A 57,671-nucleotide genomic window follows, 5' to 3' on the forward strand; every position below is an offset into this window, starting at 1 on the left:
TGCATCCACGAATTGGCGACCATGATCCAGAACGCGGACAGGCTCGATCCCAGCGCGACCATGCAGGTCGCGAACAGATGCACGCGGCGCGACACGCGCCCCCAACCAAGCATCATCACGCCGACGAACCCTGCTTCGAGCATGAACGCCATCGCGCCTTCGAAGCCGAGAATATTGCCGATGAACTGACCGGTGTATTTCGAAAACCCCGCCCAGTTGGTGCCGAACTGAAACTCCATCGGAATCCCGCTGACCACGCCGACCGCGAAATTCAGCACCAGCAGCTTGCTCCAGAATCGCGCGTGCCGGTAATACAGAACATCGCCAGTCTTCAGCCAGAGCACTTCGACCAGCACCAGAAACGCCGACAGACTGATCGTCAGGATCGGCCACAGAATATGGAAAATCGCGGTCATCGCGAACTGCGCGCGCGACAGGTCGAGAACGTCATTGATGTGCACGATGCATCTCCTGAGCAGGCATCACGACCGCGCGCGTGGCGGAATCCGGACCGTTCGCGGCGGCCGTCACCACCTTGACGGGCACCGACTTATACGACGGCGTGCGGCTTTTCTGGTCGTACGCATAGAGCGGCACGAGCGGGTTCGCTTCCGGGTAATACGCGCCGCAGCAGCCGTCCGGCAGCGAATATTCGATCACCTTGAAACTGCGGATCACGCGGTCGATTCCGTCCGTCGACAGCGACACGATATCGACGCGTTCGCCCGGATGCAGATCGCGCTTTTTCAGTTCGCGCGCGTTCATGAACACCACATCGCGTTGACCGAACACGCCGCGATACCGGTCCGAATGCGAATAGAGCGTCGTGTTGTACTGGTCGTGGCTGCGCATCGTGGTGAGCCACAACGCGTCGGGATCGTGTTGATGCGGATCTTCGTCGAGGCCTTTGAACACGAGAAAATTGGCGCGGCCCGTGGACGTCGCCCAGATCCGGTCGCGCGCTGTCGATGCAAGATGAAAGCCGCCCGGCACGCGAATCCGCGCGTTATAGGCCTGAAACGCGGGAAACACGATTTCGATCGCGTCGCGAATCCGGTCGTAATCCGCGATCATTTCCTCCCACCGCACATGCGATTGCGGACCCATCGTCGCGCGCGCGAAGCCGGCGACGATCGCCGGTTCGCTCAGCAAATGCGGCGACGCGGGCTCGTTGCGACCCGCCGACGCATGCACCATCGACATCGAATCCTCGACGGTGATCGATTGCGGGCCGTCCGCCTGAATATCGATTTCAGTGCGGCCGAGGCAGGGCAGAATCAACGCGTCGCGACCGTGCACCAGATGACTGCGATTGAGTTTGGTCGCGATATGCACGGTCAGGTTCAGCTTGCGTATCGCCGCCTGCACGCGAACCCAGTCAGGCACGGCCGCCGCGAAATTGCCGCCCAGGCCGATAAACACTTTCGAGTCGCCGCGCATCATCGCTTCGATAGTCGCGACCACATCGCGGCCGTGCGCGGCGGGCGGCCGAAAGCCGAATGCGCGCTCGATGCCGTCGAGCAGCTGTGTCGAGGGTTTTTCCGTGATGCCGACCGTGCGGTTGCCCTGCACGTTCGAATGCCCGCGCACCGGACACACGCCCGCGCCGGGTCGTCCGATATTGCCGCGCAGCAGCGCGAGATTCGCGATCTGCTGGACGTTTTCGGTGCCGCGATGGTGCTGCGTGAGTCCCATCCCGTAGACGAGAATCGCGTTTTTCGCGTTCATGTAGAGGGTCGCGGCATTCGTGATGTCGGCGCGCGACAAGCCGGACTGACGCTCGATCGCGTCCCATCCGGTGGTGCGCAGATCCGCCAGCAGCGCGTCGATGCCATGCGTATGGCCTTCGATGAATTCGATGTCGAGGATGCGCGGTTGATCGGCGGCAAGCGCGGCGTCGTCGGCATCGACGATCGCTTTCATCATGCCTTTGAGCACCGCGACATCGCCGCCGACGCGCACCTGATAGAGAAACGTGCTGATCTGCGTAAAGCCGAGCGTCGCCATTTCCACCGGATTTTGCGGCGACGCGAAGCGTTCCAGCGCGCGTTCGCGAAACGGATTGAACGAGACGATCTTGCCGCCGCGTCGCGACGCCGCGTGCAGATCGCTCATCATCCGCGGACTGTTCGTGCCGGGATTCTGGCCGAAGATGAAAATCGCGTCCGCCTGTTCGAAATCCTCGAGCAACACCGTGCCTTTGCCGACGCCGATCGATTCCGGCAAGCCGACGCTGGTGGCTTCGTGGCACATGTTCGAGCAATCGGGAAAGTTATTGGTGCCGAACTCGCGGATAAACAGTTGATAGAGAAACGCGGCTTCGTTCGACGCACGGCCCGAGGTGTAGAAATCGGCCTGATCGGGGTGATCGAGCGCGTTCAGATGCGCGCCGATCAACGCGAACGCATCGGCCCATTCGATCGGCATGTAGCGATCCGACGCGGCGTCATAACGCATCGGATGCGTCAGACGTCCGGCCATTTCGAGGTCGTAGTCGTCCCACGCGGTCAGTTCGGACACGCTGTGCGCTGCGAAAAAATCCGGCGTGCACCGCATCGCCGTCGCTTCCCACGCCACGGCTTTCGCGCCGTTCTCGCAGAATTCGAACGACGACGTGTGCTTCGGATCGGGCCACGCGCAGCCGGGGCAATCGAAGCCTTGCGGCTGATTCATATGCAGCAGCGTTTTCGCGCCCGAAACCGCGATGCCTTGCACCGCGAGCGCTTCGCCGGTCGCCTTCAGCGCGCCCCAGCCGCCGGCCGGTTCGCTGTAGATCCGAATGTCCTTTCTGGTGGCCATGTCCGCGTCCTTGTCCCGTACCTTGCCGGTCCGGGTTGGACCGTTGGAACGATGATCGGCGCGATCGGCGGTGCGGGCTTACACAAATGCCCGATGGTTGTCGAATCGCACGACGCGTCGTACCAACGGACGACGTGTCAGGTCCAGTGCTTCATATCCGTGATCGCGCTTCGATCGACCGGGTTCGCGCGCAGTCGATGCGCATGCACGCGTGGGTCGCGCGGGTGCAGGCGCGTGGTGTCGAAGCCTTGCGGGTCCGGTTGCGATGCGGTGGCCGATGGCCCGCACGTATTGCAACCCGTGACGGCGACGTGAGTGGCGATGCCGGCGGAATCACCGGATGAGTGATCGGTCGCGAAGCGTTCGAGCGGCAATTGCATATCGCCGCCGACGCGCGACACAGTGTCCGCGATACCCGGCGCGTTGACGATGCCGATTGCGAAACCCAAGGCGATGGACGCGGCACCGATGGCCGACGCGCGGACCGGCCGCGTGATGCGGAGTGCTTTCATTGCAGGAATCTCCCGAAACAGGTTCCCGACTGACCGGCTGACAGAACGGCAGACGCAAGTGGAAACGGTCGGGGATGACGCAGTATCGGCGGCGGTGCGGTTCGGGCTTTTCAGCGACGCACGGTCTGTTTCGAATTTGCCGGGACTTCTTCGGGTGGGGAGGTTTTTTATAGTGCCGGGCGCTCGCGTGCGACACGGTGTCAGCGCCATGACGTCATCGCACGCGAATCGCGTTCGGCTTATTTCGGACCGAACGTATAACCGATCGATGTCATAAACACCGTATCGACTTTCTTCACGCCGTTGAGCGGATGATTCTGATAGCTGTTCGACAAGGTCATCTTCAACTGGAAGTGATCGTTGATCGCGGTCGTCAGGCCGAGATCCACTTGCGTGCGCAGGTCGCCGAGATAACCGAGGTTCGGATACACCGACACGCGTTCGTTGAACGCAGACTTGCTGCCGATCTTCTGCACCAGGTTTTCGCCGAGCAGCAACTCCGGATAGTTGCGCGAGCCTTCCTTGTACTGCTCGTAGTTGTACGACAGACCCGTGTAAACATCGAACAGGGTGGGCGCAGTCTTGACCACGTGATAGCCGAAGCCGCCGCCCGCCGACGCCTGAAAGTTCAGGTCCTGCAGTTCATTGCGCTTCGCGTTGAACAGCCCGAGCGCATAGACGCGATCGGACAGATCGTGGTCGTACTCGGTGTTTAACGTGACGAGATTATTCGACACCGACTTCGTGCCGTCCGACGTGCTGGTGCCGTAAAGGCCGGTCAAAGCAGACGTGAACTTGTCGGTTGGGCTGGCCCAATCCAGCGTGGCGCTGAGGTTGACGCTTACCGAACTCGTATCGCCGGACGCGGCGCTGACGCCGCCGTTGATCGAGCCGCGCCAGGCGTTATCGGTTTTGACGACCGTGTCGGTGGGAACCGCGACGGTTTCGGCCCATGCGGGTTCGCAAACGAGAGCGAGGGACGCGAGAGGGAAGAGAAGAGGTAGAGCGCGCGTGTTTTTCAAACTCATGATCCAGAGTGAAGGGATGATGGGAGGACATCCGGTATGCAGAGAAGACAGAACCGGATGGCGAAGACGCCGGGGCGCACTACAACGTCGCGAACCTGGACCATCACACGTGGCGTGACCACGAAGCCCGGGTTGCGCGAGTCAGCCCGTTGGATAGCGATCGGCGGTCTATGTTCCTTACCCATTCTTTCCGGTGCGCGTCGACGCATGCATTGGGTGGCCCCGATGCGCGCTTCTTCGCGCGTGGGCGGGGCCTCCACACAATCTCCTCAATTTCCTCATCGTTGCTGCGTCTTTCTTTCTTACTATTCGCCATCGTCGAAGCATCGGTCATCACGATGCTTTGAATCATGGTCTGGTGGGAAGCGCGCGAAGCAGGCAGGTAAAAGTGTCCGCGTCGTCGCAACGAAACCGGATCTCCAGGTAAAGAGTGGAGCCCGATTTATGACTGTCCGTCTACTTGTCGTCGAGCCGGATCAAGAGATTCGCGATCAGCTGCGTGCGCATTTTCAGCAGAACCAGATCGAGATGTCGGTGCTGTATGGCGTGACGCAACTCGTGAGTCGCGTCGAACTCGAATGTCCGTCGGCGATTCTGTTGCGCGCCGAAGCACCGATGCTCGACGAACGCAGCGCGATCCGGCGCTTGCGTTTTGCGGGCTACGATATGCCGATCATCGTGCGCAGCACGTCGAACGACGTGGTCGACAAGATCGTCGCGTTCGAACTCGGCGTGGATGACTACATCGTCGATCCGGTCGATCTTCGTGAACTGACCGCACGCATCCGGCGCACGGTGCAGCGCTGCAGTCATGCACTTCTCGATGCGCCGGAGATTCGCCGCAGCGTCACGTTCGGTGAGTTTCAGGTCGATTTCGCCGCGCGTCGGCTGGTGAAAAATGGCCGCGATATCGCGCTGCGTTCCAGCGAATTCGCGTTGCTGAAAATCTTTACCAGCAATCCGATGCGGGTCTTGACGCGTTCGATGGTCAACAGTCAGCTCGGCAAGAGCGCGACGCAACATGGCAGCCTGGACGTCGCGGTGTGCCGTTTGCGCTCGGTGATCGAAGACGATCCGTCCGCGCCGCGTTTGATCCAGACCTTGCGCGGACGCGGCTATATGTTCGTGCCATCGAGCGACAGACCCGACGCGACGACATCCGATCACGATGGCGCCGACGTATCGCGGCTTCACGCGTCGCCGATGAATCCGGCGCAGTTGAGTCCGGCGATGGGACGCGTGGATCACGAACGGGTGTGAACCCAGGCCGGTGCGCTACCGGCCTCGCGGATAAAAAAAGCCGCGCAACCTCCGGTTGCGCGGCTTTTTTAACGCGTCGACGAAAGTGCGAGGCGCGTGATTGGCAAGGTCATCGCCGCGTCGGCCATATCGATGTAGTCGGGATAGAGATCGGTGGCGGCGGCCAGCAATCCGCCGAAGCCGTAATGAAAATCCGCCGACACGACCGGCCGCATGCCCGACGCATAGTGAACGCACGGCATGCAGCGCTTCAGGTCTTCGCCGGTATAGCCCGTATTGCCGGTCCGATGGAGCGTGTCGTCGTCGAAAGGGTTATCGGGCTGAGGGCCAGAGCCGCATCGAACCGAAGGATAACAAAACAATATGCACGCCAGACCAAGGATAAGAAAACGCATGATGAAAGTGATGGAGCGCTGGAAGTGGACTGGATCGCGAACCGTTGCCGATTCATCTGTTTTTTGACGGGTGTTTCCGATTATTTCAGCGTGTAGCCGCGTCAAACGGTCTCCGGTCAATCCACACCATGCTACGCAGACAGCGAGCAGACTCCGCGAAGAAAGAATGGAGAAGATGTGGAGATGGTTACGCGGTGATTCACGTGTATCAATCAACTAGAATTCGCCCATGCATAGTTCGACCCCTCATACCCGACGGACCACCGCGCCGTGGCCCTCCCTTTGCGCGTGCGCACGCGCGGTATGAGGGCGCGCGCCGGTTTTCACATCGCGCTTCGATTCGGTATCACCTGGAAGATGTTCCTGGCGGTACTGATCGCATGCCTGACTATTTCACTGACGATGGGTTATGCGGTACGCGTCAGTTTCGAGAACGGCTTTCTGCATTACGTGCGCGAGCGCGACGCGGGTCGCATTCGCGCGGTTCAGGCCAAAGTCACCAGCGAATATGCGGCGCACGGCAGCTGGGATTTTCTGCGTGAACATCCGGACGCATGGCCGGTCTTGCTGAATGCGGCGACGCGTGAAGCCTTGCGTCAGGAACTCGCCGCCGCACAGGTCGGCAAGCCGGGTAGCTGGAATTCGTTTCCCGGCAGCACCAGCGTCCAGCAACTGCTTGGGCCGTTGTCCGGCCGGTCCGAAGGGCCGCACTGGGGCATGCGCCTGCCGACGTTGCCGCCGTCCGTGCCGGTGACGTCGTCGGGTCCGGTGATGGTGCCGGGGCATGAGCGGCCTTCGTCGTCGGTGAGTGGCGACGCGGACGACCGTCCGCCGTTTCCGCTGCCGCCGCCGCACGATGACTTCTATCCCGGCGAGCCGCCCGGTCATCCGCCCGTCACGCTGTTCGACGTGAATCATCATCTGATCGCCACCACCGCGCGCGAAAGCGAGCCGCGTCCGGACGGACAGATGCGTCCGGTGCTCTATAGCGGCCGCATTGTCGGCTGGTTGTCCACCAACGGACCGGACATGCTGTCCGATGCCGCCGACATCGCGTTTCAGGCGCAGCAGATGCGCGCAACGTGGCAGATCGCCGGATTCGCGGTCGTGCTCGCGGCGCTGGTCGCGCTGGTGCTTGCGCGGATCGTGCTCGCGCCGGTCAAGCGGCTGATGAACGCGACCCACCGTCTCGCGGGCGGCGACTACACGACGCGGGTGCCGGCAGGCCGTCGCGACGAACTCGGCCGTCTCGCGCGCGACTTCAACGTGCTGGCCGATTCGCTGCATCGCGCGGAACGCACCCGGCGCGATTTCATCGCGGATATCTCGCATGAATTGCGCACGCCGCTCGCGGTGTTGCGCGGCGAACTGGAAGCGATCGAAGACGGCGTGCATGCGTTCGATCGCGATTCGCTCGGGTCGCTGCAAACCGAAGTGAACATGCTGAACAAGCTGATCGAAGACCTGTACGAACTGTCGCTCAGCGATGTCGGTGCACTCAGTTATCGCAAGACGCCGACCCAGGTGGGACAACTCGCGCGCGCGTCGATCGATTCGATGCGCGAGTCGTTCAAGACGAAGCGCCTCTCACTCGATTTCGACTGCGCACAGAGCGTCGAGCAGGCGACCTTCGCGGTCGATCCGGCGCGCTTCGTCCAGTTGCTGAAGAACCTGCTGCAAAATTCGCTGCGCTACACCGATCCCAACGGACAGGTGCGCGTGTCGTTGCAGCATGGCGACGACGGTTGGCATCTCGACGTGCAGGATTCGTGGCCGAGCGTGCCCGAGACCGCGTTCGGCCATCTGTTCGAGCGGTTCTATCGCGTCGACGAATCGCGCAGCCGTCAAAGCGGCGGCGCGGGTCTCGGGCTGTCGCTGTGCCGCGCGATCGTCACCGCGCACGGTGGACGGATCGATGCCCGGCCGTCGCCGTTGGGCGGCGTCTGGATCACCGCGCATTTCCCGTCCGAAGGAGTCTGATGTGACGACCGACGCTCACACGCCGCATATTCTGATCGTCGAGGACGAACCCAAGCTGGCCGCCGTGCTGGAGGGCTATCTGCATCTCGACGGTTTCACCACCACGGTGATCGCCGACGGCCGCGCGGTGATGCCGTTTATTCGCGCGACGCCGCCGTCGCTGATGTTGCTCGACCTGATGTTGCCCGGCCGTAACGGCATGGATATCTGCCGCGAATTGCGCCAGTTTTCAGCGTTGCCGATGATCATTCTCACCGCACGTATCGACGAGATCGACCGCTTGCTCGGTCTCGAAGTCGGCGCGGACGATTACGTCTGCAAGCCCTTCAGTCCGCGCGAAGTGGTGGCGCGGGTCAAGACGATCCTGCGACGCGCATCGCCGGTATCGAACCTGGCGGCCGATGCGGGCGCGGCCGTCGCATCGGGCAGCGCGCTGAAAACATCGAACGGGCTGGAAGTGGACGAGCAGTTCCATCTTGCGCTGCTCGACGGCAAGGAACTCAAGCTGACGCCGCTCGAATTACGTCTGCTTGCATTGCTGATGAAGACGCCGGGCCGGATTTTTCCGCGCAACTATCTGCTCAGTCATCTCTACGAAGATCACCGCATCGTCACCGACCGCACCGTCGATAGCCATATCAAGAATCTGCGCAAGAAGCTGCAGCAGGTGCGTCCCGACAGCGAACCGATCGTGTCGGTTTACGGCGTCGGCTACCGGCTCGAACTCTAAGCCGCGATTGCAGTAGTTGTGCGCGCAAACGCCCGTGTTCCGGGTCGGTTGTAATGTTTGAAAGTAAGAAATTGCAGGAATTCAACACGAGAATAATTCTCATTTGATGTGTAGCATCCCGTCTGCGCTGCCGGGACGCCCAGCAGCACGAGACCGCCACCGTCTCGTCGTAGACCCGCTGTGGCTGCTATCAACCTGCTTTTCTTTCGTCACCTATGAACCGTTCCCGTCGTTCGCGGCTGCCTGTGCAGCGCGTATCCCTGCTCGCGGCTGCCGCGCGTCACGTCCTTTCCCTTACTGCCGTTTCGCTTGCGGGCGTGGCGATCAACGCACGCGCCGACGACTCCGCCGCCGCGGCATCGGCCAGCGCGGCAAGCAGCGCATCGACGGCCAGCGCCGCCGCCCAGAACGCCGCGTCGAACGACGGCACGGTGTTGCCCACGGTCAATGTGGAAGCAGCGCGTCAGGCGCTGCCCGGCGATCTTTCGCCGGCATACGCGGGCGGCCAGGTCGCGACGGGCGCGCAGGTCGGCATTCTCGGTCAGCAGAAAGTGATCGATCTGCCGTTCTCGGTGACGAGCTATACGTCGAAACTGATCGAAGACCAGCAGGCGCACACGCTCGCGGATGTCGTCGCGAACGATCCGGCGGTGCGCAGCGCGTACGGTTATGGCAACTTCTCCGAGAACTACATCATTCGCGGCTTCGAGGTTTATAGCGACGACGTTGCGTTGAACGGCCTTTACGGCATTACGCCGCGTCAGCTGGTCGCGACCGAGGCGCTGGAGCGCGTTGACATCTTCAAGGGTGCGAATGCGTTCGTGAACGGCGTGGCGCCGGGCGGCTCGGGCGTCGGCGGCAATATCAACCTCGAAACCAAGTACGCGGCCGACAAGCCGTTGACGCGCGTGACGCTGGAAGGCAGCGCATCGGGCGAACTCGGCACGCACGTCGATGTGGGCCGTCGTTTCGGCGATAACGACCAGTTCGGGATTCGCGTCAACCAGACGGTCGAAGGCGGCGAAACCAGCATCGACGGCGAAAAGCGCCACACGCAGCAGACCGCGATCGCGCTCGACTATCGCGGCAACAAGTTCCGTGTGTTCGGCGATTTCATCTATCAGAAGCAGCACGTATCGGGCGGCCGTCCGGTCGTCTACGTGACCGGCGACAGCATTCCGACCGCACCGTCGGCCACCTCGAACTACGGCCAGTCGTGGTCGTATACGTCGCTGGAAGACACGGTCGGGATGATTCGCGCCGAATACGATCTGTCGCCGACCTGGACCGCGTATGTGTCGGGCGGCGTGCGTCACTCGGACGAACACGGCGATTACGCGTCGCCCAGCTACGGCACCGACGGCGCGACCACCGCGTACCGGATGGGCACGGCGTACAAGCAGGACGCGCAATCGGGCGAAGTCGGCTTGCGCGGCAAGTTCGATACCGGTCCGGTCAGCCATGCAGTCAATATCGCGGCGCTGGTCAACCGCGTCGAATCGAAGAGCGCGTACGACTTCGGCGCGACCTATTCGACCAGCCTGTACAACACGCAGGCGGCGGCGCGTCCGGCCGGCTACTACAGCGCCGGCGATTTCGACAACCCGGGCGTGGTGTCGGAATCGTTGATGCGCAGCGTCGCGCTGTCGGACACGATGGGCTTCTTCGGCAACCGCTTCCTGTTCACGGCCGGCGTGCGTCACCAGAACATCCTTGAGAACGGCTACGCTTACGGCACCGGCGTGCAGAGCACCGCGTACAACGAATCGGCGACCACGCCGATCTTCGGCGCGGTCTACAAGATCCTGCCGAACCTGTCCGTGTATGCGAACCGTAGCGAAAGCCTGACCGAAGGCGGCACTGCGCCGAGCACGGCGGCCAACGCGAACGCGATTCTCGCGCCGTACCGCGCGAAGCAGCTCGAAGCCGGTATCAAGTACGACGCGAACAACTACGGCGCGGCGCTGGCGGTCTATCAGATCAAGCAGCAGGTCGCCTACACCGACGCGACCACGATGATCTACGGCGCCGACGGTATCCAGCGTCATCGCGGCGTCGAACTGTCCGCGTACGGCGAGCCGATGAAGGGCTTGCGTCTGATCGGCGGCGTGTCGTTTATCGATGCGCGTCTGGAAGACACCAACAGCGGCACCGAAGACGGCAATCATCCGATCGGCGTGCCGGCATGGACGGCCAACGCGAACGTCGAATACGACCTGCCGCAACTGCAAGGCGTGACGCTGATGGCGCGTGCGATCTACACCAGCAAGCAGTATCTGGACGAAGCGAACACGATGCCGGTCGCTGCATGGACGCGTTTCGACGTGGGTGCGCGCTACAAGACGCAGATCGCGAAACACGACACCGTGTTCCGTCTGATGGTGACGAACGTCGCAAACCGGTCGTACTGGTCGTCGGCGCTGGGCGGCTATCTGACGGAAGCGGCGCCGCGTACCGCATGGCTGTCGCTGACGACGGATTTCTGAGCGTCATTCGACAATGAAAAAAGCCCGCCATCCGGCGGGCTTTTTTTGTTTGCGCGATCCATTCACTCAGCGCTGGTTCGATCCCGACACCACGTCGATCCACACGGCGAGCACGAGGATGCCGCCCTTGACGATCATCTGCCAGTACGAATCGACGTCGAGCATCGACATGCCGTTGTCGAGGCTGGCCATCACGAGCGCGCCGATCAACGCGCCGTAGACCGTGCCCGATCCGCCGCGCATCGACGTGCCGCCGATAAAGCATGCCGCGATCGCGTCGAGTTCGCCCATCGATCCCGCCGACGGCGAACCCGCCGCGAGCCGCGCCGTGTTGATCAGGCCGCCGAACGCGCACATCAAGCCCATCAACGCGAAGATCGCCAGCTTGACGCGATTGGTGTTCACGCCGGACAGCCGCGTCGCTTCGAGATTCGAGCCGACTGCATAGATGCGTCGTCCGAATACGGTTTGGGTCGCGATGTAGGTGAACACGCCGAGCAACGCGAGCAGCAGCAACACCGGCACCGGAATGCCGCCGTAACGGTTGAGCGTTGCAACGAACGCGAGCAGGATCGCGCCCGCCGCCGCGATTTTCACGCCGTCCTGCCACACCGGCACGACCGGCAGGCTGTAACGCTGACGGTTCTTGCGCTGGCGCACCGTCAACAATGCCAGCAGCGCGAACAGCACGACGGCGAGCGCATCGCCCGCGACGCGCGGCAAATAGCCTTGCCCGATAAACACGAGATTGTCGGAGACCGGCGCGATCGTCGAACCGCCCGTGACGCCCAGCAGCACGCCGCGATACGCCAGCATCCCGCCCAGCCCGACGATAAACGACGGCACCCGCAGGTAAGTCGAGATCCAGCCGTTGAACAGGCCGACCCCGACGCCGAGCATCAGCACGACCGCCAGCGTCGCGCCGAGCGGCCAGTGATACGTGACGTCGAGAATCGCCGCGACGCCGCCGAGCAGACCGAGCAGCGAGCCGACCGACAGATCGATTTCTCCGGCAATGATCACGAACACCATGCCGCACGCGAGCATCCCGGTGATCGACATTTGCCGAAGCAGGTTCGACAGGTTGCGCGGCGTGACGAAAGCGCCTTCTGTCAGGAACGAAAAGAAAATCCAGATGACCGCGACAGCCAGCAACAGCGCCAGCAGTTTGTAACGGCCGAACAGTTGCTTGAAGCGCTGTCCGGACGAATGGCGCGCGCCGCCGTTGGCGGGCTTTTGGGAAGAGGTGAGATCAGGCGTCATGCTGCACTCGCTGAGGTTGATCGGGTGACGTCGGCGCCGAGGGCGGCCGTCAGAATATGTTCCTGCGTCAGGCCGTCGTTGGCGAAGTCGCCGCGTAGTTGGCCTTCGCCGATCACCAGCACGCGGTCGCTGACGCCCAGCACTTCCGTCAGTTCGGACGACACGACGATGATCGACACGCCGCGCGCGGCCAGCGCGAACATCAGCTTGTAGATTTCGAATTTCGCGCCGACATCGACGCCGCGCGTCGGCTCGTCGAGAATCAGCACAGCGGGGTCGGTCAGCAACATGCGCGTCAACACGGCCTTTTGCTGATTGCCGCCCGACAGGCTCGCAATCGACAGCATCGGATGGGCGGCGCGCACCGACAGCCGTTTCATCTCCGCGTGGATCGTGTCGAGTTCGGCGGCGGTGTCGATCCGGCCGCCTTTGGCGAAACGCGCCAGCACCGCGAGCGTGATGTTCTGCCCGACGCCGAGTTGCGGCACGATGCCGTGACGTTTGCGATCTTCCGGCACCATGCCGATGCCCGCCGCAATCGCGTCGGCGGGCGTGCCGATTTTCACGCGCGCGCCGTTCATCCACACTTCGGCTTCGCTGATGCCCGGATACGCGCCGAAGATCGCCTGCATCAACTCCGTGCGTCCCGCGCCGACCAGTCCGGCCACGCCGAGAATCTCGCCTTTGTGCAGCTTGAACGACACGTTATCGACGCGCTTGCGACTGGCGTTGGTCACGTCGAAACACGTGACGTTGCGCGCTTCGAAAATCACGTCGCCGATCGTGTGCGGCTCACGCGGAAACAGGTTGGTGATCTCGCGTCCGACCATCATCGCGATGATGCGGTCGGTGCTGGTGCCTTGCATCGGCTGCGTGGCGACGTGTTTGCCGTCGCGGATCACCGTCACCGTATCGCAGACCGCTTCGACCTCGTCGAGCTTGTGCGAGATGTACACGCACGCGACTCCACGCCGTTTCAGATCGCGGACGATGTCGAGCAGAATCCTGATTTCGGCCGCCGTCAGCGACGACGACGGTTCGTCGAGAATCAGTAAACGTGCGCGCTTGTTCAGCGCCTTCGCGATTTCGATCAGCTGCTGATGACCGCCGCCGTAGTTCATCACCGGCTGGGCGACGTTGATGCCGTCGATGTTCAGTTCGCGCAGCAATCCGGCGGCGCGCTGATACATCGCCGCGTAATTCATGCGTCCGCCGGGCAACGTGATTTCGTTGCCGAGAAAGATGTTTTCCGCCACCGACAACTGCGGCACCAGCATCAGTTCCTGGTGAATGATGACGATGCCGGCGCGCTCTGTGTCGCGAATCGTCGCGGCGCGCAACGGCTGACCGTCCCACAGGATTTCGCCGTCCCACGTGCCGTGCGGATACACGCCCGACAGTACTTTCATCAGCGTGGATTTACCCGCGCCGTTTTCGCCGCAAAGTCCCACGCATTCGCCCGGTGCGACCGCCAGGTCGATGCCGTCGAGCGCCTTCACGCCGGCAAACGACTTGACGATGCCGCGCATCTCCAGAAGCGCTTGTGCCATGCTTGAATGTCCCGGCCAGGAGGAGAGAAACGCGGACGCCGTTGCACGGCGTCCGCCACGGGTGCGTGCTTTCTCTAGTTTCCGGCCAGTTGCGCCTGCGTATAGAACCCGTCCTTGATCACGACATCGACATTGCTCCTGGTGAGCAAGGTGGGTTGCAGCAGCACGGTATCGACCTGTTTCTTGCCGTTGTCGTACTTCGCGTTGAACTTCGGTTGCGTGCCTTTCGCGAGATCGACGGCGAGTTGCGCCGCTTCGCCTGCGATCAGTTTCAGCGGCTTGTAGACGGTCATGGTCTGCGTGCCGGCAACGAGCCGTTTGACCGCGGCGAGGTCCGCGTCCTGACCGGAAACCGGCACCTTGCCGGCCATTTTCTGCGCGGCGAGTGCCTGAATGGCGCCGCCTGCCGTCCCGTCGTTCGACGCGACGATCGCGTCGATCTTGTTGTTGTTCGCGGTCAGTGCGTCTTCGGTGATGCGCAGCGCCGTCGCCGCGCTCCACTCGGGCACCCACTGCTGACCGACCACCTTGACGTCGCCGCGATCGATCGCGGGCTTCAGGATTTTCATCTGGCCTTCGCGCAGCATCTTCGCGTTGTTGTCGGTGGGCGCGCCGCCGAGCAGGAAGTAGTTGCCCTTCGGCTGTGCGTTGAACACGCCTTGCGCCTGCAGTTCGCCGACCTTTTCGTTATCGAACGAGATGTACGCATCGACGTCGGCGTCGAGAATCAGGCGGTCGTACGACACGACCTTGATGCCGGCCTTGTGCGCTTCGGCGACGACGTTGCCGAGCGTCTTCGAATTGAACGGCACGATCACGATCACATCGACCCCGCGCGAGATCAGATTTTCGATCTGCGAAATCTGACGTGCTTCGCTGGCGTCGGCGGATTGCACCGACACTTTAGCGCCGAGCTTCGTCGCCGCAGCAACGAAATAGTCGCGATCGCGCGACCAGCGTTCGACGCGCAAGTCGTCGATGCAGAAGCCAATTTCGGGTTTGTCCTTGCTGGCATGAGCAAGCGTCGAGACCATCGACAGACTTGCGAACATCGCTCCACAGACGAGCGAACTCAACACCGTACGGCGCATTAACGATTTCATGTCTCACTCCTTGTATGGTTGGCGGCCGTGACATCCCGAATACGCGAGAGAAGTGGGACGCCGGCCGAACCTGCTTGTGGCCTGCTTATGTAGATGCTTAAGCCTGCTTGCCTGCCGCGGATCGGTGTCCGCAGTCGTCGTTATCGAAACCTGGATGCCCGGTTTGCAGCAGAAGCGTGGGCCGCGACCGGGCGCGCCGCAATTGCGAAATTCAACGTCCGACCTAACGTTTTTTGCCGGGCCGGCAGCCGCACTTCGCGACGCGCGCGGCATGCCGGATACGCCCGCGTTTACCCATAGATCGCGCGGCTGACGATGTTCTCCAGACGCTCCTGCTGACCGCTGACATGCTGCGGCGCGATCTCGCGCGCCACGGCGTCGCTCGCGAGTGCGTCGAGCGAATAGCCGCCCGTCAGCACCTTGCGCCCGAACTCGCTGTCCCAGCCCGCGTAACGCTGCGTCTTGAGGCTGGCAAGCTGGTCGTTTTCGATCATCGATGCCGCGCGTTCCAGCGCCACCGCGATCACGTCGATGGCGCCGATGTGGCCGTGCAGCAAATCTTCCGCGTCGATGCTCTGCCGACGCACCTTCGCATCGAAGTTCATCCCGCCGGTCGTGAAGCCGCCGCCGCGCAGAATCTCGTAGAACGCCAGCGTCAGTTCCTCGACACTGTTCGGGAACTGGTCGGTGTCCCAGCCGTTTTGCGGATCGCCGCGATTCGCGTCGATGCTGCCGAACACGCCGAGCGCGATCGCCGTGGCGATTTCATGGTGAAACGAATGACCCGCAAGGGTCGCGTGATTCGCTTCGATGTTCACGCGGATTTCGTTCTGCAAGCCGAACTGCGTGAGGAAGCCGTGAACCGTCGCGACGTCGTAATCGTATTGATGCTTGGTCGGTTCCTGCGGTTTCGGTTCGATCAGCAGCGCGCCCTTGAAACCGATCTTGTGCTTGTGCTCGACCACCATCGACAGAAACCGCGCGAGCTGCTCGCGTTCGCGTTTGAGGTCGGTATTGAGCAGGGTCTCGTAGCCTTCGCGGCCGCCCCACAGCACGTAGTTTTCGCCGCCCAGCCGCTGGGTAGCCTGAAGCGCTTCGCGTACCTGCGTCGCGGCGAATGCGAACACGTCGGGGTTCGGGTTGGTCGCCGCGCCCGCCGCATAACGCGGATTCGAAAACAGGTTCGCGGTGCCCCATAACAGGCGCACGCCGCTGTCGTCCTGTTTGCGCGCGAGATAGTTGGTCATCTTCGCGAAGTTGTTCACATAGTGGCGAATGCCGTCGCCTTCGGGCGCGACGTCGGTATCGTGGAACGTGTAGAACGGCGTGCCGAGCTTCGTGAACAGGTCGAACGCGGCATCGGCCTTCATGTGCGCGAGTTCGAGCGCGTCGCCGTTCTGCTGCCACGCACGCTTGAACGTGCCGGCGCCGAACATGTCCGCGCCGGGCCACACGAACGTGTGCCAGTAACAGACCGCCAGCCGCAGATGATCCTCCATGCGTTTGCCGAGCACGAGCTTGTTGCGGTCGTAGTGACGATACGCGAACGGATTCGACGTCTCGCGGCCTTCGAAGCGGACAGCGGGCAGATGTTCGAGATGGGACATGCGCGTCTCCTTGTTATCGAATGTGAGCCGCGCGATGTTGCGGTGCGTCGCAACGCAAACAGCATAGCGGCCATGAAGTGACGCCATGCTGCCAGCTTGCCCCGCGTCGCGGCAATTGCGAAATCCGCCACCGCCGATGGTGATTCTTGTTGTCGGAGATAATGCGCTGGCAGGGCGCGCATCACGCGTCCTAGAATAAGCAAAACGCTTAAAACAGCGAACAGGTGTCGATTGCGTGCCGGCTGAATCCGGCAAGCGCCCGATGCCGCATAACGGAGACAGCGGGGCATTGCGCTTCGCTTAAAAAGGTCGATGACACGACACCCAACCGCTCAACGAACGCACCGCATCGCGCTGCTTTTCAACGCGAACAAGGTGTACGACCGCGAGATCATCACCGGCATCGGCAACTATCTGCTGTCGACCCGCGTCGCATGGGATCTCTTTCTCGAAGAAGACTTTCGCGCGCGACTGAACGGCATCGAGCGCTTCGAAGGCGATGGAATCATCGCGGATTTCGACGACCCGGCCGTCAGCGAAGCATTGAGCGACTGTCCGTTGCCGGTCGTCGCGGTCGGCTCGTCGTATGAGGACGTATCGCGCTATCCGGCGAGCTTGCCGTATATCGCCACGGATAACGCGAAGCTGGTATCGCTCGCTTACACGCATCTGATCGGCGCGGGCTTGCAGCGTTTTGCGTTGTACAGCTTGCCGGAATCGCCGGAAAACCGGTGGGCGCAAGAGCGCGAAAATGCGTTCCGGCATCTGCTTGCCGCCGACGGGCTCGACGCCGATATTCATCGCGGTCTATCGACCAGCGCGCCGGTCTGGAATCAGGCCAGCGCGCAACTGACCAGCTGGTTGCAGAGCTTGCCGAAGCCGGTCGGCGTGATTGCCGTCACCGATGCCCGCGCGCGGCATCTGCTGCAGGCGTGCCTGATTTCAGGCATCGCGGTGCCGGAAGAAGTGGCGATCATCGGCATCGACAACGATCCGTTGACGCGTTCGCTGACGCGCATTCCGCTGTCGTCGGTGATTCAGGGCACGGAAGAAATGGGCCGCACGGCCGCGCATCTGCTGCATCAGATGCTGGGCGGCGCGCGCTTCGCCGGACGCCGCATTCTCGTGCCGCCGGTCGGCATCAACGTGCTCGAGTCGACGCGGCATCAGCCGGTGTCGAGCCCGTACGTGATGCGGGCGCGGCACTTCATCCGTCAATACGGATGCCAGGGTATCAAGACCGAACAGGTCGCGGATTATGTCGGCGTGTCGCGTTCGTCGCTGGAAGATCATTTCCGCCGCGAACTCGGCTACACCGTGCATCAGGAAATCCTCAATCACAAACTCGATATCGCGAGGCAACTGCTTGCGCGACACGATCTGTCGAGCGCGGAGGTGGCGATCCGGTGCGGCTTCACGTCGTTGCAATACATGTACGCGGTGTTTCGTCGGGAACTCGACTGCACGCCGCGCGAGTTTCAGGAGCGTCTGCGAGACAAAGAGACGCCGCAACCCGGATGACGCGACGCTGTACGCGTCGATGTCGTGCCGCACGCTTTCCGAGCCATCCCAGCCTTTCGAGTCCGTCCAATGAACCTCGCCGCCACCGATACCGATAGCCATCGCCACGCCGCCGACGACGCGGCCGCTCACGCTTCGAATCCGCGTATTGCCGTCGAAAGCTGGGGCAGCTTGCCCGGCGGCGACGCGGTGCGTCTGTTCACGCTGCGCAACGCGCATGGGATGCGCGTCGCGATCAGCGATCTCGGCGCGACGCTGGTGTCGTGGCATGCGCCGGATCGCGCGGGACGGATCGCCGATGTGCTGCTCGGTCAAACCACGCCCGCCGACTATCTCGCGTCGCGCGCCTACATGGGCGGCACGATCGGGCGCTGGGCGAACCGGATCGCGAACGCGCGCTTCACGCTCGACGGGCTCAGCTACTCGCTCGACCGCAACGAAGGCGCGAATCATCTTCATGGCGGCGCGACGGGTTTTCATCGTGCGCTGTGGCATGCGCGCGAAGCGGACGGCGGATTGCTGATGACGCACGAATCGCCGGAAGGCGATGCGGGTTTTCCCGGCGCGCTGAGTGTCGCCGTGCGTTTTTCGCTCGACGACGACGGCATGCTGACGCTCGATTACGAAGCGCAATCGGATGCGCCGACGCCGGTGAATCTGACCAATCACGCGTACTTCAACCTGTCCGGCGATACAGCCGCTGAGCCGCCCGACATCCGCGGCCACGTGATCGCGATCGACGCCGACGCGTTTTTCGAAGTCGACGACGCGCTGATTCCCGTCGCGCGCGCGGACGTCGCGGGCAACGCGTTCGACTTTCGCGCCGGCGCACCGATCGGCGCGCGGCTCGACTGGCCGGACGTGCAACTCGCGCGGGCGGGCGGCTTCGATCACTGTTTCGTGTTGCGCGGCGATGCAGACGGCGCGGTGCGCCGGGCAGCGGTCCTCTACGATCCGGCCAGCGGCCGCGAGCTGACCGTCGCCACCGACGCGCCCGGCATGCAGTTCTATACCGGCAATCAACTCGACGGCGTCGGCGGACGCAACGGGCGCACGTATCGCAAACACGCCGCGCTGTGCGTCGAGACCGGCGCCTTCCCCGATCAGATCAACATGGCCGACGCCGAAAGCGTGGTGCTTCGACCCGGCGGCGTGTACCGGCAACGCACGCGCTACCGTCTGGGCGTGCGCTGACGGGCGGAGCGGTGTGACGCGAAACCGCGCTTTACACCGCCTTATTGATCTCATAAAGTAGAGGTAATTCTACTTTTAGTGGATTCAATAAGGGATCGATGTCATGGCTGAAACGCTTGAAATGTCCAAGAAAGATCTGATCGCGCTCGCCGAGCGACGGCTCGACGCCGACGTGCGCGAGGGCGACTGGAGCATGTCCGACAAACTGGCGTTGACATGCCGGATCCTGTTCGACGGCGGTCACGATTCCGGCCTGGCAGGGCAGATCACCGCGCGCGCCGAAAGCGGCACGTTCTACACGCAGCGCCTTGGACTGGGTTTCGACGAGATTTCGCCGTCGAATCTGATCAAGGTGAACGAAGACTTGCAACTGGTATCCGGCGAAGGCATTCCGAATCCGGCGAACCGTTTTCATACGTGGATTTACCGCGCGCGTCCCGAGATCAATTGCATCATCCACACGCATCCGCCGTACATCTCAGCGCTGTCGATGCTCGAAGTGCCGCTGGCCGTCTCGCACATGGATACGAGTCCGCTGTTCGAAGACTGCGCGTTCCTCGAAAAGTGGCCGGGCATTCCGGTCGGTAACGAAGAGGGCGAGATCATCTCGTCGGCGTTGGGCGACAAGCGCGCGATCCTGCTTGCGCATCACGGTCAACTGGTGGTCGGCAAAAGCATCGAGGAAGCGTGCATGCTGGCGCTGCTGATGGAACGCGCGGCGCGGTTGCAATTGCTGGCGATGTCGGCGGGCACCATCAAGCCGTTGCCGCAGGCGCTGGCCGTCGAAGCGCACGACTGGGTGTCCACCGTCAAACGCGACATGGTCACGTTCGCGTACTACGCGCGCCGCGCGTTGCGCAACCATCCGGATTGCCTCGCCGGATAAGCGACGGCGGCGCGCGTGCGCCGCGTGAAAACGTGTTGACCGCCGAAGCTCGATCAAACGCGGCGCATTCGTAACGCTATAGAATCACGGCATTCAAACGAACGCGAATTTGACAGAGATGAAAGGCAAAACCGGCTTGCCGACGCGCAACGCCAGCGACGAAACCGCCGCCCACGACCCTTCCGACGCGGCCGATGCGCCGGTCGACGCTGCTTCGTCGACCAACGCCGCGCTCGGCGACGAGTTGCGGCGGCAACGCAAGACCAAGGGCATGTCGCTCGACGACCTAGCCAACGCGTCGGGCGTCAGCCGCGCGATGATCTCGAAGATCGAACGCGCGCAGTCGTCGCCGTCTACGTCGATTCTCTCCAAGCTGGTCGATGCGCTCGACACGACCGTCGCGCGTCTGCTCGGCCAGGAAGTGCGCCAGCATGACGTCGTCGTGATGCGCCATGAACAGCAGATGGTGCTGGTCGATCCCGATACGGGCTTCTCCCGGCGCGTGCTTTCCCCCATTCTGCCCGGTCGCGGGCTCGACTTCGTGATGGCGGAAATGCCGCCGAAGTCCGATACCGGACCGCTCGTCGCGCACACGTTGCCGGTCGAAGAATACGTGTACGTGTTGTCGGGTTCGCTGGCGGTGACGATCGGCGAAACGCGCACCGTGCTCAACGCGTCGGATTCGCTGTATTACCGCGCCGACGCGCCGCATCGTTTCGAAAACGAAGGGCGCAGCGTCTGCAAATATCTGATCATCATCAACCCGGTGCGCAGCTAGCGCGACCGGCCGCGCATCACAACGCCAGCACGAGTCTCGCCGACGCACATCCGCTGACGCACACGATCACTTCACGTTCGCGTTCCGCGTCGGTGAGCACGCGGTCGTGGTGCACCGGTTGTCCGTCGATCCACCTGACGCGGCACGCGCCGCAAATGCCGCCTTCGCACGCGGCGTCCACTTCGATGTCGTGTTGCCGCAAGGTGTCGAGCAGGCTCGCGTTCGGCAGCACGTCGAAGCTTTTGTTCGACACGCTCAGCGTCACCTGATACGGCTTCGCGTCGGGATCGAGCGGACGTTCGGGCGGCACGAAATGCTCGATATGCACATGGCCGTCGGGCCAGTCTCGCGTGAGATCGGCAACCGCGTCCATCAACGCATCCGGCCCGCAACAATAGACGTGCCGTCCGGCGTGAAACGGACCGATCAGCGCCGCGAGATCGACACGAGGCCGGCCGTCGCCGGAACGGTGATAGTGCACGTGCTCGCGCGGCAACATCGCTTCGCACAACGCGGCGAGCGGCGGCGCGCCCCGATGCAGCACGTGCAGCGAGAACGGCACGTCCGGACCCAGTTGCGCGGCCATCGCGACGAACGGCGTGATGCCGATGCCGCCCGCGATAAACAGATGCTCGCGCGCATCGGCGGCGACGCGGAAGGTGCCGCGCGGCAACGACACCGGCACCGTATCGCCGGGCCGCAGCGCATGCGCGGCAATCGAGCCGCCGCGTCCTGTTTCTTCCCGTTTGATCGCCACCTGGTATCGCCGCGAGTCGGTCCGCGCGCCGCACAGCGAATAGCTGCGCACGAGGCCGTTCGGCAGATGCAGGTCGATATGGTTGCCCGCGTCGAACGGCGGCAATTCCCAGTCGTCGGGATCGGCCAGATCGAGCAGCATGATGTCGTCGCCGGCGGCTTCGATCCGGCGAACCTGGGTCGTGACGGTACGGATCGCTTTCATCATGCTGCGTCCCGGTTCGCGTCGTCGTGGGATGCGTCCGCAGGAAACAGCGGGTCGCCGATCCGCACGATGCCACCCGTCAGAATCCGGCAATTCAGTCCGGAACGCCCGAGCATCGCATCGAATACCGGCTTGCCGGTGACTTCCTCGATATGGCGGCAGGGCACCGACAGACGCGTCGCTTCGAGCAACGTACTGCCCAGCCAGAAGCGTTTGCCGACCAGCGAATTGAGCGGCACGCCGCGCACGGTCACGTTGCGCCGATGCTCTTCGGGACCGAAGCGGATACCGGATTCGGCGTAGATCGCGTCGAGCGCCTCGACTTCGAACAGCGTCACCTGGCGGCCTTCTTCCGGCTTGTGCGAGTAGAAGCCGCTCGCGTTCATATAGCGGTCGCCGACGATGCCTTTGCCCGCGAGCAGTTCGATTTCGGTAAAGCCGCGCATCGGGAGAAAGGCGCGGGGACACAGATGCAGATGTTCGACACGGCCGCGCCAGGCTGTGTCGGCGGATTGGGTGGAAGAAGGCGGCAAGGTTTCGGTATTCATCGCAAAGCCCGACTGGAAAGAGAATGTCGACAGGGACGCCGGGTCACGATTGCAGCGGCGCGCGCGCGGTTTCCGGTGCGTGCCACGCGGCGAACAGCGTGATGCAGGCAGTGCAGATCAGCAGGCACGACACCGGCCACGTCGCGCCGCCGGCCCAGTTCATCAGCAACGCGGCGACCAGCGGCGTCAGGCCGCCGGAGATCGCGCCGCCCAGCTGGAAGCCGAGCGATGCGCCGCTATAGCGCAGACGCGTCTGGAACAGTTCCGACATCCACGCGGCTTCGGGACCGAACATGATCCCTTGTCCGAGACTGACGGCGAACGCGATGGTCAGCGCGATCGTGGTCGGGTCGCGGGTGTCGAGCAGAGCGAACATCGGGAACGCGAACAGGATCGAGAAGATGCATCCGGCGAAAAACATCGTGCGTCGGCCGTAGAGATCGGACAGCCAGCCGAATAGCGGAATCGTCACCAGTTCGAGCGCGGCGGCCCACAGCAAGCCGTGCAGGATCACGCTCTTCGGCAAACCGAGATGGATCGTCACGTAACTGATCGTCACGATGGTTGCGACGCTGACCCACGCGATCTCCGAAATCTTCAGGCCGACCGCCAGCAGAAACGTCCGTCGATGGTTCGAGAGAATCTCGAAGAACGGCACCTTCGCCAGCGTCTCCGGTTGCGCGACCCGTTCGAAAGCCGGGCTTTCGGCGACGCGCATCCGGATCATGATGCCCGCGGCCGCGAACAGGATGCTGATCAGAAACGGCAGACGCCAGCCCCAGCTCAGGAAGTCCGACTGCGGCAACCACGCCATCATCGAGAACACGCTGGTCGAGACGATCACGCCGATCGGATAACCGAGTTGCACCAGACTGCCGAACAGCCCGCGACGGTTCGCCGGCGCATGTTCGACCGCCATCAGGATCGAGCCGCCCCATTCACCGCCGATCCCCAGGCCTTGCGTGAAACGCAGCACGATCAGCAGCGCGGGCGCCCACAAACCGATCTGCGCGAAAGTCGGCAGACAACCGATCAGGAAGGTGCCGACGCCCATGATTGCAAGCGTCAGCGACAGCATCGCCTTGCGCCCGAGCCGGTCGCCGAAATGGCCGAACACCACGCCGCCCAGCGGCCGCGCAACGTAGCCGACCGCATAGGTGCCGAATGCCGCGATCGTGCCGACCAGCGGATTGGTCGCGGGGAAAAACAGCTTGTTGAACACCAGCGCCGACGCGATGCCGTACACGACGAAGTCGTACCACTCGAATACGGATCCGATCACGCTGGCGATCAATACACGCCGCCGCTCATCGCGCAGGTGTTGGGACGACGCCGGTTCCGCAACAGCGGCCGGCGTGTCGGCGGTGACTTGACTCATGGTTGCTCCCTGTAACGATGGTAGAGAAGATTCTCTTAAAGTAGAGCAACGTCCATGCCATTCGTTATATCCGGATCGACATAGCGGCGCGCGAAATCGCCCCGTCCGAATGGGTGTAGACGGCATAAACAAAGGGTCTGCGGCGAGTTTCCGGGATCGGTTCACGGTTGAGATTCGGTGCGTGCGGCGGGCGTCGCGATGGATGGCGAGTGCGGCATCGCCAATGTGGCGCGCATTGCGCGGGCGCTTTTTTGTGCATCGATGCACCGCCGCGCCTCATCGCACCAGTCCGTCACATAAATTCCACTATTGTGGAGACGCCAGAACTTGGCGGCGAATGCAGTTTGATCGTTTGTGATTGTTTATGCTCGGTTATGATATGTTTGCGACTTTCAACCGGCGAGCAGGTGGAGACATGCAGCGAACGCGACAGGATGCGGTGGAAGGGTTGTTGCCCGACGAACGGGCGCAGCGGATTCTGGAACGGCTGCGCACGCAGGGGCGCGTGCTGGCGTCTGAACTTGCCGTGGAGCTGAACACGTCCGAGCACACCGTGCGTCGCCATTTGCGCGATCTCGCCGATGCCGGGCATTGCAAACGCGTCTACGGCGGCGCGCTGCTGACGTCGCCTGCCGACCAGCCCGCGGCCACGCGGATGCGCGAAAGCGTCGAGCGAAAGGCCTCTCTGGCCGAGCTGGCGGTGTCGATCGTGCGGCCGGGGCAGGTGATCCTGCTCGACGCGGGCACCACCAATGTCGCGATTGCCGCCGCGTTGCCCGACAACGCGAACCTGACGGTCGTGACGTCGTCGCCGCAAGCGTGCGTGCAGCTGATGGACCGGCCGGGCTTCGACGTCATGCTGATCGGCGGACGGGTCGGGCGGCAGGTCGGCGGATCGATGGGCGCGACGGCCTTGCTTCAGGTTCAGCAACTGAAGGCCGATCTCTGTTTTCTCGGCGCGTGCGCGCTCGATCCGGTCGAAGGCATTGCCGCGTTCGACGCCGAAGACGCCGAACTCAAACGCGCGATGATCAAGGCGAGCGGCCTCGTCGCGATCGCGATGACGTCGGAAAAGCTGATGACATCGGCGCCTTTTATCGTTGCGCCCGCCACGGAGATCGACTATCTGATCGTCGAAGCCGATCTGTCCGCCGACCGCCTCGCCGGACTTCAACGCGTGTGCGACACCGTGTTGGTGGCCGCCTCATGAAACCCGTCAAAGAACGTTATGCGACGCTCGCGGTGTTCCTCGCGAACGGTTTCGGGATCGGCGCGTGGGCGGTCGAAGTGCCGCGCATCAAGGAAAGTCTCGCGTTGAGCGACGCCGCGCTGGGCATCGCGCTGTTCGCGTTCGCGCTCGGTGCCATCGTCGCGATGCCGTTGGCCGGACGGCTCGCGCCGCGCTTCGGCAGCGGTCGCGTGACGGCGCTGCTCGGCGTGCTGTTCGTGATTGCGTTGCCGTTGCCCGCTTTTGCGCCGGGCTTTGCGTCGTTATGCGCGGTGCTGCTGATGCTGGGCGCGGCGAACGGCGCGCTCGATGTGTCGATGAACGGGCATGCGAGCGCTATCGAAGCGCATTGGCCGTCGCCGATCATGTCGTCGTTTCATGCGGCGTGGAGCGCGGGCGGATTGCTCGGCGCGGCGTCGGGCGCGATGATCCAGCGCGCGGGATTCGGTGTCGAAGGCGGGCTGCTGTTGCCGGACGCGTTGATCGCGCTGCTGATCGTCGGCGCGGCGCTGCTGGCGTTGCGCGATGTCGGACCGCGTGCCGCGCATAAGCCGGACGAGGCGGGCGGATCGGGCGCGTTCGCGTGGCCGTCGGCGGCGGTGATGAAGCTGGCCGGGCTCGCGTTCCTGTGCATGATGGTCGAAGGCGCGGTGGCCGACTGGAGCGCGGTGTTTCTGCGCTCGCAACTCGACGGCGATGCGAGCATCGCGGCGCTCGGCTATTCGTCGTTCGCGTTGTCGATGGCGGCGTGCCGGATCGTCGGCGATCTGTCGGTGCGGCGCTTCGGCTCGAACCGCGTGGTGGCGCTCGGCGGCGCGATTGCCGCGACCGGTCTCGCGCTGGTGTTGCTGTGGCCGAACGTCGTGACGGCATGCGCCGGATTTGCGCTGGTCGGCGTGGGACTCGCGAACGTGGTGCCGGTGATCTTCAGCGCGGCCGGCCGTTCGACGCCGACACCCGCAGTGGGTGTCTCGATGGCCGCGACGGCCGGTTATGCCGGTTTCCTCATCGGGCCGCCGCTGATCGGCTTCGGCGCGGGTCTGGTCGGCTTGCGCGCGGCGTTGTGCGTGCTGGCGATTGCCGCGCTGGTGGTCTGCGTGGTCGGCGGTAGGGCGGTCGGTCAGGTTCGCGGCAAACAGGCGGCGGTCGTGAACTGACAGCGCGCGCAGTAGCGACCGCGCGCGTCGAACCGGTGGGGTTCGACGCGCGCCGGCCGGCGTGTGCGCTTCAACGCACCAGACAAGGCCGCTTGTTATCGAAGGTCCAGTCCGGAATCAGATATTGCATCGCCACGCCGTCGTCACGCGCGCCGAGGCCGTGCTGCTGATACAGCGCATGGGCATTTTCGAGTTGGTCCATATCCAGTTCGACACCCAGGCCCGACTTCTGCGGCACCTTCACCTTGCCGCCGACGATCTGCAGCGGTTCTCGCGTCAGACGCTGACCGTCCTGCCAGATCCAGTGCGTATCGATCGCGGTGATCTTGCCGGGCGCGGCCGCCGCGACATGCGTGAACATCGCGAGCGACACGTCGAAGTGATTGTTCGAGTGCGAGCCCCACGTGAGCCCCCAGTCGTTACACATCTGCGCAACCCGAACCGAGCCTTGCATGGTCCAGAAATGCGGATCGGCTAGCGGAATATCCACCGACTGCAACTGGATCGCGTGACCCATCTGACGCCAGTCGGTAGCGATCATGTTGGTGGCGGTCGGCAATCCCGTCGCGCGACGGAATTCGGCCATCACTTCGCGGCCCGAATAGCCGTTTTCCGCGCCGCACGGATCTTCCGCATACGCGAGGACGTCGTGCTGGTCGCGGCACAAACGCACGGCTTCTTTCAACGACCACGCGCCGTTCGGGTCGAGCGTCACACGCGCGTCCGGGAACTGTTCGGCAAGCGCCGTGACCGCTTCGATTTCGGCGTCGCCGCTCAGTACGCCGCCTTTCAGCTTGAAGTCGTTGAAACCGTAGCGCGCCTTGGCCGCCTGCGCGAGCCGCACGATCGCGTCGGGCGTCATCGCGACTTCGGTGCGCAGACGTTCCCAGTCGTCGCGACCGTCCGCGCCGCTGGCGTACGGCAGGTCGGTCCGGTGACGGTCGCCGATATAAAACAGGTAACCGAGCATCTCGACTTCGTCGCGTTGCTGGCCTTCGCCGAGCAGTGCCGCGACCGGCACGCCGAGATGCTGGCCGAGCAGATCGAGCAGTGCGGCTTCGAGCGCGGTGACCGCGTGAATCGTCGTGCGCAGATCGAAGGTTTGCAAGCCGCGTCCGCCTGCATCGCGGTCGGCGAATTGCGTGCGCGCCCGATTCAGCACCGCTTGCAGATTGCCGATGCTTTGACCGACCACGAGCGCGCGCGCATCGTCGATCGTCTTGCGGATATTTTCGCCGCCCGGCACTTCACCGACGCCCGTGTTCCCCGCGCTGTCCTTCAGGATCACGATGTTGCGCGTGAAGAACGGGCCGTGCGCGCCGCTGAGATTCATCAACATGCTGTCGCGACCGGCGACCGGCACCACGCGCAGTTCGGTGACGGTCGGCGTGGCGTTCGATTGGGTAGGATTCAGTGACATGAGAGTTCGACCTGACAGGTTGTAGATTCGGAAAGCGTGTCTTTTACTCGTCGCTCGATTCGACCAGCGGCAAATGCGACTCGTGGTAGCCGCGGTCGGCGCACAAGGTAGGTTGTCTGATGACAGTGTACGTTTTTATCGGGATCACCCCGAAGCGGTGTTTACCCGCAACATGTCAGTCCTGTTAGGCTTGGTAAGCTTGCAGAATTGGTTGGTCAAAGGGTTTTGAGTCAGGATGTCGGACAACATAAACATGTCCGACATCGCACGAACGTGCGTCGTCGCGACAGCCGGTTTTGCTAGAATGACGCGATGCCGCAGCAGATTCCGAAGCCGGTTCTGATTCACCACCGAATGACCCGTCGAACCGGGTCGAATCCAAAACTATGAGTTCGCTGACAGAAAAAGTGGTGGGTACGCTTTCCGACGAAATCCGGCGCGGTGCACTCCGGCCGGGCGACCGCATCCCATCCGAAAACGCGTTGATGAAGCAGTTGTCGGTGAGCCGGTCGGTGGTGCGCGAAGCGATTTCGCGTTTGCAGGCGGCGAAGGTCGTCGAGACGCGCCATGGAATCGGCACCTTCGTGCTGACGCCGGGCAACGACGACACGATGCAGCTTCCGGCGTCGGATCTGTCGAACATGCTCGATGTGATGGCGATCATCGAGTTCCGGATCGACGTCGAGGCTGCGGCTGCGGCGCTGGCCGCGAGCCGTCGCACCGACCAGCATCTGAAGCAGATCGCTGCGGCGCTGGAACGCTTCGAGGCGGAACTGGCGCGCGGCAATACCGACGTGCTCGCGCACGATATCGAATTCCATTTGCAGATCGCGCGCGCCAGCGGCAACCGTTATTTCTTCGACGTGTTGAGCCAGTTGGGTCGCGCGGTGAGTCCGCGCACGCGCCTCGGATCGAAAGAGATCGCCGAACTCGACCATATCGGCCACCTGCGCAATGTCCTCGCCGAGCATCAACTGATTTATCGCGCGATTGTCCGGCAAGACGCCGACGACGCGCGCGCCGCGATGCGCATGCATCTGAGCAACAGCCGCGAGCGTCTGCGCCGCGCGCACGAGGTCGGCGCGGAGCGCGGCCCCGGTCGTTGAGGCCGATGCGTCACGCGGTCCACGCATACGCGTGAAATTGCGCCTCCAGCGCCGGACGCGCGGTATTGCCGACGTAATTCGTGATCGTCGACGCTGCGCACACGCCGATCACTTCGAGCAATCTCGCCTTGTCGAAACCGGCGTCGATGAACGCGTCGATATCGCGGTCGTCGAGATGTCCGCGCGTTTCGATCAATGTTTTCGTCAGGTGCGACAGCGCGGCGTGCGAGCGGTCGGCGGGAAGGCGGCGCTCGCGGATCGCTTGCACATCGGACGGCGTAAGACCTTCTTTCAGCGCGAGCGCAGTGTGAAATGCGACCGCCCATGTGCAGGCATTCGTGACCGCGTTGGTCAGCAATAAAGTCTGGATCTGCGCTTCGGTGAGATTGCCCGAATGAACCTTCTGGAACAGTCCGATAAAGCCGCCGATCAAAACCGGCGACTCGGCCATCGTGCCTGCAATGTTCGGGATGATCCCGAAGTTCTGCTGAAGGGCGTCGAGCACGGGGCGCGATTGTTCGGGTGCGGATGCGAGGGTGTGAATGCGATAGAGCGTCATGTCCGTTCCTTGAGAATGGCGCGCGACAGATGCGTCACGCGATGACCCAAGCGTAGAAGGACAGCGGTTTCGGCTCAATTACCCCGGATGTCATCGCCGACACGCAGCGAGTGGCCCGAGTTGCGGTTACGTCGCGTCGTGCGTATCCGATGCCGGACCGACGCTTACCCAGTAACGCGTGCGATACAGCACGCGCACGGGCAAAGTCGCGGGCAACGCGGCCAGGATGTTGTCGGTGTTGTCGAGCTGGAACGCGCCGGTGATGCGCAGCGTGGCGGCGGCCGGATCGCAGCGCAGCAGGCCGCGCCGGTAGCGCGCGATTGCCGCGAGAAAATCGTCGAGGCGCATCCGGTCCGCGAACAGCACGCCGCGCGACCAGTCGGCGATATGGCGGTCGGCGGGGCGAAGCGGATCGACCGATACCGACGTGAACTGCGTTTGCTGACCGGCATCGACGATGCGCTTCAGATGCGGCGCGTCGCGAGGCGTGATTTCGACTGCGCCGTGCAGCACGGCGACCAGCGTGTCGCGCCCGGACGGCGTGTCGTCGCGAATCACGAAACGCGTGCCGAGCGCACGAATCTGCCCATCTCGGGTCTGCACGATGAACGGGCGGTACACGCCCGACGGATTATTCGTGTCCGGGCCGGTTTCGACCAGAATCTCGCCTGAATTGAGAATCACGCGGCGTTCGGTGGCGTTGAACGCGATGTCGAACGCGGTCGCGGTGTTGAGATCGACCTGCGTGCCGTCCGCGAGCACGACCGACCGATGTTCACCGACGGCCGTGCGCTCATCCGACGTCCACTCGCGCCACGGCATGTCCTTATAGGCCAGATACGCGCCCGGCGCGGCCACCAGCATCACGGTCAGCGTCTTGATGGCCGCGCGACGGTCGATGCGGCTCTCGCGCCCAAGCGCGGGCATGCCGACGCCGCGCGGCAACATGCTGAATTTTTCGTTGAGACGGCAGGCGCGCTGCCAGGTGCGTTCGTGTTCGGGATCGGCGGCGCGCCAGCGCTCGCATGCGGCGATGTCGTCGGGCGTCGCGTCTTCCTGCAAGCGCACGAGCCACGCCGCCGCCGCGCGCACGATCGCGCGATCCAGCGGCCGCCCGTCGTCGGCGGGATGCGTCGCGCTCACGTCGTCAGCAGGATGCATTCTTCGTACGCGTCGGCCATATAGCGCTTGACCGTGCGAACGTGAACCTGAAGCCGTCCGGCGATCTCGGCGTAGGTCAGCCCTTCGAGTTGCGACAGCAGGAACGCCATGCGCGTTTTCGGCGGCAGACGATCGAGCATCGCGTCGATTTCATGCAGGGTTTCGAGAATCACGAGCCGGTCTTCGGTCGACGGCACGCAGGCTTCCGGCAGCACCGCGAGCGCGTCCAGATACGCGCGCTCCAGCGACAACCGGCGATAGTGATTCAGCAGCACCCGCCCCGCGACGGTCGTGAGATACGCGCGCGGCTCGCGAAGATCGACGTCGGCCGGCGTGTCCCACGCGGTGAGAATGCGCAAAAAGGTGTCCTGCGCCAGATCGGCTGCATCGAACGCGTTGCCGAGCTTCTTGCGAAGCCAGGACTGCAGCCATCCATGGTGATCGCGATACAGTGCGTGCACCTCGTGCTGCACGTCGAGTTGGACGGCGGACATCAAGCAACCCCTTATGCACAAACGTATCTGGCGTCTCTGCCAAATGAGAATAGTTATTATTTATAACCCGATCGTAAAGTTTGTGCAACGCTTTGCAATGCTTTGAGCGGGGAATCGCCCGTGTTGACGGACAGGGTGTTCCGCGCGCGCAACAGTCGTGTGGGTGCGTGCGTCGAGCGGCGGATTCGAGGTCGTATCCGGCGATGCGTGGATCGCGTGGCGATCGGGTCGCGACGAAGTATCATCGGCACTTCGTCAATAAATAGAACACGCTCGAATGAAGTCCGCACGATGGCCGGGGATTGTCTTTCTGCTGGTGACCGCAATCGGTTGGGCGCTCAACTGGCCTGCGATGAAGATTCTGCTGCGGGAATGGCCGCCGCTGTTTTCGCGCGGCGTCGCCGGGGTCGCGGCCGCCGTGTTGCTGATGATCGTCGCGCTGTGCGTCGGTGAACGTCCGCGCGTTCCCGCGCATCTGATGCCGCGCATGATGCTGGCGTCGGCGACGAACGTGTTTGCGTGGATGGGCTTTTCGACGCTGTCGATGAAATGGCTGAGCGTCAGCGAAGGCGCGCTGCTGGTCTACACGATGCCGATCTGGGCGATGCTGCTGGCGTGGCCGGTTCTGTCGCGGCGGCCTTCGCCGGGCGGCTTTATCGCGCTGTTTCTCGGGCTGGCGGGCGTGGTCGTGCTGCTGTCCGGCCAAGGCTTCGCGTTCGACGCCGGCAAGCTCGCCGGGATTCTGTTCGCGTTGTCGGCGGCCGTGCTGTTCGCGCTGGGCACCGTCATCACACGCACGCCGATCCCGGTGCCGCCTATCACGCTGGTCGCATGGCAAGTCGGCCTCGGATGCGCGCCGATGGTCGTGCTCGGATGGCTGATCGAGCATCCTGCGCTGAGCGCGCTCAAGTTCGACGGCTGGGCGGTGCTGATCTACATGACGCTGGTGCCGATGGGCGTCTGCTATCTGGCGTGGTTCGCAACGCTGCGTTATTTGCCCGCTGAAGTTGCGTCGATCGGGATGCTGATGGTGCCGATCATGGGCATCGTCGCGGCGGCGCTTGCGCTGGGCGAACCGCTCGGCATCAAGGAAGTCGTCGCGATGGCGCTGACGCTCAGCGGCGTGATGCTGGCGCTGCGCAAGAAAGGCGGCCAACCCGCGAGCGATCCGAAGATCGACGCGGCAGACGCCACGCCGCGCTGACGGCAAGCGGACTGCCGGCGACTGCGCGGCCGATGCAATACCTTCTAACCGACCGCACCGCAAAAACCGTCCGTTTCGCGCGATAAAATTCGTCGCAATCGAGGGGACATCTGATGCGCGAAGAAGCACCGGAACAGGGCGAAAACTATCAAACGCGAGTCGGCGCGCAGCGTCGCGAGAAGACGCGCAACCGGCTGATCGAAGCGGCCTTGGGCGTGTTTGCGCAGAAAGGTCCGGACGCGCCGCTGATCGACGATTTCATCGCGGCAGCGGGCGTTGCGCGCGGCACGTTCTACAACTACTTTCGCACCACGGCCGAATTGCTGTCGGCGGTCGCGGGCGAGAGCAGCGACGAAGTGCTGGCGGTGATCGATCCGCTCGTGCGTGAAGTGGACGACCCCGCGCTGCGCGTCGTGATCGGCTCGCGCCTGTATATCCAGATGGCGTCGCGCTATCCACAGTGGGGCGCATTCGTCACGCGGCTCGGCACCAAGCGCGGGTCCGGCGGCGTGTTGCTCGACGAGTACCTGACGCGCGACATTCAACGCGGCTTCGAAACCGGCCGCTTCAAGAATCTGCATTCCGCCGTGGCGCGCGATCTCGCGCTGGGCGCGATTCGCTACGGCATCGACACTGTGCTGACCGGCGACGCACCCGACGACTACGCCGAGCAGGCGATGTTCGCGCTGTTGCAGGCGTTCGGTGTCGATGCGCGCGAAGCGAGGACACTCGCCTATGTGCCGATCGGCGAACCGCCGCGACCGCGTGGTGTGTTCTTCGAGAGGATGGGCGACGCAACGCCGTCCGCGACATCGTCGCCGTCGTCGCGAGAAATGTAGCCGCACTGGTTACGGATTCATCCGTGCACCATCGGTGAAACCCACTACATTTTTTTATTTCGAGTTGTGATCCGTTTTTTTTTCGCTCATTGTGCATTGTGCACAACGGATTTGCGACATCGCATCTGAAGCGCCGTCAGGCGTAAGGCTGTGCGCATCCGTGTGAGGCGCGGCAATGGTTGCCGCTCGTGCCACCTCCTGGGCATGCCAATGAACTCACCGAATACGTCGATGTCACCGGCGGCCGCCGAGGCCGCTTTCATCAACCGTTCAGGCGCCGATGCGCGCTTGACTGTCGCCGGACTCAATCACGGTTTCGAAACCGATGACGGCGTTCAGACCACACTCTTCGCGGGCCTCAATTTCAACGTCCGTGCAGGCGAAATCGTGTCCATCGTCGGACGCAGCGGTGCGGGCAAGAGCACGCTGTTCAACCTGATTTCAGGCTTGCTGAGTCCGCAGTCGGGACGCATCGAAGTGGGCCGTCGCGCGGATGGCAGCGCGGGGCGCATCGCGTACATGCTGCAGAAAGACCTGTTGATGCCGTGGCGTTCGGTGCTGCAAAACGCGCTGCTCGGCATCGAGTTGTATCGCAAGGTGACACGTGCGGATATCGCGCGCGCCAAAGACATGCTGGCGCGTTACGGGCTGACGTCGGTGATCGATGCGTATCCGCATTCGCTGTCGGGCGGCATGCGTCAGCGGGTCGCGCTGACGCGCACGCTGCTGGTCGATCCGACGCTGGTGCTGCTCGACGAACCCTTCTCCGCGCTCGATTACGAAACCCGTCTCGCACTCGAAGACGACGTGATGTCGTTGCGCGAAGCGACCGGCACCAGCGTCGTGCTCGTCACGCACGATATCGAGGAAGCGATCGCGATGAGCGACCGCGTGATTCTGCTCGGCGGACGTCCCGCACGCATTGAAGATTCCGTCGATGTTCAACTGACCACGCAAGGTCCGCGCACGGCGGTGTCGTCGCGCGAAGCACCTGAATTCCGCACCTTGCACAAGCGCATCTGGGGCGGTCTGCGCAGCAACAATATCGATCACGCAGGAGCGACGACATGAGCGACATCGCTGCAGTTCAGACAGGCGTGACGCGTCGGCGTCCACGCGCAAAACGGATCAAGGCGCTCGGCGCGACCGGCGGCGCCGTCACGCTGATCATGGTGGCGCTCGTCGTGTTGTGGCAGGTGTCGGCGGGGCGCGGCTGGATCAACGGCCAGCTGTTCGGCTCGCCGCTCGGCATCTACAAGTCGGCGGTGATCGGCTTGACGCAAGGCACGCTGGTTTCCGACACGTTGACCACCTTGTATGAAACCGTGCTTGGGCTCGTGATCGGCAGCGGACTCGGCATCGCGCTCGGTTTGCTGCTGTGGTTCGTGCCGCGCGTATCGGGCGTCACCGAAGGCTTCGCCGTGATCCTGAACAGCATTCCGAAGATCGCGCTCGGACCGCTGATCGTGATCTGGTTCGGCTCGGACATGACGTCGAAAGTGTGGCTCGCGGGTATCTCGACGTTCGCGGTCGCGATGATCTCGTCGTGTGCGGCAGCGCGTGAAGTCGATCGCGATCTGCTGAACCTGTTCCTGTCGTTCAAGGCGAAGCCCGCCATGATCTTTCGCAAGCTGATCGTGCCCGGTGCATTGCCGTGGATCTTCTCGACACTGCGCGTGAATATCGGCTTTGCGCTGATCGGCGCGGTGGTGGGTGAATACATTGCGTCGCAAGCGGGTCTCGGCCACGAAGTGTTCGTTGCCGGCTCGCTGTTCGATCTCAATACCGTCTGGCTCGGCATCATCATTCTGACGTTGATGGCGACGCTGCTCTCCTGGATTGTTCAACTCGCGGAAAACCGGATCATTTCATGGAAAACAAAACGATGAAGCCGTCTGTCATGTCGCTGAAGAAAAAGTCGTCCGGCAAACTGGTTGCCACCCGTCTGGTTCAGGCGCTTGCCGCCGGCGCATTGCTCGCGTCGGTGGCGACGCAATCCGCGCAGGCCGCGGAAAAAGTCGTCGTGTATCAGGCGTTCCAGTCGATCCAGTATTTGCCGCTGTACGTCGCAATCGATAAAGGTTTCTTCGCCCAAAACGGCCTCGACGTGCAGAAAGTGACGGCGGGTAGCGGCGCGCAAGGCGTGGCTGCAGTGATCGGCGGTCACGCGGATTTCTCGCTGCAAGATCCGATGACGGCCGTGCTCGCGAACCTGAAGGGCGCGACGCTCGTCAACGTCGCGAACGTGGTGGCGGGCGTGCCGGTGTGGATCCTGACGCCGCCGGATTCGGGCCTCAAAGGTCCGTCCGATCTCGCGGGCAAATCGGTGTCGGCCGCGTTGCCGCCTTCCACCAGCACGTATCTGCTGCAACGCCTGATCAAGGAACAGAAGATCTCCAACGTGAACCTGAATACGGTGCAGATCGGCACGGAACTCGCGCCGGTTTCGGCAGGTCGCGCGGTCGCGGCGGCGCTTTACGAGCCGCAGGTGGATCAGGGCATCGCGTCGGGCTACAAGATTCTCTACGCGTTCCCGAAGGCTTATCCGGGCGGCTACATGTTCTCCGCGATCGACACGCTCGCCGCCACGATCAAGACGAAGCCGCAAATGGTTTCGGCCTTCGTGAAGTCGATCGCGCAAGCGGAAGCGTTGATCCAGTCGTCGCCGGAAACCGCCAAGGCGATTGCGGTAACGGAGTTTCCGACGCTCGATAAGAAAGTCGTCGAAACGGCGGTCGATCGTCTGATCGATCAGAAGATCTATGCATCGACGCCCGACATTTCCGAGCAGGCGTTCCGCAACGCGCTGGATTTGCAGGAGTACATCGGCAATATCAAGCCGGGCACGGTGACGTATGAAAGCACCGTCGACAACTCGTTTGCGAAGGCGCTCGTGAAATGACGGAACCCGCCGCTTCTTTCGTGGCCGGGCTGATCGCAAGCCGTGGCGACGATGCATCGAGCCGCGCGCGGCTCGATGCATCGCAGGCTCGCGCTGCAGCGTGCGAGTCGTGGCTGAAGGCATTCGTGCACCGTCCTCAGACTTATGAAACCGGCGCGGTTGCAGATAAACCGCTCGCGGGTTTGCCGTTCGGCGTGAAGGACCTGATGGCGACGCACGATATGCCGACCACCTACGGTTCGCCGATCTACGCAGATTACCGGCCCACGGAAGATGCGTGGATCGTCGAACGGATCCGGCATTACGGCGGCATCGTTTTCGGCAAGACGGTGACGACCGAATTCGCATGGCGCGAGCCTGGACCCACGGTCAATCCGTGGAACCGGCTGCATACGCCGGGCGGCTCGTCGAGCGGCTCGGCGGCGTCGGTCGGCGCGGGCATCGTGCCGGTTGCGGTCGGTACGCAGACGGTCGGCTCGGTGATTCGTCCGGCTGCGTTTTGCGGTGTGGTCGGCTACAAGCCGAGCTATGGCAAGTTGGCGACCACGGGCGTGCATCCGCTTGCGCCGTCGCTGGATCACGTCGGCTTTTTCGCGCAGTCGGTCGATCTCGCGGCGCTGTGTCATGCGCTATTCGTCGATGCAAAGCCCGAAGCGATCGCGTCCACGCAGGCCTGGTCGAATTACTTCGGTGCGAAGCGTCCGCGCAAACTCGGCGTGGTTCGCACGCCGTTCTGGGATCGCGTGACGGACGACCAGAAAGACAATTTCGAAGCGACGCTCGCGCAACTCGAAGCCGATGGCGTCACGCTGATCGACCTCGATCCGCTCGACGCATTGCCCGGCATGATCGACGCGTTGCATACGATTTTGCAGGTCGAAGCGGATCGCGTGATCGGTCCGGCGGCGGCGCAGCATCCGGACAAGATCAGCCGGCATATGGCGGTATTGACCGCGGCTGGCCGTGAGATGGCGCCGGGCAAATACGACGACGCCATCGCGTTGCAGACGCGGCTTCGCAGCGCGTTCGGCGAGATGCTCGAAGGCTGCGAGGCGATCGTGACGGTGCCGGCCACGGGCGGCGCGCCAGAAGGCTTGCTCGATACCGGCGACGCGACGTTCTGCGCGCCGTGGAGCTTCCTTGGCGTACCGGCAGTGACCGTGCCGTCGGGCAAATCGAAGAATGGCATGCCGTTGGGTTTTCAGGTGATCGGTCGACACGGCGACGATTTGCCGGTACTGCAAACCGCTGCATGGATCGAGCACGTATTGAAGTAGGGAGCAGTCATTGGCGAAGTTCTATCGGACCGCGCAGCAATACGTGCTCAGCACGCTGAGAGCGGAAATCCTGCAAGGGCTGTATCCGGCCAACACGCATCTGCGTCAGGAAGAGGTCGCGCGACGGCTGAATGTCAGCACGACGCCGGTGCGCGAGGCATTCCGCGACCTGCGGGCCGAAGGACTGGTATCGATCGATCCCAACAAAGGTGTGGTCACGCGCGGCCTGACACTGGCCGACGTGACCGGCATCTATGAATTGCGGATGATGCTCGAACCGCTGCTCGCGCAGCGCGCGTGCACGGAAATCACGGCGGCGGAACTGGCCGCCGCGAAGGCCACGCATGATGCGATGGTCGCGACCGCATCGCCGGAAGAGTGGTCGCTGATGAACGAGACCTTCCACGAGCACCTCGTCGGAAGTCAGGCACAGACGCGGCTGTTCGATCTGTCCGAATCGCTGTCGCATGCAGCGCGTCCGTACGTGAGTCTGTCGATGCATGTGAATCAGGAAATCATGGCGTCGAACAATCGCGAACACGCGGCGTTGCTGGCCGCCTACCAGGCGCGTGACGCCGACGCCGTGTACGCGCAGACGCGCAGTCACCTCGAAAACACCCGCGACGCCGTGGTCGAATACGTGGACCAATGGCTCGTCGATGAATCGCTGCGTCGGATGAAATCCGGCTGACGCGGCCGCATGAACGCCACGATGAACGATTCCGCACTGAACACCTTGTCCGCCGTCGATGCACGGCGGCTGATCGCGAGCCGCCAGGTTTCGCCGGTCGAGTTGATGGACGCCTGTCTCGCGCAGATCGCCGCGATCAATCCCGCCGTCAACGCATTGGCCGCGACCCGTTTCGACCAGGCGCGCAGCGATGCGCGCGCGGCGGAGCAGGCGGTGATGCGCGGCGACGCGTTGGGTCTGTTGCACGGCTTGCCGCTCGGCGTGAAAGATCTGGAGGAAACCGCGGGTTTGCTGACGACCTACGGCTCGCCGATGTTCCGCGCGAACGTGCCGTCGCAGGACAATGCGCTGGTCGCGAGATTGCGTGGGGCGGGCGCGATTCTGACCGCAAAAACCAATACGCCGGAAATGGGCGCGGGCGCGAACACGCGCAATGCGGTGTGGGGCGCAACCGGCAATCCGTTCGATCCGGCCTTGAATGCGGGCGGGTCGTCGGGCGGCTCGGCTGTCGCGCTCGCCACCGATATGCTGCCGCTTTGCACCGGTTCGGACACCGGCGGCTCGTTGCGGATTCCTGCGGCTTACTGCGGCGTGGTCGGGTTCCGGCCTTCGCCTGGACTCGTGCCCGGCGATACGCGCTGGCTCGGCTGGTCGCCGCTGATCGTGTCCGGCCCGATGGGCCGCAGCGTCGCCGATACGCGCTTGCAACTCGCGGCGATGGTCGGCTTGCACGGCGACGAGCCGCTTGGTGTCGAGTGCGATTTCCGCACGATTTTGCGCGCGCGCGACGTCGATCTGAGCACGTTGCGGATCGGCTTCACCGAAGACTTCGGCGTATGCGATGTGTCGAACGACGTGCGCGAGACGTTTCGCGCGAAGATGGCGTCGCTATCGCGTTTCGTGCGCGTGTGCGAGCCGGTCGCATTCGATCTCGGCGACGTGGACCGTTGTTTCGACGTGATGCGCGCGCAGAGTTTTATCGCTGGATTCAAGGACATTTACGAGCGCGATCCGACCTTGCTGGGCGCGAATACGCGGACCAACTACGAGATGGGTCTCGCGATGTCGATGGGCGATGCGGTGTGGGCGCACGCCGAACAGACGCGGATTTTCCGGCGTTTTCAGGCAGCGTATGCGCACTACGATCTGATCGTGTCGCCGACCTGTTCGGTGTCGCCGTTTCCGTGGCAACAGCTTTATCTCGCGGAAATGGATGGACGTCCGCTCGAAAATTACTATCGCTGGCTGGGTTTGACGTATGTGGTGAGCTTGCTGACGAATCCGGCGCTGTCGTTGCCGTGCGGCGTCGATCATGCGGGCATGCCGTTCGGCATTCAACTGGTTGGACCGTTCCGTGGCGACCGTCGCGTGCTGGACATCGCACAAGCGCTTGAAAGCGCGTTCAGCGACGACGACGCGATGCGTCGTCCGGTGCCGGATCTGGGTGCGCTTCGCAATCAGGAGGCGATGTTGAAGGCGATCGTGACGGAGCCTGCGGATGCGGGGTTGGCGCGGGGTGGGTAGGGCGCTGTATTCCCCGATTACAAGCTATCGCCTGTAAATTTCAGATACAGCCTTTAGCCTGTAATCGTACCCATCGCCGAACAGCGCCGCCTCGCTTACGTCAACTCCCGGCCGCCCGTTTCTTCGAGCATCGTCACCGCGATCAGCGACACGATCACGCAGCCGATCATGTACCACGCGGGCGCCATCGTATTGCCCGTCACGCGGATCAGCCACGCGACGACCAGCTGCGCCGTTCCGCCGAAGACCGACACCGCCACCGCATACGCGCTCGCCAGATAACCCGCGCGCACGTGCTTCGGGAAATTCTCCGGCATCATCGCGTAAGCCGGTGCCGAACCCATCGTGTAGAAAATCATCAGCAATACGATCAGGCTGACGACGACCGGCAGCACCGGAAACTGGTTCATCAGCCAGAACGCCGGATACAGCAGCGCGATCAGCATCACGCGACCGATGATCGTCAGTGGCTTGCGACGCTGCATCCGGTCGGACAGCGCGCCCCAGACCGGACACAAGGTCAGCGACACCGCCGCCGCGCCGATCGACACCAGCATCGAGAGTTTCGGCGACAGCTTCAGATACTGGATCGAGTAAGTCGGGATGTAGTACATCAGCACGTAAGTCGCGACCGTCATGCCCATGATCGCGAACACGGTCAAAAACCATTTGCGTACGAGCACCGGTTCGATCGCCGGGCGTTCGGTTTTCGCGGCCGGCGCTTCCTCGACAATATGACGGCGCAGATAGACGCCCACCGGCATGATCAGCACGCCTGCCAGAAACGGCACGCGCCATCCCCAGTCGAGCAGTTGCCCGCTCGTCAGGTGGTAGTTCAGCAGCGCGGCCATGCCCGAACCGAGCAACGCCGCCGCGCCCTGGCTCGCGAGTTGCCAGCTTGCGCGGAAGCCGCGTCCTTTCGCCGAACCGGTTTCGAGCAAGGTCGCGGTGGCCGCACCGAATTCGCCGCCTTGCGCGAAGCCTTGCAAAAGACGCGCGAACACGATCAGGACCGGCGCCGCAACGCCGATCGTCGCGTAGGTCGGCGCGAGGCCGATCAGCGCGGAGCCGAGCGCCATCAGCATGATCGTCAGCGTGAGCGCGGCGCGTCGTCCGCGACGGTCCGCATAGTGACCGAGGATAAAGCCACCCACCGGCCGCGCAACGAAACCGATCGCAAACGCCGACAGCGCCAGCAAGGTCGACACGACCGGATCGTGCGACGGGAAAAACAGCTTCGCGATGGTCAACGCGAAAAAGCTGTACACGGTGAAGTCGAAGAACTCCAGCAGATTGCCGATCACGGCGGCAACCACGATCCTCGCTTGCGAGGCGGGGGTGGAAGCCGTCATCGAAACGGGCTTCGCAATGGGCTTGGCTGACATGGTGAATCCCTTGTGCGCGGTTTTAGCGAGTTTTCCGCGTGTTTTATTGATGATGTTGCCGGTGGGCGCGCGACGCGCTTCAGCCGTTGTTCAGGCCCAGAAACCGCTCGACCAGGCGCGTCCAGTACGCCGCGCCGACGGTCAGGTTGTCGTCGTTGAAGTCGTACGACGCGTTGTGCAGCATCGGTGCGCCTTCGCCGTTGCCGAGCCGCAGGAAACAGCCGGGCTTCTGCTGCAGGTAGTACGCGAAATCTTCACTGCCGGCGATCGGCCCGAAGTTGTCGACCACACGTTCGTCACCGACCAGTTCGCGCGCCACTTCCAGCGCCAGCGTCGTTTCCTGCACGGAATTGACGACCACCGGATAGCCCGGCACGTAGTCGATTTCGATGCGCGCGCCGTGTGCATCCGCATGGGCCTGCGCGAGCGCGCGGATGCGCTGTTCGAGCAGCTTGCGCACGTCGGCGTCGAACGAACGCACGCTGATCTGCAGACGCGCTTTCTCGGGGATCACGTTTGCCGCGTGGCCGGCGTTGAACGCGCCGACGGTCACCACGGCCGTGTGCATCGGATCGACGCTGCGCGACACGACCGTCTGCAACGCGGTCACGAGCGCCGCGCCGATCACCACCGGATCGACCGCGAGGTGAGGGCGGGCTGCGTGACCGCCGCGACCGTGAATCGTCAGATCGACCGTATCGCAGGCGGCCATGAACGCGCCGCTGCGGAACATGAACGTGCCGGTCGGATAGCCGGGGTGATTGTGCAGACCGAAGATCGCTTCGCACGGAAAGCGCTCGAACAGCCCGTCTTCGATCATCCGTTTCGCGCCGCTGTCCGCGCCGATTTCCTCGGCGGGCTGAAACACCAGATGCACGGTGCCGTCGAAGCGCCGCGTGCGCGCAAGGTGACGCGCCGCGCCCAGCACCATCGTGGTGTGGCCGTCGTGGCCGCAGGCGTGCATCAGACCCGGCTCGGTGCTCGCATACGGCAGGCCGGTCGCCTCGTTGATCGGCAACGCGTCCATGTCGGCGCGCACCGCGACCGCGCGAGTGCCGCTGCCCGCTGTCAAGCTCGCCACCATGCCGGTGCCACCGAGTCCGCGCGTCACCGTGTAGCCCCAGCTTTCGAGACGCATCGCGACGAAATCGGACGTCTTGAACTCCTGATACGCGAGTTCCGGATGCTGGTGCAGATGATGGCGGATGCCGCTCAATTCTTCGCGGAGATCCTGAGTGTCGTCGAGGGAACAGAAATCCTGAGTGGCTGTCATGGTCGGACGTGCGGGAGAGTGAGGTAAGCGCTCAGTATTTCGCCGCAATAAAGGTCGATCAATGACGTTTCCAGGTCGATAATGTTGACCTGAATGTCAACAGAGGCCGCCATGTCGAGCGATCCGGGAATCTCCGCCGAAGCCGTCCAGGCCGCGCTGAACACGCGCAGCCTGCGCTATCTGCACGAAATCGACCTGCATGGCGGCGTGCGCGCGGCCGCCGACGCGCTATCCATCAACGGCTCGGTGATCAGCCGCCAGGTCGCGCAACTCGAACGTGCGCACGGCGTCGCCTTGCTGGAGCGGCGCGGCCGGCGCGTCACGCTGACGGAAATCGGCGCGAGCCTTGTCGAACATTTTCGTGAAAGCCAGCGGCGCGACGCGGTGATGCTGGCGCAACTGGAGGATTACCGTGGGCTGCGGCGCGGGCGGCTGGAAATCGGCGTGGGCGAGGGGTTTGTCGAGAATCTGCTGGCCACCGTGCTGGAGCAGTTCAGCCTTCAGTTTCCGGATATCGTGGTGGATCTGCGCAGCGGCGCGACCGCCGAAATCGTCGCCATGGTGCGCAACGACGAGGTGGATCTCGGGCTGTGCGCGGGCGGCGGCAGCGACCCGGCCATCCGCGCGCGCACCTTTCGCGCCGCGCCGTTCTGCGCGCTGGTCGGTCCCACGCACGCGCTGGCGGGCGAGCGTCGCATCCGCATCGGGCAACTGGCGGAGCACCGGCTGATTTTCATGCCGCAGCGTTTCGGCGTGCAGCAGTACCTCGATTCGATCATCCGCGCGGCCAGGCTGAATCTGACGCCCGCGTATCGCTGCGATCTGTTTTCGGCCGCGCAGGCCATCGCCGCGGCCGGACTGGGCGTGGCGTTTATGTCGACGGATGCCGCGCGTCAGTATCTGGACGCCGGGAAACTGGTCGCGCTCGAAATCGACCATCCTATCGCGCGTGAATTCAGCAGTCAGGTGATCCGGCGGGTCGGCCGGCGTCTGTCGCCCGCCGCCGAATTTCTATGGACGCAACTCGTCAAGGCGATGCAGAAACGCTGGTCGTCAGGCGCGAAATGAGTGGGACGTGCACGGACTTGCCGCGCGTTAGACGTCGAGAATCCGGAACTGCCTGAGGGTCTCGATCTGGGCTTTCAGATCGTGCGCGCGATGTTCCCGGCATAGCGCCTCGGCCGCGTCCGCATCCGCGCGACGCAACGCCTCGACAATCGCGCGATACGTCGCGGTTTGCGAATCGGTCCACGGAATCAGCCGCAAGGTCAGATCGCGAACGCGGCGCACCTGATCGCCACATTCGCCGACGATCTGCGAGAGCCTGGGATTGCCGCCGAGTTCGAGCAGATGCGCGAGAAACCCTTCGCGCGCGGCGGCCCACGCGTCGCGATCGCCTTTCGCAAACGCGCGTTCTATTTCCGCGCAGGCTTTGTCGAGCGGCTTCAATTCTTTTGCGGCCGGCTTGCGTGCGGCCACGGCGCCTGCGGCGGTCGCTTCCAGACTGCTCTGAACCTGATAGACCTCTTCGAGATCCGCAATGGACACATTGCGCACGCGCATGCCGTGACGCGGCACGATTTGCACCAGATGTTCGTTCTGCAAGCGGATCAGCGCTTCGCGAACCGGCGTGCGGCTCACACCGAATAGCGCGACGAGTTCCTGTTCGAGCAATTGCGCGCCGGGCCGGAACTCGTTGCTGAGAATTCTGGCGCGAATCTTCTGATAAACCGCATCCGTCGATTTCTCGCGCGGCGGCTTGCTGGGCGCTTCGGCGGTCCTGGCTACAGCCATAATGGGGCGCTCTGAAAACGGCACCGACGGTGCACGGACAGAAGCTTGCCGGGACGCACCCGGCAAACGGGATGCCCACATTATATGAGAACGGTCGATCCGGATCGCTTAACGTATACGTTAGCGGTTTTAAAACGGGCGCCTATTTGTCCCAGACTTCGTCCGGCAGCGGCAGTCCGGCGAGGTCGTCGGCGGTCAGTGGACGATCGACCGGCACGCCGTGGCTCTCCAGCATCAACATCACCTGACGCGTGTGTTGCGCGCTGTGCCACGCGGTGCGTTCGAGCACTTCGTGCATCGAGCGACGGCCGTAGTAGGTCGGCACGTCGTAAGTCAGCGAGCGGTCGGTTTCGTGTTCCCACCACGCGAGCAGTTTCATCCGGACGCTTTCGCCCCAACGCGCAATGTCCTCGGCTTGCCAGTCGGACGGCGGCACATCGTCGAAACTCTCGAAACGCAGTTCGGTCTGTTGCGCCGCTTCGACGCCCATTTCCGCGACGCGAAACACGTGGAACGTCAGCCCGGCCGGCGTGCGATTGCGATTGCGAAACGGCTCGCGAAAATGGTCGAGCGCGAACTGGCGTGTGTAACGCGCGTTCGACGCCAGCACATGCGCGAGTGTCGCGACCAGATCGGCGGGCGACAACGGCGGCGCGGGCGTCGTTTTCAGATCGAGAAAGCGGATCACGTCGTTGATCGACTGGCAGAACGTGTACTTCTGTCCAATCGCGACGACCGGCACACTGCGCGCGCCGAGCGCATCGAGCGCGGCGCGTCCGGCGGGATCGTTATGCACGTCGATCGATTCGAACTCGATCCCGTGACGCGTCAGAAACTCCTTGGTGCGCAGACACGACGAGCAGCCGGGCTGCCAGAACACCCGGATCTTCGAGCCGCCTGACGACGAACGGCGGGCGGCCTCGTGCGTCGTGTTTTGAGCGGTGGTGTGCAGGGTCTGTTGCATCGTGTGCTCCGTGAAAGGGTTCACCGTGACGATCATCTTCGGCGACCTGCGCCGCGCTGAACAGCAATGCTTCGGCATGCCGTCATCGCGGCGTGCGATGGCGCGCATCGTTTGCGCGAAGTTTGATTACACTGCACGAAAGCCGTTCTACGCCCACTCGCGATCACCGTATGCCGCCACTCGATCCGTTGTCGTTGAGACTGTTCGTCGCCGTTGCCGAGGCGGGCACGATCGCCGCTGCGGCCGAGCGCGAACATATCGCCGCGGCCGCCGTCAGCCGTCGCATCAGCGAGATCGAGGCGACGCTCGGCGTGGCCTTGCTGCGCCGCACGAACAAAGGCGTCGCGCCGACCGATGCAGGCGAGCGGCTGATCGCGCTCGCGCATCGCGCACTGCACCAACTCGACGACGTTACCGTGCAGATGCGCGACTATGCGAGCGGCACGAGCGGGCTCGTGCGGATGGCCGCGAACATCTCGTCGATCGTGCAGTTCCTGCCGCGAGAAATACAGTCGTTCGCGGCGAAGCATCCTCACGTGCGGATCCAGCTCGAAGAAAAACCGAGTGCGCTGGTGGTGCGCGCCGTCGCCGACAATGCCGCCGATCTCGGCGTGTTCACCGCCGTGCCGCACGGTTATCCGGTGCAGTCGTTTCCCTATCACACCGACAATCTCGTGCTCGTCACGCCACCGGGACACGCGCTGGCGGACGCCGGTTCGATCGCCTTCGTCGATGCGCTCGATTTCGAATTCGTCGCGTTGCCAGGCGACACGGCGATCAGCCAGCAACTGACGCGCGCGGCCAACGCACTCGCGCGCGGCGTCAACGTGCGGATTCAGGTGACCAGTTACGACGCGCAGTGTTTGATGATCGGCGCGGAGCTCGGCCTCGGCGTCATGCCGGACGCGGTGGCGCAGCAGCATGCGCATGCGTTGCGGCTCGGTGTCGTCGCGTTGACGGATGACTGGGCGCAACGCGAATTGCTGATCGGCGTGCGTTCGCTCGACGCGTTGCCCGAAGCGTGCCGGATGCTGGTCGCGCATCTTGCCGGTGTGTGATTTCGAGCGCCCGGTGTGACGTTCACTGCGGTTTTACACGGGCTGACGTTCGCGCCGACGCGGTGCTACCATCGGCCCAATCACGACACCGCGTGCGGGTGTCGAGCGCAGAGGAGACCCCGCCATGCCAGCGCCACGAGCTACCACGCCATCGTCCACGGCCCGATCGTCGCGTACGCGCGCGGACACAGTGCTGGAGCCGGTCGCGGGCGCCGACGCGCTCGACGCAGCAGAACCGGTCAGGCGCAATACGACCGAACAGGCGTATAGCGAACTGCGTCGAAGGATTATCGAAAGCGAACTGACGCCGGGTTCGTATCTGCTCGAAGAGGAACTCGGCGCGTTGCTCGGCCTGAGTCGCACGCCGGTTCGCGAAGCGGCGATCCGGCTGCAAAGCGAAGGGCTCGTGCAGATCGTGCCGCGTCACGGCATTCGCATCGTTCCCACGTCGATCTCCGATATCAAACACATCTACCAGGTATTGATCAGCCTCGAATCGACCGCGGCGGGACTCGTCGCGTCGCGCAAGGACGCCGATCTCGCGCCGCTCGAACGCGCATGCGAACAGATGACGGCGGCACTCGAAAGCGGCGACATGCTCGCATGGGCCGCTGCCGACGAAGTCTTCCACGAAACCTTGATCGCACTGGGCGGTAACGCACGACTCGTGCAGGTCGTGATGAATTGCCGCGACCAGGTGCATCGCGTGCGACGCTTTACGCAACGCGTGAAGCCGCATCCGCAACCGCTGAAATCGATTCAGGAACACTACGCAATCATCGACGCGCTCCGTTGCGGCAACGCAGCGAAAGCGAGCGCACTGTATCGCGCCCACCGCGAACGCGGCTGGCGCGATCAGACCAACGTGCTGCAGCAATACGGCATTCAGCAAGCCTGATCGTTGCATCCGGGACGATCGGGTCGTCGGGCGAACGGGCAAAAAAGCCCATCAAAAAGGGGTAAACCCACCTGTTCGCCTGCTGGACTTCGCCCGATTTAATGCATACATTAACTTACACGGTTATTGAATACGGCACGTCGCAGGCATCGCTGGATCGGAGTCGGATCCGGATGCCGAAGCGACGGATGCGCGCGTGCGCCGGCGTGCATTCGTCCGTTGAAACCGGATGGCGAAGTTCGCCGTCGAGCGGCGCGCAACCACCAATGACGGCAATCGACCGTCAATCATGGATGGAGACACCTACATGTTTGCGATTCGGGATTTCGCGCGAAGACTTCGTGTAACCGCTGCAGGTGGCGCGCTGCTCTGCGCCGCGAGTGCGCACGCCGCGCCGTTGACGGTCACGCACTGGGGCGACGGCATGTACGGTGTGCCGTTCGCCGTCGCGCTCGACAAAGGCTACTTCAAGGAAGCCGGCGTCGATGTGACCGGCTTCATCACGTCCGAAGGCGGCGGCACGACGGTCCGCAATGCGATGGCATCGGAAATACCGTACGGCGAAGTCGCGTTGCCCGCGGCGATCTCGGCGGTCAAGCAAGGCGTCGATCTGACGATCGTGCATGGCGGCGTGCAAAGTCTCGCCGATCTGGTCTGGGTCGAACTGAAGGCCGGCACGATCACGAACATCAAGCAGATGAAGGGCAAGTCGATCGGCTACAGCAGCCCGAAATCCACCACCGACACCGTCGTCACGATCGCGCTCGACCGGGCGGGTTTGACGGGCCAGGTGACGCGCAAACCGGTGGGCAGTTCGAGCGGCATGCTGACCTCGTTGCAGCAGGGCGCGGTGGATGTCGCCTACATGACCGAGCCGTCGTACAGCGCGAAAAAAGACCTGCTCAAGATCGCGTTCCGCTCGACCGATATCGTGCCTGACGAAACGCAGACGGTCGGCATCGTGCGCACCGATTATCTGAAGGCGCATCCGGAGGTGATTCGCGGCATTATCGCCGCGCGCCGCAAGGCCGTGCAGTACATCACCGCGCATCGCGCCGAGTCCGCGCAGATCCTCGCGAAGCAGTACAAGATGGACCCGGCCGTTGCCGCGTCGGCGATCAACAACGTGCTCGACAGTGCACCGAAATACTGGAGCGAAGGCAGCTTCGACCGCAAGAGCATGGACGAAGTGCTGAAGGGGCTGATTCTCGTGAAGGCAATTCCCGACGGTCCGTTCGACTGGTCGAAGATCGTCGATGAATCGCTTTTGCCCGCCGATTTGCAAACGAAGAAGTGAGGCCGCGATGAGCGCATTGTCACGTCGCACGAAGATTTCCGTGGTTGCGAACAGCATGCCGTCCACCGACGGCGACCGCGTGCATGCGCGGCTCACCGATGTCACGCGCATCTATCCGGGCAGCGGCGACAAGCCGCCGTTTCACGCGCTCGGCCCGGTCAGTCTCGACTTGCGCGCAGGCGAATTCTTTTCGGTGGTCGGGCCGTCGGGTTGCGGAAAATCGACGTTGCTCGACGTGCTGGCCGGCTTGAATCCCGCCAGCGGCGGCGACGTCGAATTCGAAGGCCAGACGGTTGGCCGCGAAGTGCCGGACGGCGTGGCGGTCGTGTTTCAGGAAGACGCGAGCTTTCCGTGGCTCAACGTGTTCGACAACGCCGCGTTCGCGGCGCGGCGCGCGGGCGTGCCTGAAAACGAGGTACGCGAACGGGTCGATCACGCGCTGTCGTTCATGGGTCTGAAAGCGTTTGCGCGTGCGTATCCGGCGCAACTGTCGGGCGGCATGCGGCAACGCGTGTGCATCGCGAGAGCGATGGTCGTGCGGCCGCGTCTGATGTTGCTCGACGAGCCGTTCGGCGCGCTCGATCAGCAAACGCGGCTGCTGATGGGCGACGAAACGCTGAAGCTGTGGCGCGATACCGGCGCAACCGTGATGCTGATTACCCACTCGATCGACGAAGCGGTGTTGCTGTCGGACCGGATCGGTGTGATGTCGGCGTGTCCGGGACGCTTTATCGCAACCATCGAAACCGGCTGGCCGCGTTTGCGCGACAGCAAGATCGCACTCGACGCGCGCTTCGGCGAACTCACCGCGCAAGTGTGGGGACTGCTGCGCGACGAAGCGTTGAAAGCGCTCGGGAGCCAGTCGTGAACGCGGCCGCGCGCTGGCGTGTCGGGCTGATCGTCGGCCTGATCGTGCTGCTCGAACTCGCGACGCGGCTCGCGTGGATCAACCCGGTCTCGTTTATTCCACCATCGATGATGGTGTTGAGCGCGTGGCGGCTGCTAGTGTCCGGCCAGTACACCACCGACATCGCGCAGACACTCGGCAGCGCGTTGCTCGCGGTTGTGCTGGCGGTTGTGGTCGGCTTCGTCGGCGGCGTGCTGCTGTTTCGTCTGCCGCGTTTGCGCCGCGTGCTCGATCCGTTGCTGCTGTCGTATTACGCAGTGCCGGTGTTCGTGCTCTATCCGATCCTGATCGTGATCTTCGGCCTGAACCGCTGGCCGTTGGTGGGGATCGGCTTTCTGTTCGCGGTGGTCGCGATGGCGGTCAATACGCTGAACGGACTCGAACGCGTGCCGCGCGTGCTGTTGCGCACCGCGCGCGTATGCCGGATGAACGCGTTCGACGAAATCCGGCTGATCACGTTGCCCTCGAGCTTGCCGTTCGTCTTCACCGGAATCAAGTTGACGGTCGTGTATGCGTTTATCGCCGTGGTCGCGGGCGAGTTCGTGTTGTCCGGTTCCGGCTTCGGCTATCAGATCGCGTTCGCCTACAACGCGTTCGACAACCCGACGATGTACGGCCTGATGGTGTTGATGCTGATCTTCGTGGCGACGCTCAACGCGCTGTTGCGCACCGCCGAAACACGTCTTTACCGGCGCATCCGACGGGAGGCCGCATGAGCACGATCGTTGTCACGCATACCGCACGGCCGCGTCACGCGCGACGCTGGCTCGATGGCGTGGTGCTGGTGGTCGTGCTGGCCGTGTTATGGCAGCTGCTCAGCGAATGGCTCGGCCCGGAAGTAATCACGACGCCGTGGCGCACCGTGCATCGCGCGATCACGATCGTCAGCGATGCGGATTTTCCTGAAAGCCTTTACGTGACCTCGCTCGCGTTCGGGACGGCGTTCGCGATCTCGGCGGTGTTCGGCGTCGGTCTCGGCTTGCTGCTCGGCGCACGCAAGATGGCCGGCGACGTGATGGAGCCGTTGATGATGGGCTTCTATTCGATTCCAAAAGTCACGCTTTATCCGGTCGTGCTGCTCGCATTCGGTTTGGGCCTGTGGGCGAAGATCGTATTCGGCGTGATTCACGGCATCGTGCCGATCACGCTATTCACGATGAACGCGGTGCGCAACATGCCGCCCATTTATACGCGCGCGGCGCATACGTACCGCTTGAGTCCGGTCGAATTTGCGCGACACGTGCTGTTTCCCGCCTGCGTGCCGGAGATTGTCGCGGGCTTGCGGATCGGGTTTTCGTTGACGCTGCTCGGCACGTTGATCGGCGAAATGTTCGCGTCGCAAAGCGGTATCGGACGGATGTTGATGATCGCGATGAACCGCGCCGAAACCAGCACGATCATGGCGCTCGCGCTGATGCTGTTCGTCTTCGCGACGCTCGTCAATCTGCTGTTTCTCGCCTGGCAGAAGCGTCTCACCCATAGCGACTGATTCACGGCGATGATCCATCGCGTTCGATCTGGAGACAAGCGCATGAGCACCACGGAAAAGTTGAAATCCCTCTTGCAGGCAGGCCGTTTCGTGACGGCGCCTGGCGTGTTCGACATGTTCTCGGCGCGCGTCGCGGACCGCTTGCCGTTTTCCGCGCTCTATATGACGGGATACGGCGTGTCGGGCTCGTATCTCGGCGTCGCCGATGCGGGGCTCGTCAGTTACGCGGATATGGTGAGTCGCGCGCGTCAGATCGCGGAGGGCACCGGCAAGCCGCTGATCGCCGATGCGGACACGGGCTTCGGCGGTCTCATCAACGTTCGTCATACGGTGCGCGGTTACGAAGCGGCCGGTGTCCAAGCCATCCAGATGGAAGATCAGGTGATGCCGAAGAAATGCGGGCATACCAAAGGGCGCCAGGTCGTGCCGCTGCCGGAGATGCTTAAGAAGATCGAGGTGGCGCTCGAAGCGCGCCGTAGCGACGACATGCTGATCATCGCGCGCACCGATGCGCGCACGACTCACGGTCTCGCCGACGCGATCGAGCGCGGCAAGGCGTTTGCGCGCGCGGGCGCGGATATCGTGTTCGTCGAGTCGCCGGAAAGTGCCGACGAGTTTGAGCGGATCGGCAACGAAATCGCGCCGACCGGTAAATGGCTGCTCGCGAATATGGTGCCGACCGGCCGTTCGCCGGTGATCCCCGCGAAGTCGCTCGAGAAGTGGGGCTTCAATATCGCGATCTATCCGTCGATCGGCATGGCGGCGGCGACCGCCGCGCTCGATTCCGCCTACCGGCATCTGCTCGAACATGGCGACTCGCTCGAACTCGGTGTGCCGTCGTTCACGATGGATCAGTTGCACGAACTCGTCGGCTTTCCGGACGTGTGGGAATTCGAGGCGCGTCACGCGCAAACGGAGTCGTCCGCATCATGAACACGTTGTTCGATACGCTGTGGGACAGCCACACGATTGCCCATCTCGACGGCGGTGTGGACCTGTTGCAGGTCGATCGTCATCTGATGCACGAACTCACTGGCGTCGAGGCGGTGCGCGTGCTGGAGCGGCGCGCGCTGGCGGTCGATAGTCCGCATCTGACGTTCGCGACGCTCGATCACGTGATCTCGACGCAGCCGGGCCGCCGTGCGGGCGACGCCGACTGGAGCACGGAAATGGTCGACGCGATGCGCGCGCAGATGGCGCACTACGCGATCCCGATCTTCGATATCAGCAAACAGGGCAGCGACGGCGATAACGACGGCAATCAGGGCATCGTTCATGTGATCGGGCCTGAGCTCGGCCTGTCGTTGCCGGGCACGTCGATCGTGTGCGCCGATAGCCATACCTGCACGCACGGCGCGGTCGGTGCGCTGGCGTTCGGCATCGGGTCGACGGAAGTGGTGCATGTGCTTGCAACGCAAACGATCCGCCAGAAGCGGCCTAAAACGATGCGGGTGCGTTTTCGCGGCCATGTCCGCGACGGCGTCACGGCCAAGGACATGATCCTGTTTCTGATCGGCCGGTTGGGTGCGGGCGCCGGTACCGGTTACGCGGTCGAATTCGCGGGCGATGCGGTCGAAGCGCTGTCGATGGAAGGGCGTCTGACGCTGTGCAACCTGAGCATCGAACTCGGTGCGAAGTTCGGCCTCGTCGCGCCGGACGAGACCACCTTCGACTATCTGCGTGGCCGTCGATATGCGCCTGAAGGCGCGCATTTCGATACGGCGCTGGCGGACTGGCGTCAATTGACAAGCGGCGACGACGCGCAGTTCGACCGCGAAGTGGAGATCGACGCCGCGTCGATCGGCATTCAGGTGACGTGGGGCACGAGCCCGGAGCACGTGATCGCATTCGACGAAGCCGTGCCCGATCCCGCGATGCTCGACGACGAAGCGCGCCGTGACGCGGTGCAAGGCGCGATCGATTACATGGGCGTGCATGCCGGTCAGCATCTCGACGAGCTTCAGGTGGACCGGGTGTTTATCGGTTCGTGCACGAACAGCCGGATCGAGGACTTGCGCGCGGCGGCGCGCGTGGTGGACGGGCATCACGTGGCCGACAGCGTAAAGGCGTGGGTCGTGCCCGGTTCGCTCGGCGTCGCGCGTCAGGCGGAACAGGAAGGACTCGCGCAGATTTTCCGCGAAGCCGGATTCGAATGGCGCGAGCCGGGCTGCTCGATGTGCGTCGGCGCGAACGGCGATGTGGTTGCGCCGGGCGAGCGCTGCGTATCGAGCTCCAATCGCAACTTTATCGGCCGGCAAGGGCCCGGCGCGCGGACGCATCTCGCCAGTCCCGCAGTCGCGGCGGCGAGCGCGCTGGCCGGTCATATTGCCGTGCCGGATGCCGATGCACGCGCTGTCACTCACGGAGCCGCACGATGAAAGCCGTCACGACCATTCGAGGCGCGGCCGCGCCGCTGCTGCGCGACAACATCGATACCGACCTGATCATTCGCATCGAGCGCATTTCGCAACTGGTGCGCGGCCAGCTCGGGCCGTATCTGTTCGAGACGTTGCGCTATCGCGACGGCGGTCCCGAAAGCGGCGAGCGCGACGACTTCGTGCTGAATCATCCGGTGTTCCGTCACGCGTGCATTCTGCTTGGCGGAAAGAACTTCGGCTGCGGCAGTTCGCGGGAAATGGCGGTATGGGCGCTCGAAGAAGCGGGCATCCGTTGCGTGATCGCGCCGTCGTTCGGCGATATTTTCTACAGCAACTGTCTGCAAAACGGCTTGCTGCCGGTGCGGATCGATGCGGACGCCGTGCATCGGATCGGGTTGGCGGCGGCGGACGGCTCCGACATCGACGTGGATCTGCGCAAGCTGGAAATTCGTGCGCCGTATCTCGACACGATCCGCTTCACGTTCGATGCCGCGCAGCAACAGGCGCTGCTCGACGGCCTCGACGAAATCGACCAGACCTTGCGGCTCACGTCGTCGATCGAGCGATTCCGTTCGGCCGACCGCGATGCGCGCAGCTGGGCGTATCTGCGATGACGACGGCCGCCCCGGACTTCAGATTACCGACCTACGAAGGAGAATCATCTTGACCCGCTCCGCACGATTCCGCGAATTATTCAAATCGCCGCCGTTCGTCGTTCTCGGCGCGCACGACGCGCTGACCGCGATGCTGGCCGAGCAGGCCGGCGCGAAAGCCATCTTCGTCAGCGGCTTTGCCGCGTCGGCGATACTCGCCGGCCAGGCGGATATCGGCGTGTTGTCGCAGACGGAAATGTTCGAGCATATCCGCCGGATCGCGCGCGTGACGAGCGTGCCGATTTTCGCGGACGCGGACACCGGCTACGGCGGCATTCTCGACGTGCAGCGCACGATGCGTCTGTGGGAAGAAGCGGGGGCGTCGGCGCTGCATCTGGAAGACCAGGCGGTGCCGAAAAAATGCGGCCACTTCGCGGGCAAGCAGTTGATATCGACCGGCGAGATGTGCCAGAAGTTGCGGGCGATGCTCGCCGCGCGCACCGATCCGGACTTCTTTATCGTCGCACGCACCGACGCGATCGCCGTCACCGGCATCGACGATGCGGTCGCGCGGTTGACGGCCTACGCGGAAGCGGGCGCGGACGGACTCTACGCGGATGCGCCGGAAAGTATCGAGCATCTGCAGATCCTGTCGGAGCGCCTGAAGCCGCTCGGCAAGCCGCTGCTGTTCAATATGGCGCGCACCGGCAAGAGCCCGGTCGTGACGCTGGAGGCGATCCACGCGCTTGGATTCGACTTCACGCTCGCGCCGATCGAATCGATGCTCGCGATGCACAAGGCCGTCAAGGAAACGATGGAAACCTTCCTGCGCGAGGGCACGACGGATGCGATCGCCGACCGGCTGACCACCTTCGGCGAGTTCAACCGCTTCGTCGGACTCGACAAGGCGGTCGAAGAGGAAAAGCGCTACGCGATCGATTTCCCCGCCGCCTGAGCGGGTGTGGCGGGTGTCGCGGGCTTTGGCGGCGCAAGGGTCACGGTGTCGCGTCGGAGGTCGTGGCGACGCCCGCAGCGGCTGCTTCGCCCTTGCTCGCGTCGTGCAACGCATCGCTCGACCAGCCGCCGCCCAGATCGCCGATCAACGTCGCGGCATCCACCAGTTGCTGTTCCTGCACGCTCAACGCGGTCTGTTCGGTCGACAGGCGCGTGACTTGCGCCGTGGCGACCGTCGTGTAATCGACCGTGCCCGCCTGGTATTCGTTGAACGCGATTTCGACGCCGTGCGCCGAATCGTGCAACGCGGTTTGCAGCACGTCCGACTGTTCGCCGAGAATGCGCAAGCCGGACAGATCGTTTTCGACGCCTTCGAACGCGCTCAGGACCGTACCGCGATAACTCGCGACAGCCGCGCGATACCCCGCTTTCGCGGCGCTCACGTTGCCGCTGCGCTCGCCGCCGTCGAACAGCGTTTCCGTCGCGGAACCGCCGAGCGACCACACGTAGTTCGCGGCATGCAGCAAGCCCGACAACGGCGATTGCGTGAGACCGTCGAGCGCCGATAGCGAGACAGTCGGGTAATACGCGGCGACCGCCACGCCGATCGCGGCGTTTTGCGCCGCCACCAGCCGCTCTGCGTAAGCGATATCCGGTCTGCGCTGCAACAATGTGGACGGCACGCCGACCGGCACCGACGGCAGCGTCGGCATGGTGCCGCTGTGCGGAATGTCGAGGTCTTCGGGGTTCTTGCCGACCAGCACCGCAATTGCGTGTGCATATTGCGCGCGCGATACGCCCAGCGCGATCAGGCTCGAACGCGCGGTGTCGAGTTGCGTGCGCGCGGTGATCAGGTCGGATGGCGCGACCGTGCCGAACCGGTCCTGATCGGCGATCACGTTCAGATAGCGCTGATAGGCATCCACCGTTTGTTGCAGCAGATCGATATTGGCATCGGTCGCGCGCAGTTCGATGATCGCGGTCGCGAGCGCAATCTGTTCCGACAGCGTCGCGTTCGCGAGTGTCGCTTCGCTGGCCTGCGCGGTCGCGGCGCTCTCTTCGACGGTGCGGCGCACCTGGCCCCACAGATCCGGCGCCCAGCTGACGTTGCCTTCGAGCGAGCCCGAGTTGGCAATCTGGCCCGACGCGCGCTGCTTCGTCGCGGAGCCGGTCACGCCTAGCGTCGGAAAGAGCCCGGCGCGCGCGACCTTGACTTCGGCCAGTGCCTGTTCATAGTTCGCATAGTCTTCACGAACAGTCTGGTTCGACACCGTCACCATCGGTTCCAGCGTGTTCATCAACGGATCGTCGAAGCCGGTCCACCAATCGCCTTTGGGTTTGTCGGCGGCGGGTTCGGCGAGGGTCCAGCCGGGCAGTTCGCTATACGCGGGCGGCACGTCCACATGCGGCCGCTGATAATCCGGGCCGACCGTGCATGCCGCGAGCAACAGCAGCACGGCGGCAGTCGAAGGGGTGCGAAGACGAGTGATATTCATGCTGTGTTCATGCTTCCGAATTCGGTTGACGGAGCCACGGCAAGCGGGTGGACCATCCGGCGAGCTTGTAGCGCAAGCGGTCGAGATACAGATAGATCACGGGCGTCGTGTAGAGCGTGAACACCTGGCTCAGGATCAGTCCGCCCATGACCGTAATGCCGAGCGGCTGACGCAGCGACGCGCCCTGGCCGATGCCGATCGCGAGCGGCACCGCGCCGAGCACGGCCGCAGCGGTCGTCATCAGGATGGGGCGCAGGCGCACCACGGCGGCCGCGTGAATCGCGTCGCGCGCGGCCATGCCTTCGTTGCGCTGCAACTGGATCGCGACATCGACCATCATGATTCCGTTTTTCTTGACGATGCCGATCAGCAGGATCACGCCGATCATCGCGATGACCGAAAACGGCGTGCCGAAGATCAGCAGCGCAAGCGTCGCGCCGATCCCCGCCGACGGCAGCGTCGAGAGAATCGTCAACGGGTGGATCGCGCTTTCGTACAACACGCCCAGCACGATATAGACGACGGCGAGCGCGGCGATAATCAGCAGCGGCACCGTTCCCATCGATTGCGCATAGGCCTGCGCCGCACCCGCGAACGCGCCGTGAATGCTGGCAGGCATACCGATCTCGCGCGCCACGCTGTCGATGGTTGCGCCAGCCTCGCTCAGCGAACCGCCGGCGGGCAGGTTGAACGAGATCGTCGCGGCGACGAGTCCGCTCTGATGGTTTACCTGGGTTGCGGTATGGCTGTTCCGGTAGTGCGCGAGCACCGGCAACGGCACCATCGTTTCCGCGGACGTACTGTCCGCGCTGCCGGTCGAACTGCCGCCCTTGCTGTTGGAAATACTGTTGGTGGTCGCATTCGACTGCGCGTTCGAATTCAGCGAACTGGTGCTCGACGAACTCGTGGTCGTGCTGACCGCGCTGGTCGCCGTCACGCCGGTGACGGTCGTGCCGGGCATCTGCGTGCCCGCCGTGCCGGTCGAATTGCCTGCGGCCGTGCTCAGGAACAGGCGGTCGAGCATCTGCGGGTACTGCCAGTATTGCGGCGCGACTTCCATCACGACGAAGTACTGGTTCAGCGGGTTGTAGATCGTCGATACCGCGCGCTGACCGAATGCGTCGTACAGCACGCTGTCGATCTGGTTCGGCGCGAAGCCGTAACGCGCGGCCGTTGCGCGGTCGATGCTCACGTAGGTCTGCAAGCCGTTCTGCTGAAGATCGGAATTCACGTCGAGCATCTTGCCGCGCTGCTTGTTCAGCGCGGCAACCAGCTTCGGCGTCCACGCGAACAGCGCGGCGGAATCGTCGCTGGTCAACGTGTACTGATACTCGGCCGCGGATTGCCGTCCGCCGATTCTCAGATCCTGTTGCGCCTGCAGAAACAAGCGCGCGCCCGACACGCGGTTCAGCTTAGGTCGCAAGCGGTTGACGACTTCCGTCGCGCTGACGTGACGCTCGGCGAGCGGCTTCAGTTCGATGAAGACGTTGGCCGTATTCAACGCGCGTCCGCCGGTGAATCCCGCGACCGATTCGACCGCCGGGTCTTCCTTGACGATCGCCTGCAACTGCGCGAGTTTCTTTTCCATCGCGGTAAACGAAATGCTTTGATCCGCGATGATCTGTCCCATCAGGATGCCGTTGT

General features: G+C 63.5%; 52 protein-coding genes (2 of these 52 running past the window's edge). 30 read left to right on the forward strand and 22 right to left on the reverse strand.

Going from position 1 to position 57,671, the window contains the following annotated elements; translation table 11 throughout:
• The 4 genes from PW947_RS17035 to PW947_RS17050 form a co-directional block, all read right to left on the reverse strand.
• Nucleotides 1-461, reverse strand: the beginning of a protein-coding gene (locus PW947_RS17035) for a cytochrome ubiquinol oxidase subunit I (protein WP_299633515.1). 973 nt of this gene lie to the left of the window's left edge; the window shows 461 of its 1,434 coding nt (coding positions 1-461); it begins with the start codon at nt 459-461; the stop codon falls past the left edge of the window.
• The gene (locus PW947_RS17040) at nt 448-2,799 is read right to left on the reverse strand and encodes an FdhF/YdeP family oxidoreductase (RefSeq protein ID WP_299633516.1); all 2,352 of its coding nucleotides are present in this window, start codon (nt 2,797-2,799) and stop codon (nt 448-450) included. Before PW947_RS17040 ends, PW947_RS17035 begins: the two co-directional genes overlap by 14 nt.
• A gap of 137 nt (nt 2,800-2,936) precedes the next feature.
• A complete protein-coding gene (locus PW947_RS17045) occupies nt 2,937-3,311 on the reverse strand; it encodes a hypothetical protein (RefSeq protein ID WP_299633517.1) in 375 nt (124 codons plus the stop codon).
• 239 nt (nt 3,312-3,550) lie between these two features.
• Nucleotides 3,551-4,339 (reverse strand): DUF481 domain-containing protein, encoded by a 789-nt coding sequence (locus PW947_RS17050; protein ID WP_299633518.1) that lies wholly within the window; start codon nt 4,337-4,339, stop codon nt 3,551-3,553.
• Between the two features lie 444 nt (nt 4,340-4,783).
• Here PW947_RS17050 and PW947_RS17055 point away from each other — a divergent pair, with 444 nt between their 5' ends.
• Complete coding sequence (locus PW947_RS17055; RefSeq protein WP_299633519.1) at nt 4,784-5,599, forward strand: response regulator transcription factor; 816 nt, start codon at nt 4,784-4,786, stop codon at nt 5,597-5,599.
• Nucleotides 5,600-5,667: 68 nt separating this feature from the next.
• On the opposite strand, the gene PW947_RS17060 is transcribed toward PW947_RS17055, so the two are convergent.
• Complete coding sequence (locus PW947_RS17060) at nt 5,668-6,099, reverse strand: hypothetical protein (RefSeq protein WP_299633520.1); 432 nt, start codon at nt 6,097-6,099, stop codon at nt 5,668-5,670.
• 165 nt (nt 6,100-6,264) lie between these two features.
• On the opposite strand from PW947_RS17060, the gene PW947_RS17065 reads away from it, so the two are divergent.
• The 3 genes from PW947_RS17065 to PW947_RS17075 all read left to right on the forward strand — a co-directional run bounded on the left by PW947_RS17065 (nt 6,265) and on the right by PW947_RS17075 (nt 11,190).
• Nucleotides 6,265-7,974 (forward strand): ATP-binding protein, encoded by a 1,710-nt coding sequence (locus PW947_RS17065; RefSeq protein WP_299633521.1) that lies wholly within the window; start codon nt 6,265-6,267, stop codon nt 7,972-7,974.
• A 1-nt stretch (nt 7,975) separates the two neighbouring features.
• The gene (locus PW947_RS17070; RefSeq protein WP_299633522.1) at nt 7,976-8,704 is read left to right on the forward strand and encodes a response regulator; all 729 of its coding nucleotides are present in this window, start codon (nt 7,976-7,978) and stop codon (nt 8,702-8,704) included.
• A gap of 245 nt (nt 8,705-8,949) precedes the next feature.
• The gene (locus PW947_RS17075; protein ID WP_299633523.1) at nt 8,950-11,190 is read left to right on the forward strand and encodes a TonB-dependent receptor; all 2,241 of its coding nucleotides are present in this window, start codon (nt 8,950-8,952) and stop codon (nt 11,188-11,190) included.
• Between the two features lie 66 nt (nt 11,191-11,256).
• On the opposite strand, the gene PW947_RS17080 is transcribed toward PW947_RS17075, so the two are convergent.
• The 4 genes from PW947_RS17080 to xylA form a co-directional block, all read right to left on the reverse strand.
• Nucleotides 11,257-12,453, reverse strand: a complete 1,197-nt coding sequence (locus PW947_RS17080) for a sugar ABC transporter permease (protein WP_299633524.1) — start codon at nt 12,451-12,453, stop codon at nt 11,257-11,259.
• Nucleotides 12,450-14,003, reverse strand: a complete 1,554-nt coding sequence (gene xylG, locus PW947_RS17085) for a D-xylose ABC transporter ATP-binding protein (RefSeq protein ID WP_299633525.1) — start codon at nt 14,001-14,003, stop codon at nt 12,450-12,452. Before xylG ends, PW947_RS17080 begins: the two co-directional genes overlap by 4 nt.
• Before the next feature lie 74 nt (nt 14,004-14,077).
• Nucleotides 14,078-15,106: a D-xylose ABC transporter substrate-binding protein gene (xylF, locus tag PW947_RS17090; protein ID WP_299633526.1), complete on the reverse strand. Its 1,029-nt coding sequence runs from the start codon at nt 15,104-15,106 to the stop codon at nt 14,078-14,080.
• A gap of 290 nt (nt 15,107-15,396) precedes the next feature.
• Nucleotides 15,397-16,713, reverse strand: a complete 1,317-nt coding sequence (xylA, locus tag PW947_RS17095; RefSeq protein ID WP_299633527.1) for a xylose isomerase — start codon at nt 16,711-16,713, stop codon at nt 15,397-15,399.
• 312 nt (nt 16,714-17,025) lie between these two features.
• Between xylA and PW947_RS17100 the strand changes: the two genes are divergently transcribed.
• From PW947_RS17100 to PW947_RS17115, 4 genes are all read left to right on the forward strand, one after another.
• Nucleotides 17,026-18,234, forward strand: coding sequence for a DNA-binding transcriptional regulator (locus PW947_RS17100; RefSeq protein WP_299633528.1), 1,209 nt, complete (start codon nt 17,026-17,028; stop codon nt 18,232-18,234).
• A gap of 69 nt (nt 18,235-18,303) precedes the next feature.
• Nucleotides 18,304-19,428, forward strand: coding sequence for an aldose epimerase family protein (locus tag PW947_RS17105; RefSeq protein WP_299633529.1), 1,125 nt, complete (start codon nt 18,304-18,306; stop codon nt 19,426-19,428).
• A gap of 103 nt (nt 19,429-19,531) precedes the next feature.
• A complete protein-coding gene (locus PW947_RS17110) occupies nt 19,532-20,314 on the forward strand; it encodes an aldolase (RefSeq protein WP_299633530.1) in 783 nt (260 codons plus the stop codon).
• Between the two features lie 118 nt (nt 20,315-20,432).
• Complete coding sequence (locus PW947_RS17115; protein WP_299633688.1) at nt 20,433-21,092, forward strand: XRE family transcriptional regulator; 660 nt, start codon at nt 20,433-20,435, stop codon at nt 21,090-21,092.
• Between the two features lie 16 nt (nt 21,093-21,108).
• Here PW947_RS17115 and PW947_RS17120 read toward each other — a convergent pair whose 3' ends face one another.
• Genes PW947_RS17120 through PW947_RS17130 form a run of 3 tightly spaced genes read right to left on the reverse strand, consistent with a single transcriptional unit; the run spans nt 21,109 to nt 23,979 of the window.
• Entirely contained in the window at nt 21,109-22,056 is a 948-nt protein-coding gene (locus tag PW947_RS17120) for a PDR/VanB family oxidoreductase (protein ID WP_299633531.1), read from the reverse strand.
• On the reverse strand, nt 22,053-22,601 hold the full coding sequence (locus PW947_RS17125) for an MOSC domain-containing protein (protein ID WP_299633532.1): 549 nt from the start codon (nt 22,599-22,601) through the stop codon (nt 22,053-22,055). The genes PW947_RS17120 and PW947_RS17125 overlap by 4 nt, the downstream gene beginning before the upstream one ends.
• 43 nt (nt 22,602-22,644) lie before the next feature.
• Nucleotides 22,645-23,979 (reverse strand): MFS transporter, encoded by a 1,335-nt coding sequence (locus PW947_RS17130; protein ID WP_299633533.1) that lies wholly within the window; start codon nt 23,977-23,979, stop codon nt 22,645-22,647.
• Between the two features lie 415 nt (nt 23,980-24,394).
• Between PW947_RS17130 and PW947_RS17135 the strand changes: the two genes are divergently transcribed.
• Entirely contained in the window at nt 24,395-25,189 is a 795-nt protein-coding gene (locus tag PW947_RS17135; RefSeq protein WP_299633534.1) for a DeoR/GlpR family DNA-binding transcription regulator, read from the forward strand.
• Nucleotides 25,186-26,364 carry an MFS transporter gene (locus PW947_RS17140; RefSeq protein WP_299633535.1) on the forward strand — a complete coding sequence of 393 codons (1,179 nt, stop codon included), beginning with the start codon at nt 25,186-25,188 and terminating at the stop codon, nt 26,362-26,364. Before PW947_RS17135 ends, PW947_RS17140 begins: the two co-directional genes overlap by 4 nt.
• Nucleotides 26,365-26,434: 70 nt before the next feature.
• Here the strand turns inward: PW947_RS17140 and gudD are convergent, their stop codons facing one another.
• Complete coding sequence (gudD, locus tag PW947_RS17145; protein WP_299633536.1) at nt 26,435-27,784, reverse strand: glucarate dehydratase; 1,350 nt, start codon at nt 27,782-27,784, stop codon at nt 26,435-26,437.
• A 386-nt stretch (nt 27,785-28,170) separates the two neighbouring features.
• Here gudD and PW947_RS17150 point away from each other — a divergent pair, with 386 nt between their 5' ends.
• On the forward strand, nt 28,171-28,890 hold the full coding sequence (locus PW947_RS17150) for a FadR/GntR family transcriptional regulator (protein WP_299633537.1): 720 nt from the start codon (nt 28,171-28,173) through the stop codon (nt 28,888-28,890).
• A 10-nt stretch (nt 28,891-28,900) separates the two neighbouring features.
• Here PW947_RS17150 and PW947_RS17155 read toward each other — a convergent pair whose 3' ends face one another.
• From PW947_RS17155 to PW947_RS17165, 3 genes are all read right to left on the reverse strand, one after another.
• Complete coding sequence (locus PW947_RS17155) at nt 28,901-29,449, reverse strand: carboxymuconolactone decarboxylase family protein (RefSeq protein WP_299633538.1); 549 nt, start codon at nt 29,447-29,449, stop codon at nt 28,901-28,903.
• A 126-nt stretch (nt 29,450-29,575) separates the two neighbouring features.
• Nucleotides 29,576-30,610, reverse strand: coding sequence for a FecR domain-containing protein (locus PW947_RS17160; RefSeq protein ID WP_299633539.1), 1,035 nt, complete (start codon nt 30,608-30,610; stop codon nt 29,576-29,578).
• The gene (locus PW947_RS17165) at nt 30,589-31,104 is read right to left on the reverse strand and encodes a sigma-70 family RNA polymerase sigma factor (protein WP_299633540.1); all 516 of its coding nucleotides are present in this window, start codon (nt 31,102-31,104) and stop codon (nt 30,589-30,591) included. The genes PW947_RS17160 and PW947_RS17165 overlap by 22 nt, the downstream gene beginning before the upstream one ends.
• Nucleotides 31,105-31,381: 277 nt before the next feature.
• Between PW947_RS17165 and PW947_RS17170 the strand changes: the two genes are divergently transcribed.
• The 8 genes from PW947_RS17170 to PW947_RS17205 all read left to right on the forward strand — a co-directional run bounded on the left by PW947_RS17170 (nt 31,382) and on the right by PW947_RS17205 (nt 39,541).
• On the forward strand, nt 31,382-32,308 hold the full coding sequence (locus PW947_RS17170) for a DMT family transporter (RefSeq protein ID WP_299633541.1): 927 nt from the start codon (nt 31,382-31,384) through the stop codon (nt 32,306-32,308).
• Nucleotides 32,309-32,421: 113 nt separating this feature from the next.
• Nucleotides 32,422-33,147 (forward strand): TetR/AcrR family transcriptional regulator, encoded by a 726-nt coding sequence (locus PW947_RS17175; protein ID WP_299633542.1) that lies wholly within the window; start codon nt 32,422-32,424, stop codon nt 33,145-33,147.
• A gap of 210 nt (nt 33,148-33,357) precedes the next feature.
• Nucleotides 33,358-34,218 (forward strand): ABC transporter ATP-binding protein, encoded by an 861-nt coding sequence (locus tag PW947_RS17180; protein ID WP_299633543.1) that lies wholly within the window; start codon nt 33,358-33,360, stop codon nt 34,216-34,218.
• Complete coding sequence (locus tag PW947_RS17185; protein WP_299633544.1) at nt 34,215-35,036, forward strand: ABC transporter permease; 822 nt, start codon at nt 34,215-34,217, stop codon at nt 35,034-35,036. The genes PW947_RS17180 and PW947_RS17185 overlap by 4 nt, the downstream gene beginning before the upstream one ends.
• Entirely contained in the window at nt 35,018-36,049 is a 1,032-nt protein-coding gene (locus tag PW947_RS17190; RefSeq protein ID WP_299633545.1) for an ABC transporter substrate-binding protein, read from the forward strand. The genes PW947_RS17185 and PW947_RS17190 overlap by 19 nt, the downstream gene beginning before the upstream one ends.
• Nucleotides 36,046-37,326, forward strand: coding sequence for an amidase (locus PW947_RS17195; protein ID WP_299633546.1), 1,281 nt, complete (start codon nt 36,046-36,048; stop codon nt 37,324-37,326). Before PW947_RS17190 ends, PW947_RS17195 begins: the two co-directional genes overlap by 4 nt.
• 10 nt (nt 37,327-37,336) lie before the next feature.
• Entirely contained in the window at nt 37,337-38,017 is a 681-nt protein-coding gene (locus tag PW947_RS17200) for a GntR family transcriptional regulator (protein ID WP_299633547.1), read from the forward strand.
• 21 nt (nt 38,018-38,038) lie between these two features.
• Complete coding sequence (locus PW947_RS17205) at nt 38,039-39,541, forward strand: amidase family protein (protein ID WP_299633548.1); 1,503 nt, start codon at nt 38,039-38,041, stop codon at nt 39,539-39,541.
• Between the two features lie 95 nt (nt 39,542-39,636).
• On the opposite strand, the gene PW947_RS17210 is transcribed toward PW947_RS17205, so the two are convergent.
• Nucleotides 39,637-40,926 (reverse strand): MFS transporter, encoded by a 1,290-nt coding sequence (locus PW947_RS17210; protein WP_299633549.1) that lies wholly within the window; start codon nt 40,924-40,926, stop codon nt 39,637-39,639.
• A 79-nt stretch (nt 40,927-41,005) separates the two neighbouring features.
• Complete coding sequence (locus PW947_RS17215) at nt 41,006-42,199, reverse strand: M20 aminoacylase family protein (RefSeq protein WP_299633550.1); 1,194 nt, start codon at nt 42,197-42,199, stop codon at nt 41,006-41,008.
• A gap of 111 nt (nt 42,200-42,310) precedes the next feature.
• On the opposite strand from PW947_RS17215, the gene PW947_RS17220 reads away from it, so the two are divergent.
• Nucleotides 42,311-43,267 carry a LysR family transcriptional regulator gene (locus PW947_RS17220; RefSeq protein ID WP_299633551.1) on the forward strand — a complete coding sequence of 319 codons (957 nt, stop codon included), beginning with the start codon at nt 42,311-42,313 and terminating at the stop codon, nt 43,265-43,267.
• Nucleotides 43,268-43,294: 27 nt separating this feature from the next.
• Here PW947_RS17220 and PW947_RS17225 read toward each other — a convergent pair whose 3' ends face one another.
• Together PW947_RS17225 and PW947_RS17230 are read right to left on the reverse strand one after the other, a co-directional pair.
• Nucleotides 43,295-43,993 carry a GntR family transcriptional regulator gene (locus tag PW947_RS17225; protein ID WP_299633552.1) on the reverse strand — a complete coding sequence of 233 codons (699 nt, stop codon included), beginning with the start codon at nt 43,991-43,993 and terminating at the stop codon, nt 43,295-43,297.
• Nucleotides 43,994-44,135: 142 nt separating this feature from the next.
• On the reverse strand, nt 44,136-44,957 hold the full coding sequence (locus PW947_RS17230) for a glutaredoxin domain-containing protein (RefSeq protein WP_299633553.1): 822 nt from the start codon (nt 44,955-44,957) through the stop codon (nt 44,136-44,138).
• Between the two features lie 170 nt (nt 44,958-45,127).
• On the opposite strand from PW947_RS17230, the gene PW947_RS17235 reads away from it, so the two are divergent.
• The 10 genes from PW947_RS17235 (at nt 45,128) to PW947_RS17280 (ending at nt 54,532) form a co-directional block, all read left to right on the forward strand.
• Nucleotides 45,128-46,015, forward strand: a complete 888-nt coding sequence (locus PW947_RS17235; protein ID WP_299633554.1) for a LysR substrate-binding domain-containing protein — start codon at nt 45,128-45,130, stop codon at nt 46,013-46,015.
• A 124-nt stretch (nt 46,016-46,139) separates the two neighbouring features.
• A complete protein-coding gene (locus PW947_RS17240; RefSeq protein WP_299633555.1) occupies nt 46,140-46,913 on the forward strand; it encodes a GntR family transcriptional regulator in 774 nt (257 codons plus the stop codon).
• 307 nt (nt 46,914-47,220) lie between these two features.
• Nucleotides 47,221-48,210 (forward strand): ABC transporter substrate-binding protein, encoded by a 990-nt coding sequence (locus tag PW947_RS17245; protein WP_299633556.1) that lies wholly within the window; start codon nt 47,221-47,223, stop codon nt 48,208-48,210.
• Between the two features lie 7 nt (nt 48,211-48,217).
• Complete coding sequence (locus PW947_RS17250) at nt 48,218-49,078, forward strand: ABC transporter ATP-binding protein (protein WP_299633557.1); 861 nt, start codon at nt 48,218-48,220, stop codon at nt 49,076-49,078.
• Nucleotides 49,075-49,833: an ABC transporter permease subunit gene (locus tag PW947_RS17255; RefSeq protein WP_299633558.1), complete on the forward strand. Its 759-nt coding sequence runs from the start codon at nt 49,075-49,077 to the stop codon at nt 49,831-49,833. Before PW947_RS17250 ends, PW947_RS17255 begins: the two co-directional genes overlap by 4 nt.
• A complete protein-coding gene (locus PW947_RS17260) occupies nt 49,830-50,606 on the forward strand; it encodes an ABC transporter permease subunit (RefSeq protein ID WP_299633559.1) in 777 nt (258 codons plus the stop codon). The genes PW947_RS17255 and PW947_RS17260 overlap by 4 nt, the downstream gene beginning before the upstream one ends.
• Nucleotides 50,607-50,648: 42 nt before the next feature.
• Nucleotides 50,649-51,539: an isocitrate lyase/PEP mutase family protein gene (locus tag PW947_RS17265; protein WP_299633560.1), complete on the forward strand. Its 891-nt coding sequence runs from the start codon at nt 50,649-50,651 to the stop codon at nt 51,537-51,539.
• Nucleotides 51,536-52,984 carry a 3-isopropylmalate dehydratase large subunit gene (leuC, locus tag PW947_RS17270; protein WP_299633561.1) on the forward strand — a complete coding sequence of 483 codons (1,449 nt, stop codon included), beginning with the start codon at nt 51,536-51,538 and terminating at the stop codon, nt 52,982-52,984. Before PW947_RS17265 ends, leuC begins: the two co-directional genes overlap by 4 nt.
• The gene (gene leuD / locus PW947_RS17275; RefSeq protein WP_299633562.1) at nt 52,981-53,598 is read left to right on the forward strand and encodes a 3-isopropylmalate dehydratase small subunit; all 618 of its coding nucleotides are present in this window, start codon (nt 52,981-52,983) and stop codon (nt 53,596-53,598) included. Before leuC ends, leuD begins: the two co-directional genes overlap by 4 nt.
• 49 nt (nt 53,599-53,647) lie before the next feature.
• Nucleotides 53,648-54,532, forward strand: a complete 885-nt coding sequence (locus PW947_RS17280) for an isocitrate lyase/PEP mutase family protein (protein WP_299633563.1) — start codon at nt 53,648-53,650, stop codon at nt 54,530-54,532.
• Between the two features lie 40 nt (nt 54,533-54,572).
• Here the strand turns inward: PW947_RS17280 and PW947_RS17285 are convergent, their stop codons facing one another.
• Entirely contained in the window at nt 54,573-56,027 is a 1,455-nt protein-coding gene (locus PW947_RS17285) for an efflux transporter outer membrane subunit (protein ID WP_299633564.1), read from the reverse strand.
• A 7-nt stretch (nt 56,028-56,034) separates the two neighbouring features.
• On the reverse strand, nt 56,035-57,671 hold the final stretch of the coding sequence (locus PW947_RS17290; RefSeq protein ID WP_299633565.1) for an efflux RND transporter permease subunit. It continues 1,672 nt past the right edge of the window; the window shows 1,637 of its 3,309 coding nt (coding positions 1,673-3,309); its start codon lies off the right edge, out of view; it ends in the stop codon at nt 56,035-56,037.

Source organism: Paraburkholderia sp. (genome assembly GCF_028283785.1).
Classification (GTDB): Bacteria; Pseudomonadota; Gammaproteobacteria; order Burkholderiales; family Burkholderiaceae; genus Paraburkholderia.

Excerpts from the sequence above, each read along its gene's own strand:
- PW947_RS17040 (WP_299633516.1), bottom strand. The coding sequence starts at position 2,799 with ATGGCCACCAGAAAGGACATTCGGATCTACAGCGAACCGGCCGGCGGC.
- PW947_RS17045 (WP_299633517.1), bottom strand. The coding sequence starts at position 3,311 with ATGAAAGCACTCCGCATCACGCGGCCGGTCCGCGCGTCGGCCATCGGT.
- PW947_RS17050 (WP_299633518.1), bottom strand. The coding sequence starts at position 4,339 with ATGAGTTTGAAAAACACGCGCGCTCTACCTCTTCTCTTCCCTCTCGCG.
- PW947_RS17055 (WP_299633519.1), top strand. The coding sequence starts at position 4,784 with ATGACTGTCCGTCTACTTGTCGTCGAGCCGGATCAAGAGATTCGCGAT.
- PW947_RS17080 (WP_299633524.1), bottom strand. The coding sequence starts at position 12,453 with ATGACGCCTGATCTCACCTCTTCCCAAAAGCCCGCCAACGGCGGCGCG.
- xylG (WP_299633525.1), bottom strand. The coding sequence starts at position 14,003 with ATGGCACAAGCGCTTCTGGAGATGCGCGGCATCGTCAAGTCGTTTGCC.
- xylF (WP_299633526.1), bottom strand. The coding sequence starts at position 15,106 with ATGAAATCGTTAATGCGCCGTACGGTGTTGAGTTCGCTCGTCTGTGGA.
- xylA (WP_299633527.1), bottom strand. The coding sequence starts at position 16,713 with ATGTCCCATCTCGAACATCTGCCCGCTGTCCGCTTCGAAGGCCGCGAG.
- PW947_RS17100 (WP_299633528.1), top strand. The coding sequence starts at position 17,026 with ATGACACGACACCCAACCGCTCAACGAACGCACCGCATCGCGCTGCTT.
- PW947_RS17105 (WP_299633529.1), top strand. The coding sequence starts at position 18,304 with ATGAACCTCGCCGCCACCGATACCGATAGCCATCGCCACGCCGCCGAC.
- PW947_RS17110 (WP_299633530.1), top strand. The coding sequence starts at position 19,532 with ATGGCTGAAACGCTTGAAATGTCCAAGAAAGATCTGATCGCGCTCGCC.
- PW947_RS17115 (WP_299633688.1), top strand. The coding sequence starts at position 20,433 with ATGAAAGGCAAAACCGGCTTGCCGACGCGCAACGCCAGCGACGAAACC.
- PW947_RS17120 (WP_299633531.1), bottom strand. The coding sequence starts at position 22,056 with ATGATGAAAGCGATCCGTACCGTCACGACCCAGGTTCGCCGGATCGAA.
- PW947_RS17125 (WP_299633532.1), bottom strand. The coding sequence starts at position 22,601 with ATGAATACCGAAACCTTGCCGCCTTCTTCCACCCAATCCGCCGACACA.
- PW947_RS17130 (WP_299633533.1), bottom strand. The coding sequence starts at position 23,979 with ATGAGTCAAGTCACCGCCGACACGCCGGCCGCTGTTGCGGAACCGGCG.
- PW947_RS17135 (WP_299633534.1), top strand. The coding sequence starts at position 24,395 with ATGCAGCGAACGCGACAGGATGCGGTGGAAGGGTTGTTGCCCGACGAA.
- PW947_RS17140 (WP_299633535.1), top strand. The coding sequence starts at position 25,186 with ATGAAACCCGTCAAAGAACGTTATGCGACGCTCGCGGTGTTCCTCGCG.
- gudD (WP_299633536.1), bottom strand. The coding sequence starts at position 27,784 with ATGTCACTGAATCCTACCCAATCGAACGCCACGCCGACCGTCACCGAA.
- PW947_RS17150 (WP_299633537.1), top strand. The coding sequence starts at position 28,171 with ATGAGTTCGCTGACAGAAAAAGTGGTGGGTACGCTTTCCGACGAAATC.
- PW947_RS17155 (WP_299633538.1), bottom strand. The coding sequence starts at position 29,449 with ATGACGCTCTATCGCATTCACACCCTCGCATCCGCACCCGAACAATCG.
- PW947_RS17160 (WP_299633539.1), bottom strand. The coding sequence starts at position 30,610 with ATGCATCCTGCTGACGACGTGAGCGCGACGCATCCCGCCGACGACGGG.
- PW947_RS17165 (WP_299633540.1), bottom strand. The coding sequence starts at position 31,104 with ATGTCCGCCGTCCAACTCGACGTGCAGCACGAGGTGCACGCACTGTAT.
- PW947_RS17170 (WP_299633541.1), top strand. The coding sequence starts at position 31,382 with ATGAAGTCCGCACGATGGCCGGGGATTGTCTTTCTGCTGGTGACCGCA.
- PW947_RS17175 (WP_299633542.1), top strand. The coding sequence starts at position 32,422 with ATGCGCGAAGAAGCACCGGAACAGGGCGAAAACTATCAAACGCGAGTC.
- PW947_RS17180 (WP_299633543.1), top strand. The coding sequence starts at position 33,358 with ATGAACTCACCGAATACGTCGATGTCACCGGCGGCCGCCGAGGCCGCT.
- PW947_RS17185 (WP_299633544.1), top strand. The coding sequence starts at position 34,215 with ATGAGCGACATCGCTGCAGTTCAGACAGGCGTGACGCGTCGGCGTCCA.
- PW947_RS17190 (WP_299633545.1), top strand. The coding sequence starts at position 35,018 with ATGGAAAACAAAACGATGAAGCCGTCTGTCATGTCGCTGAAGAAAAAG.
- PW947_RS17195 (WP_299633546.1), top strand. The coding sequence starts at position 36,046 with ATGACGGAACCCGCCGCTTCTTTCGTGGCCGGGCTGATCGCAAGCCGT.
- PW947_RS17205 (WP_299633548.1), top strand. The coding sequence starts at position 38,039 with ATGAACGATTCCGCACTGAACACCTTGTCCGCCGTCGATGCACGGCGG.
- PW947_RS17210 (WP_299633549.1), bottom strand. The coding sequence starts at position 40,926 with ATGTCAGCCAAGCCCATTGCGAAGCCCGTTTCGATGACGGCTTCCACC.
- PW947_RS17215 (WP_299633550.1), bottom strand. The coding sequence starts at position 42,199 with ATGACAGCCACTCAGGATTTCTGTTCCCTCGACGACACTCAGGATCTC.
- PW947_RS17220 (WP_299633551.1), top strand. The coding sequence starts at position 42,311 with ATGTCGAGCGATCCGGGAATCTCCGCCGAAGCCGTCCAGGCCGCGCTG.
- PW947_RS17225 (WP_299633552.1), bottom strand. The coding sequence starts at position 43,993 with ATGGCTGTAGCCAGGACCGCCGAAGCGCCCAGCAAGCCGCCGCGCGAG.
- PW947_RS17230 (WP_299633553.1), bottom strand. The coding sequence starts at position 44,957 with ATGCAACAGACCCTGCACACCACCGCTCAAAACACGACGCACGAGGCC.
- PW947_RS17235 (WP_299633554.1), top strand. The coding sequence starts at position 45,128 with ATGCCGCCACTCGATCCGTTGTCGTTGAGACTGTTCGTCGCCGTTGCC.
- PW947_RS17240 (WP_299633555.1), top strand. The coding sequence starts at position 46,140 with ATGCCAGCGCCACGAGCTACCACGCCATCGTCCACGGCCCGATCGTCG.
- PW947_RS17245 (WP_299633556.1), top strand. The coding sequence starts at position 47,221 with ATGTTTGCGATTCGGGATTTCGCGCGAAGACTTCGTGTAACCGCTGCA.
- PW947_RS17250 (WP_299633557.1), top strand. The coding sequence starts at position 48,218 with ATGAGCGCATTGTCACGTCGCACGAAGATTTCCGTGGTTGCGAACAGC.
- PW947_RS17260 (WP_299633559.1), top strand. The coding sequence starts at position 49,830 with ATGAGCACGATCGTTGTCACGCATACCGCACGGCCGCGTCACGCGCGA.
- PW947_RS17265 (WP_299633560.1), top strand. The coding sequence starts at position 50,649 with ATGAGCACCACGGAAAAGTTGAAATCCCTCTTGCAGGCAGGCCGTTTC.
- leuC (WP_299633561.1), top strand. The coding sequence starts at position 51,536 with ATGAACACGTTGTTCGATACGCTGTGGGACAGCCACACGATTGCCCAT.
- leuD (WP_299633562.1), top strand. The coding sequence starts at position 52,981 with ATGAAAGCCGTCACGACCATTCGAGGCGCGGCCGCGCCGCTGCTGCGC.
- PW947_RS17285 (WP_299633564.1), bottom strand. The coding sequence starts at position 56,027 with ATGAATATCACTCGTCTTCGCACCCCTTCGACTGCCGCCGTGCTGCTG.